49 protein-coding genes and 1 other RNA gene (2 of these 50 cut by a window edge) are annotated in these 57,671 nt (G+C 71.2%); 13 read left to right on the top strand and 37 right to left on the bottom strand.

Features of this window, described 5'->3' with window-relative positions:
* The 3 genes from ACFYW7_RS00455 to ACFYW7_RS00445 all read right to left on the bottom strand — a co-directional run.
* Positions 1-692, bottom strand: partial view of a beta-N-acetylhexosaminidase gene (locus ACFYW7_RS00455; protein ID WP_389496787.1) — the 5' end (the start) only. 985 nt of this gene lie to the left of the window's left edge; the window shows 692 of its 1,677 coding nt (coding positions 1-692); the start codon lies at positions 690-692; its stop codon lies off the left edge, out of view.
* A 1,014-nt stretch (positions 693-1,706) separates the two neighbouring features.
* Positions 1,707-2,006: a DUF3039 domain-containing protein gene (locus tag ACFYW7_RS00450; RefSeq protein WP_351861896.1), complete on the bottom strand. Its 300-nt coding sequence runs from the start codon at positions 2,004-2,006 to the stop codon at positions 1,707-1,709.
* An 86-nt stretch (positions 2,007-2,092) separates the two neighbouring features.
* Positions 2,093-2,665, bottom strand: a complete 573-nt coding sequence (locus tag ACFYW7_RS00445) for a YqgE/AlgH family protein (RefSeq protein ID WP_389496786.1) — start codon at positions 2,663-2,665, stop codon at positions 2,093-2,095.
* Between the two features lie 281 nt (positions 2,666-2,946).
* Here ACFYW7_RS00445 and murA point away from each other — a divergent pair, with 281 nt between their 5' ends.
* Complete coding sequence (murA, locus tag ACFYW7_RS00440) at positions 2,947-4,293, top strand: UDP-N-acetylglucosamine 1-carboxyvinyltransferase (RefSeq protein ID WP_389496785.1); 1,347 nt, start codon at positions 2,947-2,949, stop codon at positions 4,291-4,293.
* Between the two features lie 179 nt (positions 4,294-4,472).
* Here the strand turns inward: murA and ACFYW7_RS00435 are convergent, their stop codons facing one another.
* The 6 genes from ACFYW7_RS00435 to ACFYW7_RS00410 all read right to left on the bottom strand — a co-directional run bounded on the left by ACFYW7_RS00435 (position 4,473) and on the right by ACFYW7_RS00410 (position 11,677).
* Positions 4,473-4,754 carry an HU family DNA-binding protein gene (locus ACFYW7_RS00435; RefSeq protein WP_007382399.1) on the bottom strand — a complete coding sequence of 94 codons (282 nt, stop codon included), beginning with the start codon at positions 4,752-4,754 and terminating at the stop codon, positions 4,473-4,475.
* 403 nt (positions 4,755-5,157) lie between these two features.
* The gene (locus ACFYW7_RS00430) at positions 5,158-6,591 is read right to left on the bottom strand and encodes an NAD-dependent malic enzyme (protein WP_389496784.1); all 1,434 of its coding nucleotides are present in this window, start codon (positions 6,589-6,591) and stop codon (positions 5,158-5,160) included.
* A gap of 435 nt (positions 6,592-7,026) precedes the next feature.
* The gene (locus ACFYW7_RS00425; protein ID WP_389496782.1) at positions 7,027-9,429 is read right to left on the bottom strand and encodes a HelD family protein; all 2,403 of its coding nucleotides are present in this window, start codon (positions 9,427-9,429) and stop codon (positions 7,027-7,029) included.
* Positions 9,430-9,512: 83 nt separating this feature from the next.
* Positions 9,513-10,295 (bottom strand): anti-sigma factor family protein, encoded by a 783-nt coding sequence (locus ACFYW7_RS00420; RefSeq protein ID WP_389496781.1) that lies wholly within the window; start codon positions 10,293-10,295, stop codon positions 9,513-9,515.
* A 38-nt stretch (positions 10,296-10,333) separates the two neighbouring features.
* Positions 10,334-10,864, bottom strand: a complete 531-nt coding sequence (locus ACFYW7_RS00415) for a sigma-70 family RNA polymerase sigma factor (RefSeq protein ID WP_389496780.1) — start codon at positions 10,862-10,864, stop codon at positions 10,334-10,336.
* 225 nt (positions 10,865-11,089) lie between these two features.
* Positions 11,090-11,677, bottom strand: a complete 588-nt coding sequence (locus ACFYW7_RS00410) for a CGNR zinc finger domain-containing protein (protein WP_389496779.1) — start codon at positions 11,675-11,677, stop codon at positions 11,090-11,092.
* 196 nt (positions 11,678-11,873) lie between these two features.
* On the opposite strand from ACFYW7_RS00410, the gene ACFYW7_RS00405 reads away from it, so the two are divergent.
* Positions 11,874-12,428 (top strand): DUF1772 domain-containing protein, encoded by a 555-nt coding sequence (locus ACFYW7_RS00405; RefSeq protein ID WP_389496778.1) that lies wholly within the window; start codon positions 11,874-11,876, stop codon positions 12,426-12,428.
* Here the strand turns inward: ACFYW7_RS00405 and ACFYW7_RS00400 are convergent.
* The 19 genes from ACFYW7_RS00400 to ACFYW7_RS00310 form a co-directional block, all read right to left on the bottom strand.
* The gene (locus ACFYW7_RS00400; RefSeq protein WP_389496776.1) at positions 12,377-13,528 is read right to left on the bottom strand and encodes a uroporphyrinogen-III synthase; all 1,152 of its coding nucleotides are present in this window, start codon (positions 13,526-13,528) and stop codon (positions 12,377-12,379) included. The two genes, ACFYW7_RS00405 and ACFYW7_RS00400, sit on opposite strands and share 52 nt — an antisense overlap.
* A 122-nt stretch (positions 13,529-13,650) precedes the next feature.
* Positions 13,651-15,030 (bottom strand): nitrate/nitrite transporter, encoded by a 1,380-nt coding sequence (locus ACFYW7_RS00395; protein WP_389496774.1) that lies wholly within the window; start codon positions 15,028-15,030, stop codon positions 13,651-13,653.
* Positions 15,031-15,298: 268 nt separating this feature from the next.
* Complete coding sequence (locus tag ACFYW7_RS00390; RefSeq protein ID WP_389498475.1) at positions 15,299-15,964, bottom strand: GNAT family N-acetyltransferase; 666 nt, start codon at positions 15,962-15,964, stop codon at positions 15,299-15,301.
* A 138-nt stretch (positions 15,965-16,102) separates the two neighbouring features.
* Entirely contained in the window at positions 16,103-16,291 is a 189-nt protein-coding gene (locus ACFYW7_RS00385) for a hypothetical protein (protein WP_389496773.1), read from the bottom strand.
* Positions 16,288-17,049, bottom strand: a complete 762-nt coding sequence (locus tag ACFYW7_RS00380) for a hypothetical protein (protein WP_389496771.1) — start codon at positions 17,047-17,049, stop codon at positions 16,288-16,290. Before ACFYW7_RS00380 ends, ACFYW7_RS00385 begins: the two co-directional genes overlap by 4 nt.
* Before the next feature lie 73 nt (positions 17,050-17,122).
* Complete coding sequence (locus tag ACFYW7_RS00375) at positions 17,123-17,632, bottom strand: hypothetical protein (protein ID WP_389496769.1); 510 nt, start codon at positions 17,630-17,632, stop codon at positions 17,123-17,125.
* A 167-nt stretch (positions 17,633-17,799) separates the two neighbouring features.
* Positions 17,800-18,837 (bottom strand): hypothetical protein, encoded by a 1,038-nt coding sequence (locus ACFYW7_RS00370; protein ID WP_389496767.1) that lies wholly within the window; start codon positions 18,835-18,837, stop codon positions 17,800-17,802.
* Complete coding sequence (locus ACFYW7_RS00365) at positions 18,825-19,481, bottom strand: hypothetical protein (protein ID WP_389496765.1); 657 nt, start codon at positions 19,479-19,481, stop codon at positions 18,825-18,827. Before ACFYW7_RS00365 ends, ACFYW7_RS00370 begins: the two co-directional genes overlap by 13 nt.
* 314 nt (positions 19,482-19,795) lie before the next feature.
* Positions 19,796-20,464 carry a hypothetical protein gene (locus tag ACFYW7_RS00360; protein ID WP_389496763.1) on the bottom strand — a complete coding sequence of 223 codons (669 nt, stop codon included), beginning with the start codon at positions 20,462-20,464 and terminating at the stop codon, positions 19,796-19,798.
* Positions 20,465-20,587: 123 nt separating this feature from the next.
* A complete protein-coding gene (locus tag ACFYW7_RS00355; protein ID WP_389496762.1) occupies positions 20,588-21,283 on the bottom strand; it encodes a hypothetical protein in 696 nt (231 codons plus the stop codon).
* A 64-nt stretch (positions 21,284-21,347) separates the two neighbouring features.
* On the bottom strand, positions 21,348-21,902 hold the full coding sequence (locus ACFYW7_RS00350; RefSeq protein WP_389496760.1) for a hypothetical protein: 555 nt from the start codon (positions 21,900-21,902) through the stop codon (positions 21,348-21,350).
* Between the two features lie 156 nt (positions 21,903-22,058).
* Complete coding sequence (locus tag ACFYW7_RS00345; RefSeq protein ID WP_389496759.1) at positions 22,059-23,399, bottom strand: hypothetical protein; 1,341 nt, start codon at positions 23,397-23,399, stop codon at positions 22,059-22,061.
* Positions 23,396-23,719, bottom strand: a complete 324-nt coding sequence (locus ACFYW7_RS00340; RefSeq protein WP_389496757.1) for a hypothetical protein — start codon at positions 23,717-23,719, stop codon at positions 23,396-23,398. Before ACFYW7_RS00340 ends, ACFYW7_RS00345 begins: the two co-directional genes overlap by 4 nt.
* A 43-nt stretch (positions 23,720-23,762) precedes the next feature.
* Positions 23,763-24,857, bottom strand: coding sequence for a hypothetical protein (locus tag ACFYW7_RS00335; RefSeq protein ID WP_389498473.1), 1,095 nt, complete (start codon positions 24,855-24,857; stop codon positions 23,763-23,765).
* Positions 24,845-25,519 carry a hypothetical protein gene (locus ACFYW7_RS00330; protein WP_389496755.1) on the bottom strand — a complete coding sequence of 225 codons (675 nt, stop codon included), beginning with the start codon at positions 25,517-25,519 and terminating at the stop codon, positions 24,845-24,847. The genes ACFYW7_RS00335 and ACFYW7_RS00330 overlap by 13 nt, the downstream gene beginning before the upstream one ends.
* A 335-nt stretch (positions 25,520-25,854) precedes the next feature.
* Entirely contained in the window at positions 25,855-27,216 is a 1,362-nt protein-coding gene (locus ACFYW7_RS00325) for an acyltransferase family protein (protein WP_389496753.1), read from the bottom strand.
* Positions 27,213-29,447, bottom strand: coding sequence for a glycosyltransferase (locus ACFYW7_RS00320; protein WP_389498470.1), 2,235 nt, complete (start codon positions 29,445-29,447; stop codon positions 27,213-27,215). Before ACFYW7_RS00320 ends, ACFYW7_RS00325 begins: the two co-directional genes overlap by 4 nt.
* Entirely contained in the window at positions 29,444-30,574 is a 1,131-nt protein-coding gene (locus tag ACFYW7_RS00315) for a hypothetical protein (RefSeq protein WP_389496751.1), read from the bottom strand. The genes ACFYW7_RS00320 and ACFYW7_RS00315 overlap by 4 nt, the downstream gene beginning before the upstream one ends.
* A 324-nt stretch (positions 30,575-30,898) precedes the next feature.
* On the bottom strand, positions 30,899-31,879 hold the full coding sequence (locus tag ACFYW7_RS00310; RefSeq protein WP_389496748.1) for a LysR family transcriptional regulator: 981 nt from the start codon (positions 31,877-31,879) through the stop codon (positions 30,899-30,901).
* A gap of 83 nt (positions 31,880-31,962) precedes the next feature.
* Between ACFYW7_RS00310 and ACFYW7_RS00305 the strand changes: the two genes are divergently transcribed.
* From ACFYW7_RS00305 to ACFYW7_RS00280, 6 genes are all read left to right on the top strand, one after another.
* The gene (locus ACFYW7_RS00305; protein WP_389496746.1) at positions 31,963-33,285 is read left to right on the top strand and encodes an MFS transporter; all 1,323 of its coding nucleotides are present in this window, start codon (positions 31,963-31,965) and stop codon (positions 33,283-33,285) included.
* Positions 33,286-33,549: 264 nt separating this feature from the next.
* Complete coding sequence (locus ACFYW7_RS00300) at positions 33,550-34,848, top strand: extracellular solute-binding protein (protein WP_389496744.1); 1,299 nt, start codon at positions 33,550-33,552, stop codon at positions 34,846-34,848.
* Complete coding sequence (locus ACFYW7_RS00295; RefSeq protein WP_389496742.1) at positions 34,845-35,813, top strand: carbohydrate ABC transporter permease; 969 nt, start codon at positions 34,845-34,847, stop codon at positions 35,811-35,813. The genes ACFYW7_RS00300 and ACFYW7_RS00295 overlap by 4 nt, the downstream gene beginning before the upstream one ends.
* Positions 35,810-36,631, top strand: a complete 822-nt coding sequence (locus tag ACFYW7_RS00290; protein ID WP_389496740.1) for a carbohydrate ABC transporter permease — start codon at positions 35,810-35,812, stop codon at positions 36,629-36,631. The genes ACFYW7_RS00295 and ACFYW7_RS00290 overlap by 4 nt, the downstream gene beginning before the upstream one ends.
* Before the next feature lie 11 nt (positions 36,632-36,642).
* Positions 36,643-38,898 carry an alpha-xylosidase gene (yicI, locus tag ACFYW7_RS00285; RefSeq protein ID WP_389496738.1) on the top strand — a complete coding sequence of 752 codons (2,256 nt, stop codon included), beginning with the start codon at positions 36,643-36,645 and terminating at the stop codon, positions 38,896-38,898.
* Positions 38,898-39,911: a LacI family DNA-binding transcriptional regulator gene (locus ACFYW7_RS00280; RefSeq protein WP_389496737.1), complete on the top strand. Its 1,014-nt coding sequence runs from the start codon at positions 38,898-38,900 to the stop codon at positions 39,909-39,911. Before yicI ends, ACFYW7_RS00280 begins: the two co-directional genes overlap by 1 nt.
* 92 nt (positions 39,912-40,003) lie before the next feature.
* Here the strand turns inward: ACFYW7_RS00280 and ssrA are convergent.
* From ssrA to ftsE, 5 genes are all read right to left on the bottom strand, one after another.
* Positions 40,004-40,391, bottom strand: a transfer-messenger RNA (tmRNA) gene (ssrA, locus tag ACFYW7_RS00275).
* 156 nt (positions 40,392-40,547) lie between these two features.
* Complete coding sequence (gene smpB, locus ACFYW7_RS00270; protein WP_389496735.1) at positions 40,548-41,093, bottom strand: SsrA-binding protein SmpB; 546 nt, start codon at positions 41,091-41,093, stop codon at positions 40,548-40,550.
* Between the two features lie 69 nt (positions 41,094-41,162).
* Complete coding sequence (locus ACFYW7_RS00265; RefSeq protein WP_389496733.1) at positions 41,163-42,329, bottom strand: S41 family peptidase; 1,167 nt, start codon at positions 42,327-42,329, stop codon at positions 41,163-41,165.
* A gap of 67 nt (positions 42,330-42,396) precedes the next feature.
* On the bottom strand, positions 42,397-43,317 hold the full coding sequence (gene ftsX / locus ACFYW7_RS00260) for a permease-like cell division protein FtsX (protein ID WP_389496731.1): 921 nt from the start codon (positions 43,315-43,317) through the stop codon (positions 42,397-42,399).
* A 33-nt stretch (positions 43,318-43,350) separates the two neighbouring features.
* Complete coding sequence (gene ftsE / locus ACFYW7_RS00255) at positions 43,351-44,040, bottom strand: cell division ATP-binding protein FtsE (protein ID WP_389496729.1); 690 nt, start codon at positions 44,038-44,040, stop codon at positions 43,351-43,353.
* 301 nt (positions 44,041-44,341) lie between these two features.
* Here ftsE and ACFYW7_RS00250 point away from each other — a divergent pair, with 301 nt between their 5' ends.
* Positions 44,342-44,533, top strand: a complete 192-nt coding sequence (locus tag ACFYW7_RS00250) for a hypothetical protein (RefSeq protein WP_389498468.1) — start codon at positions 44,342-44,344, stop codon at positions 44,531-44,533.
* Positions 44,534-44,627: 94 nt separating this feature from the next.
* Here the strand turns inward: ACFYW7_RS00250 and ACFYW7_RS00245 are convergent, their stop codons facing one another.
* The 4 genes from ACFYW7_RS00245 to ACFYW7_RS00230 all read right to left on the bottom strand — a co-directional run bounded on the left by ACFYW7_RS00245 (position 44,628) and on the right by ACFYW7_RS00230 (position 50,168).
* Entirely contained in the window at positions 44,628-45,224 is a 597-nt protein-coding gene (locus ACFYW7_RS00245; RefSeq protein ID WP_389496727.1) for a hypothetical protein, read from the bottom strand.
* A gap of 336 nt (positions 45,225-45,560) precedes the next feature.
* Positions 45,561-46,667, bottom strand: coding sequence for a peptide chain release factor 2 (gene prfB / locus ACFYW7_RS00240; RefSeq protein WP_389496725.1), 1,107 nt, complete (start codon positions 46,665-46,667; stop codon positions 45,561-45,563).
* Positions 46,668-47,138: 471 nt separating this feature from the next.
* Positions 47,139-48,380 (bottom strand): serine/threonine-protein kinase, encoded by a 1,242-nt coding sequence (locus ACFYW7_RS00235; protein WP_389496723.1) that lies wholly within the window; start codon positions 48,378-48,380, stop codon positions 47,139-47,141.
* A gap of 105 nt (positions 48,381-48,485) precedes the next feature.
* Complete coding sequence (locus ACFYW7_RS00230) at positions 48,486-50,168, bottom strand: serine/threonine-protein kinase (protein WP_389496721.1); 1,683 nt, start codon at positions 50,166-50,168, stop codon at positions 48,486-48,488.
* Between the two features lie 491 nt (positions 50,169-50,659).
* Between ACFYW7_RS00230 and ACFYW7_RS00225 the strand changes: the two genes are divergently transcribed.
* The 4 genes from ACFYW7_RS00225 to ACFYW7_RS00210 all read left to right on the top strand — a co-directional run.
* Positions 50,660-54,577: an FHA domain-containing protein gene (locus ACFYW7_RS00225; RefSeq protein WP_389496719.1), complete on the top strand. Its 3,918-nt coding sequence runs from the start codon at positions 50,660-50,662 to the stop codon at positions 54,575-54,577.
* A gap of 420 nt (positions 54,578-54,997) precedes the next feature.
* Positions 54,998-56,449: an integrin-like protein gene (locus ACFYW7_RS00220; protein WP_389496717.1), complete on the top strand. Its 1,452-nt coding sequence runs from the start codon at positions 54,998-55,000 to the stop codon at positions 56,447-56,449.
* Positions 56,450-56,575: 126 nt separating this feature from the next.
* Positions 56,576-57,229, top strand: a complete 654-nt coding sequence (locus ACFYW7_RS00215; protein WP_389498466.1) for a DNA alkylation repair protein — start codon at positions 56,576-56,578, stop codon at positions 57,227-57,229.
* Between the two features lie 210 nt (positions 57,230-57,439).
* Positions 57,440-57,671, top strand: the beginning of a protein-coding gene (locus tag ACFYW7_RS00210; RefSeq protein WP_389496715.1) for an ABC transporter substrate-binding protein. Its footprint extends 1,169 nt past the window's final position; 232 of the gene's 1,401 nt are visible here — the first part of the coding sequence; its start codon is at positions 57,440-57,442; the stop codon falls past the right edge of the window.

Raw genomic sequence — 57,671 nt, 5'->3', positions numbered from 1 at the left:
TCCTGGGTGTAGAAGCCCCCGTGCGGCTTCTCCTCCCACAACGGCGAGGCCCGGTGGCCGAATTTGGTGCGCGCCCGCCAGGAACCGACCTCGGTCAGCCTCGGGTAGCGATTGATCTGAACACGCCATCCCTGGTCGTCGGTGAGATGGAAGTGGAAGACGTTGAGTTTGTGCGCGGCCAGCAGATCGAGATAGCGCAGGACGTCTTCCTTCGGCATGAAGTGCCGGGCGACGTCGAGCATCAGGCCGCGCCAGCGGAACCGGGGCGCGTCCTCGATGGCCTGGTGCCCGATTTCGTACGCCGCCCGCGGACGGATCGGAGCGCGGCGAAAGGCGTCGGGGCCGAGCAGTTGACGCAGCGTCTGGGCGCCCCAGAAGACCCCGGCCGCCTCCCCGCCGCGGATCTCGACACCGCTCCCGTCCACGACGAGCCGGTACGCCTCCGGTTCCAGGGAGTCGTCGAGGAGGAGCCGCACGGCACCCGGGGCGTCCTGCGGCCCAGGTCGCAGCGGCAGTCCGAGCGCGGCGCCGAGCGTCGCACGCAGCCAGCGTTCCGCGGAGTCCGTGCCGAGCGCGGCCCACAGGGTGGTGTTCGCGCCGAGCGCGAAGCGGCCGCGCCCGGCGCCTTCCGCACCGCCGGTGGCCTCGACGACGAGGGGCGCCGGAATCAGGTCCGTATCCGTCATGTCCATCAGTGCTTCCGTCCTTCACCGCTCCGCCGAGGCCGAGACGAGGGGTCGCTGTACGAGTTCTCAGAAGACCGGCACGGCAATGGCCGTCACCGTGGCGGCGGCATCGCACCACCCGGTACGACCCGTCCGGCTCGCGGAACGCGAGGGGAAATGGACCTGCCCGGGAATCCCGCGCGGTTCGTCCCGCCCGGCGGTGTACGCGGCCCCCCGCCGCGCGTCCGTGACGCCCCCGGCGAAAGGTCTTCGGCACCCGGATCCCCGAGGGCGGAAAGGAGGAGATGTGCCGCGGAATCGGGGAACTCCGCGCGTTCGGCCGACCGAAGTCCCCGAGTTCCGTACAGGGCGGAAGGACCGCGTCCGCGGAGCCCGGACGGGCACCGCCCGAACCCGCCGGGAAGGCGATCTGCCGGACGCTCCGGAATCGGAAGCGGAATCACGCCGACGCCGCGGCCACCGGAAACACGGTGATCACCGGAACGGCCGCCCGGGAACCCGCCACGAAGGGGACCGTCGAGGAATTGACGTCCTCCCCGGCCGAAAAGCCGGCGAATCCGAGCGGTGCGGGACCTGCGGGCAGAGAGCTTCACCGAGCGTCCTCCGGCGAGAGTTCGTTGCGGCGTGCGCAACGGCGGTTTTGCCCCGCACAACACTCCAGAGGCTAAGGAGTAGGGGAACCTGCCCACAAGAGGTCTCTACCACTCTGTGACCACAACGGGCACGCCGACCACGGGGCACTCCGGCCCCGGAACGCGCTCCGCGCGAGGCTCAGCCGTCGACGACCCCGCCGTCGGCGCCGGCGTCCCTGTCCGCTTCGCCGCCGGCCTGTCCGCCCGCTTCCCCACCTGCCGTCGCGGTGGTCCTCCAGTTGCTGTGCCCGCAGCAACAGCTCCACGCCCGCCCCTCGCGCACGAACCCGTCCGGCAACGCTCACAGCACGGCCGCGGCACCCCTCAGCAGGGGTGTCGCGGCCGTGCTCCGTTCACGGGGCGTACTGCGCGGGGGAAGGTCGCGGCGTTACTTCTTGTCGCCGCCCTTGCCCTGGTCGCCGCCACCGGCGCCCATGGACTCGAAGATCTCCTTGCACATGGGACACACGGGGTACTTCTTCGGGTCGCGGCCCGGCACCCACACCTTGCCGCACAGCGCGACGACGGGCGTGCCGTCCAGCGCGCTCGCCATGATCTTGTCCTTCTGGACGTAATGGGCGAAGCGCTCGTGGTCCCCGTCACCGTGCGACACCTGCGGCGTCGGCTCTACGAGGGTCCCCGTCCCCGTGCCTCGCTGGGGCTGGGTCTCAGGCTCAAGAGTGCTCATGGAGCCAAGGGTACTGGGGCTCGCGCCCATCGGATGAGGGAAGGGTCACGTGCCGGTGGGGCGACTCCCGGGGGCCGGTGCGCCGGTCAGTTGAGGGAGGGGTCGTCGGGGTACGTCGCCACCATCGCCAGGTCACTGCGCTGGCGGCGCAGGACCTCCCGCCACAGGCGCTCGGGCGACGGGGAGGAGACGTCTCCCGGTTCGGATTCGACGACGTACCAGGCGCCGTCGACCAGTTCGTTCTCCAGCTGTCCCGGGCCCCAGCCCGCGTACCCGGCGAAGATGCGCAGGGAGCCGAGGGCCGCGGCGAGGAGCTCGGGCGGGGCCTCCAGGTCCACCAGGCCGATCGCGCCGTGCACCCGCCGCCAGCCGAGTGGCGCGCGCTCGCCGGCCGCGCCGCCCGGGATGACCGCCACCCCCAGCGCCGAGTCCAGCGAGACCGGGCCGCCCTGGAAGACGACACCCGGCTCTCCGGCCAGACCGGCCCAGCCCTCCAGGATGTCCCTGACGTCCACCGGGGTGGGGCGATTGAGGACGACGCCGAGGGAGCCCTCCTCGTCGTGGTCGAGGAGCAGCACCACCGCGCGGTCGAAATTCGGGTCCGCCAGGGCGGGCGTGGCCACGAGCAGCCGCCCTGTGAGCGAGGACACCTCGGTCATGCCAGACATGATCCCGCACAATCCCTTCAAGTGGGGAGCCGATGCGCGTACCGGAGTGAACGCAGCTCAGGGCGCAACGGAGCGTTGCCCGCGCACACCGGGGACGGTGACCCCCTGTGCCCGATTCGGAACGGTTCGTGTTGTGTCCAATCTATGACGCAACTGAGTGCTCCCTGGGCTTACAGAGGGGGGGTGGGCGGCCATTACCCTTGCTGTTCGGCTCCCGTACGACCGGCCTGCCGACGACCCAACACCGCCCAACTCATCGGAACGCGAGATACATGACCGTCAACGGCCCTGACGATGTACTGCTTGTCCACGGCGGAACCCCGCTCGAGGGCGAGATCCGTGTCCGCGGTGCGAAGAACCTCGTACCGAAAGCCATGGTCGCCGCTCTGCTGGGCAGCGGGCCGAGCCGGCTGCGCAACGTCCCCGACATCCGCGACGTACGCGTCGTACGCGGACTGCTGCAGCTGCACGGTGTGACCGTCCGTCCGGGTGAGGAGCCGGGCGAGCTGATCCTCGATCCCTCGCACGTCGAGAGCGCGAACGTCGCCGACATCGACGCCCACGCGGGCTCGTCGCGCATCCCGATCCTGTTCTGCGGCCCGCTGCTGCACCGCCTCGGGCACGCTTTCATCCCCGGGCTCGGCGGCTGCGACATCGGCGGCCGGCCGATCGACTTCCACTTCGAGGTGCTGCGGCAGTTCGGCGCGAAGATCGAGAAGCGGGAGGACGGCCAGTACCTGGAGGCCCCGCAGCGACTGCGCGGCACCAAGATCCAGCTGCCGTACCCGTCCGTGGGCGCGACCGAGCAGGTGCTGCTGACCGCGGTGCTCGCGGAGGGTGTCACGGAGCTCTCGAACGCGGCCGTGGAGCCGGAGATCGAGGACCTGATCTGCGTCCTGCAGAAGATGGGTGCCATCATCGCGATGGACACCGACCGGACGATCCGCATCACCGGTGTGGACACGCTCGGCGGCTACACCCACGCGGCCCTCCCGGACCGCCTGGAGGCAGCCTCCTGGGCTTCCGCGGCGCTGGCCACCGAAGGCAACATCTACGTCCGCGGCGCCCAGCAGCGCTCGATGATGACGTTCCTGAACACCTACCGCAAGGTGGGCGGCGCCTTCGAGATCGACGACGAGGGCATCCGCTTCTGGCACCCCGGCGGCCAGCTCAAGTCCATCGCCCTGGAGACGGACGTCCACCCCGGCTTCCAGACGGACTGGCAGCAGCCGCTGGTCGTCGCGCTGACGCAGGCCACCGGCCTGTCGATCATCCACGAGACGGTGTACGAGTCCCGGCTCGGGTTCACCTCCGCGCTGAACCAGATGGGCGCGCACATCCAGCTCTACCGCGAGTGCCTCGGCGGCTCCAACTGCCGCTTCGGCCAGCGCAACTTCCTGCACTCCGCGGTCGTTTCGGGCCCGACGAAGCTGCAGGGCGCCGACCTGGTCATCCCCGACCTGCGCGGCGGCTTCTCGTACCTCATCGCGGCGCTGGCGGCCCAGGGCACGTCCCGCGTCCACGGCATCGAACTGATCAACCGCGGCTACGAGAACTTCATGGACAAGCTCGTGGAGCTGGGGGCGAAGGTCGAACTCCCGGGCAAGGCCCTCGGCTGACCCGACCGCACGACCCCGGCCGGGACGACACCCCCCGGCCGGGAGTCCGGGGGTCCTCCCCCGGGCGGCGCGGCGGTACGTACGTATGACGATGGGGCGGCCCCCCTGAAAGGGGCCGCCCCATCGGCGTTGCTGCGCCTCGTACGCGTCCCGTGTCCGCGGGAGCGTACCGGCAGGACCTACTTGCCCTTGGCGGCTTCCTTGAGCTTGCTGCCCGCGGAGACCTTCACGCTGTAGCCGGCCGGGATCTGGATCGGGTCGCCGGTCTGCGGGTTGCGCGCGGTGCGAGCGGCACGGTGAGTGCGCTCGAAGGTCAGGAAGCCGGGGATGGTGACCTTCTCGTCGCCCTTGGCGACGATCTCGCCGACGGTCTCGGCGAAAGCGGCCAGAACGGCGTCGGCGTCCTTGCGGGTCACCTCGGCACGGTCGGCCAGCGCGGCCACCAGCTCACTGCGGTTCATGTTGTTACTCCCGTGTTCTTCTTGCTGTTGAGGCGTGCCACGCGGCGGAGCCGCATATCGGGCACAGTGAAGCCGATGCTGCCAGGGTCCTCGATCGGCCCCCGGACCCGGGTCCCTTGGCCAGACCGTCGCGCCCGAAGACGCATCCTGCCCCCACCTGCGGCGGGAAAGCCAATCCGGCACCCTTGGGAGTCACACGAACACCCTTGGGGGTCACACGAAAAGGCCTGCGAAGGCGAGCCTGGCCGCCACCCTAGAGGCGGCAACTGGCCCCGCGTCCGCGACGCGCCGGGTTCCAGGCGGCCGTGGCGCCCGTCACAGGTGTGACGACGACCGCTTCCACGCGGTCGTACGCCCCCCGGCTCGACCCGTACCACCTCGACCCGTACCGCTTCTACATGTACTACACGGTCGCGTTGGCCGCTTCCGCCGCCCCCGCCGCCTTCGCCGCGTCGCGGACCGCTCCGGCGACCGCGCCCGCGACCTTGTCGTTGAAGACGCTGGGGATGATGTAGTTCGGGTTGAGTTCGCCCTCGGTCACCACGCTCGCGAGAGCGGCGGCGGCGGCGAGCATCATCTCCGTGTTGACGGTACGCGACTGGGCGTCGAGGAGGCCGCGGAAGACCCCCGGGAAGACCAGCACGTTGTTGATCTGGTTGGGGAAGTCGGAGCGGCCGGTGGCCACAACTGCCGCCGTCTGCCGGGCGATTGCCGGGTCGACCTCGGGGTCGGGGTTCGCGAGCGCGAACACGATGGCGTTCTCGGCCATCGCGGCCACGTCGGTCCCGTCGATCACGTTCGGGGCGGAGACACCGATGAAGACATCGGCGTCGCGCACCGCCTCCTTCAACGTGCCCGTGAGACCTTCGGGGTTGGTGTTGTCGGCGATCCAGCGCAGCGGCGAGTCCGTGGCGGCGTCGACGAGATCGGCGCGGTCCGCGTGCACGACGCCGTGGATGTCGGCGACGACGGCGTTCTTCACGCCCGCGGCGATCAGCAGTTTGAGGATGGCCGTACCGGCCGCGCCGGCGCCCGACATGACGATCCTGATGTCGCCGATCGCCTTGCCCGCCACGCGAAGCGCGTTGGTCAGGGCGGCGAGGACGACGATGGCCGTGCCGTGCTGGTCGTCGTGGAAGACGGGGATGTCGAGGGCCTCGCGCAGCCGGGCCTCGATCTCGAAGCAGCGCGGCGCGGAGATGTCCTCCAGGTTGATGCCCGCGAAGCCGGGGGCGATCGCCTTCACGATCTCGACGATCGCGTCGGTGTCCTGGGTGTCCAGGCACAGCGGCCAGGCGTCGATGCCGGCGAAGCGCTTGAAGAGGGCCGCCTTGCCCTCCATCACGGGCAGCGCGGCCATCGGGCCGATGTTGCCGAGGCCCAGCACGGCGGAGCCGTCCGTCACAACCGCAACGGAGTTGCGCTTGATGGTGAGGCGGCGGGCGTCCTCGGGGTTCTCGGCGATCGCCATGCACACCCGGGCCACACCCGGGGTGTAGATCATGGAGAGGTCGTCACGGTTGCGGATCGGGTGCTTGGACTGCATCTCGATCTTGCCGCCGAGGTGCATGAGGAACGTACGGTCGGACACCTTGCCGAGGGTCACGCCCTCGATGTGCCGCAGCTGCTCGACGATCTCGTCGGCGTGCGAGGTGGAGGTCGCCGCGATCGTGACGTCGATCCGGAGCTTCTCGTGGCCGGAGGCGGTCACGTCGAGGCCGGTCACCGAGCCTCCGTGGGACTCCACGGCCGTCGTGAGCTGGGAGACCGCGGTTCCGCTCGCGGGCACCTCCAGCCGGACCGTCATCGAGTAGGAGACGCTGGGCGCCGTTGCCATGGCCGACTTCCTCTGCTTTCACCGTGTCACTGCTTTGTGCCGTCCGATCGTCGCACCTACCCCCGAGTACGGGGTAGTCGCCCCCGATTGCGAACGTTTTGTTCATGGGGGCACACCTTTCGGAAACCGGATTCCACCGTAGGAGATGCATCCGGGCGACAGAAGAGGCCCACGTCACGGGGTGACGTGGGCCTCTTCAGGTCCTTCGGTGAAGGACGACGTTCAATGACACCGACCCGCCATGCTCGCCTCGCGGCAAGTGGTCGCTCGTAGCGACGAAGGTTGGGCCCGGGGGCTTGGATCGGGCCGGTGCCACGTCCAAGGTAACAAAGGATCCCCGTAAGGCAATTCCCGTCCCGGCAGTTCTTTCCGGCGGGACGGGTCGGCGGGCGCCCTCCCGGCGGGGGACCGGGAGGGCGGACCGGAGGGACCGGGTCAGTCCCGCAGGAGGTCGGGCACGCCGTCCGCGTCGGGGGCGTCACGGTCGCTGGAGACGACCGTCAGCTGCTGCGTGGCCCGGGTCAGGGCGACGTACAGGACCCGTAGTCCGGCGGGCGACTCGTCCGCGATCTCCGCGGGCGACACGACCACCGTGGCGTCGTACTCCAGCCCCTTGGCCTCCAGGCTCCCGAGGGCCACCACACGGTCCCCGAGCCCGGCGAGCCACCGGGCGGCCTCCTCGCGCCGGTTCATGGCCACGACGACGCCCACGGTGCCGTCGACGCGCTCCAGGAGGTGGGCGGCCTCGGCGCGCACGGTCTCCGCGAGGGAGTGCCGGACGACCGCGAACCGGGGTTCGACGCCCGTGGACCGTACGGCGGACGGCGACTGCGAACCGGGCATGGCCAGAGCGAGGACCTTGGCGGCCAGCTCGGCGATCTCGGCCGGGTTCCGGTAGTTCACGGTGAGGGTGAAGCGGCGCCGGGGCCGGGTGCCGAGCGCCTCGTCACGGGCCTCGGCCGCCTCGTCCGGGTCGGACCAGGAGGACTGGGCCGGGTCTCCCACGACCGTCCAGGTGGCGTGTCGGCCGCGCCTGCCGACCATCCGCCACTGCATGGGGGTGAGGTCCTGCGCCTCGTCGACGATGACGTGCGCGTACTCGGTCCGCTCCTGCGCCAGCCGCTCGGCGCGCTCCCACTGCGTCTCCTCGCGGGTCGGCATGAGCTCGTCGAGACCCGTGAGGTGGGCCAGCGGGTCCAGATCGCGCCGCTTCTTCGGCCGGGCGGGCGTCCCGACGATCGCCTCGAGCTCGTCGAGCATCGCCACGTCGTGCACGGAGAGCCCGTCCCGCTTGAGCGAGCGCGCCACCCGGCGGACCTCGCCGGGGTTGAGGATCCGGCGCGCCCAGCGGCCGAGCCGCCGCTCGTCGGCCATGGCGGTCAGCACCCCGCGCGGGGTCAGTTCCGGCCACCACGCCTCCATGAAGGCCAGGAAGCTGTCCTCCAGGGTGACGTCCTCGTCGAACGAAGACCGCAGCTCGGCGGCCAGCTCCGGGTCCGCGTGCCGGGTCCCGGCGCCCGACTTCGACCACAGAGCGTCGAGCAGCAGCCTGCGGGCGCGCGGGCGCAGCAGGTTGACGGGCGCGGTCCCGCTGAGGGCGTTGTTCTTGATGCGGTCCAGCTCGGCGGACTCCAGCTCCAGCCGGCGTCCGAAGGCGACGACCCGCAGCCGGGTGGGCGGGCCGGCGGGGGCCGTCTCCGGCTCGCCGAAGGCGAGCTGGCCGGAGGAGGAGCCGCCGGCGGCGCGGGCCGCGCCGGAAGGGGCCTCCAGCGCCCCGCGCGCCGCCTTCCGCAACACCTTCAGCATCCGGTACGAGCCCTTGGCGCGGGCCACCGCCGGGGAGTCGTACAGCGTGGCTCCCACGCCGTCGACGAGCGAGCCGATCGCGCGGATCGCGACCTGTCCCTCCTCGCCGAGCGAGGGCAGCACGCCCTCGGTGTAGGCGACGAGCAGCGGGGTCGGGGAGACGATGAGGATGCCGCCCGCGTACCGGCGGCGGTCCTGGTAGAGCAGGTAGGCGGCCCGGTGCAGGGCCACCGCCGTCTTGCCGGTGCCGGGGCCGCCCTCGACGTAGGTGACGGACGCGGCGGGCGCGCGGATCACCATGTCCTGCTCGGCCTGGATGGAGGCCACGATGTCGCGCATGGTGTGGCTGCGGGCCTGCCCGAGAGCGGCCATGAGCGCGCCGTCGCCGATGACGGGGAGCTCCTGGCCGTCGAGGGAGGCCTTCACCTCCGGGCGCATCAGGTCGTCCTCGACGCCGAGGACCCTGCGGCCCTTGGAGCGGATCACCCGGCGGCGTACGACCCGGCCGGGGTCGACCGGGGTGGACCGGTAGAACGGGGCCGCGGCGGGCGCCCGCCAGTCGATGACGAGCGGCGCGTAGTCGGCGTCCAGGACGCCGATGCGGCCGATGTGGAGCGTCTCGGCGATGTCGGCCGTGTTGTCCTCGCGGACGACGCCCTCGGCGGGTTCCACCGCCGTGTAGGCGCCGTCGGGACCCTTCGTGCCGTCCTTCCCGCGGAGCAGGTCGATACGGCCGAAGAGAAAGTCCTCGAACTCGTTGTTGAGTCGGTTGAGGTGGATTCCCGCACGGAACACCTGGGCGTCCCGCTCCGCGAGCGCCCCCGGTGTCCCGACGTGACCGCGCTGGGCGGCGTCGTGCATCAGGAACTCGGCCTCGTGGATCTTCTCCTCGAGGCGCCGGTAGACCCGGTCCAGATGTTCCTGTTCGACGCTGATCTCACGGTCCCGTACGGAGTCGTCCTTGACGGATTCGTCCGGTACGGAAACGTGGACCGAGCCGAGCGCAGTTTCCTGCTGAGCCTGAGCGGCCACCGGGCCCCCTTCTGACGTGCTGGGCAGCCGTCAACCGTACGCGAAGGGAGGCCCGCCGGGCTACGTGCGCGCCCGGTGTTCGCTCACGCGTCCACCTCGACCAGCCGTTTCCCGTCGAAGGTCATGACCTCGAAGTGGTCGATCTGGTTCGGGGTGAAGGCCGCGCCTCCGTGTACGTAGAGCGGCTCCTTCGCCTCTTCGGTCTTGGCGTTGGGAATGCCATAACCCCACTTCGGGACCGCCCAGGAGGTTACCGTCTCGCGGTCGCCGTTCTTGCCGACGGCGATCAGGGAGCACTTGAGCGGACCCGTCACGTTCTTGAGCTGGAGGACCGCGTGGGTGCCCCAGTCCTTCGGCTCGACGGCGACGACGGCGTTGACCTTGGTGGTCGGGTCCGTGGCCTCGGCCTTGTCGTTCATGACCTCGAAGGCGGCCTTGGCGGGACTGGTGGGGTGCGCCTGCGGGGGGTTCGCCCCGCCGTCACCGCCGCCGTTGACGGCCATGACGGTCAGCGGACCACCGATGATCAGCGCCGCTGCGGCCGCCACCAGGTACATTCCGCGCCGGCGCTTCTGGGCACGCCGTGCCGAGACCTCGTCGACCAGGCGCTCCGCGAGCCGTGGGCTCGGGCGGGCCGAGAGGGACTCCGCGATGGCCGGGCTGCCCTGCGCTGCGGGCAGGTCCGCGAGCGCGGCGAGCATCGGTTCCATGCCGGCGAGCTCGTCGAGCTGCTGGCCGCACCACTCGCAGGTGGCGAGGTGTTCCTCGAAGGCCGTCGCCTCGGCGTCGTCGAGGATGCCGAGGGCGTAGGCGCCGACGGTCTCGTGGATGTCCCCGGATCCCTGCTGTCCTCGTGGACCTTGCATGGCTCCCGGCCCACCTGTTCCGTAACCCCCGTACGTGTTCATGCCGTCACCCCCCGCTCCTCCAGCGCCAGCTTCATCGAACGCAGCGCGTAGAACACCCGTGAGCGCACAGTGCCGCTGGGAATGCCGAGCGTTTCGGCCGCCTCATTGACGGTACGCCCTTTGAAGTATGTTTCGACCAGTACTTCCCTGTGAGCAGGGGTCAGGTCGTCCAGCGCGTCCGACAGTGTCATCAGCCACAACGCCTTGTCGATCTCGTCCTCCGCGGGGATGACCTCCAGCGGCGACGGGTCGACCTCCTGCGGCCGGGCCTGCCGACTGCGGTGGCCGTCGATGACGATGCGTCGGGCGACCGTCACCAGCCAGGGGCGTACCGAACCGGTCGCTCGATTGAGCTGGCCGGCGTTCTTCCAGGCACGGATGAGTGTTTCCTGCACGACGTCCTCGGCGCGCTGCCGGTCTCCGGCGACCAGGCGCAGCACATAGGCCAGCAACGGCCCGGCATGCTCCCGGTACAACGCACGCATCAGCTCCTCGTCGGGTTCGGACGACGAGGACTGCTGAGACATGCGATGTCGGGCCCTTGGCCTGTGTTCATCAGCCACGGCTGAATCCTTGCGCACGCCTACCTCCGGTGTCCGGGGGTTCCCCCAGTCGGTCGCTCATCACCGGGTACGCATGTGGGTACGCGGGTGTTCAAAGTGTTCAGGGTTTTTTCTGTTGAAGATGTGCAGACATAGAGAAGAATGCATAACGATCACCTCGTGTCACTGGAAGATCACGCACAGGTGTGATCAGGCCTGTGCCAGAGCCGCCCGGCGCCGGTGCCGGGCCACTCTCTCCCGGTTGCCGCACACCTCGCTCGAACACCACCGCCGGCGACGGCCGCGCGAGGTGTCGAGGTAGACGATCGGGCAGTTGTCACTCTCGCACTGCCGAAGACTCGCCCTGGACGGGGGGTCGGTGAGCAGATCGAGGGCGTCCCGGGCCACCACGGAGAGCAGTTCGGCGCAGCGGGGCGGGGTGTGCAGCACGCTGTGCAGCGAACCGTCGGCGGCGCGGACGGCCCAGCGGGCGGGCGGGGCGGCGAGGGCGACGGCGTTGACGCGGGCGAGCGCGCCGTCGGCCGGTCGCGCGGCCAGCTCGCCGCGCACCAACTGGGCTATGTGTCCGCGCAGTTCCCGGAAGCCGAGCAGCCACGCCTCGTCCACGGCGGTCAGCGGCGTCGCCGCGGGGACCAGTCCCGAGGCGAGGACCCAGGAACGCAACCGGGCGGCCGAGTCGAGGCGTTCCTCGGGATGGGTGGTCGCCGTCAGGTCCAGGCAGATCCGCCCGGAGTCGAACCGCAGCTCGTACGAGGCTGTGGCCATTCCCGATGCCATGCGCCTGTCACCGCCTTGGGGTCACCCGCCGTCGTACCCCCTACAGTGCATGTCCCGGCGCCCCGCCGGAAGACTCCGTACCGCCCCGTACCCGGCGCGGAGCCCGGCCGGTCGCCCGGCGGGGGTGGACGCCCGCGTATGCGGCCGCGCGCCTCGGCCATGTCACCCGTCCCCGCACGCCGGTTGACTGGGGGACATGACGGACAACAGCACGGAGCGGCGCGACACGGCCGCGGGAGTACTGGGTGCGGCCACGGTCGCGACGGGCCTGCTCGCCGGGGTCTTCTACGCCTTCGCCTGCGCGGTGATGCCGGCGCTTGCCCGCAGCGACGACCGGGTCTTCATCGAGGTCATGGGGAACGTCAACGACGTGATCCAGAACCCGGTGTTCTTCCTGAGCTTCCTGGGAGCGCCGGCCCTGACGGCGGTCGCCGCCCGGCGGTACCGCGGCGCGCCGAACCGGTGGTGGGTGTTCGCCGCGCTCGCCGCCTGCGCGCTCGTGCTGCTGATCACCGTGGCCGTGAGCATCCCGCTCAACAACGGTCTCGCGGACGCGGGCGACCCGGCGCGGATCGCCGACCCGGCGGCCGTGCGCGACCGGTTCGAGGACACCTGGGCGGCCTGGAACGTCGTCCGCGCCCTGCTGTCGACGGTCGCGCTCGGCTGCCTCGCCCGCGCCCTGTTCCTGAGCCGGCGGCCTCAGTCGTCCGCGTACTTGGAGTCCGCGGCGGGGTCGAGCGCGAGCCGGTAGCCCCGCTTGACGACCGTCTGGATCAGCTTGGGCGCGCCGAGTGCCGTACGCAGCCGGGCCATCGCGGTCTCCACGGCGTGCTCGTCGCGGCCGGCGCCCGGCAGCGCGCGCAGCAGATCGGACCGTGCCACCACCCACCCGGGCCGCCGCGCGAGAGTCCGCAGGAGCGACATCCCGGCGGGCGGCACGGGCCGCAGCGACCCGTCCACCAGCACCGCGTGCCCGCGGATCTCCATCCGGTACCCGGCGACGGGCAACGCCCGTGCCCGGCCCGGCAGTTCCTGGCAGAGCAGCTGGACGAGGGGGCCGAGCCGGAAGCGTTCGGGCTGGACGGTGTCGATCTCGTGGGCCTGCAACGGCAGCGCGGTGACCGGGCCGACGCAGGCGGGCAGGACGTCGTGGCGCAGCGCGGCGAGGAGTTCCGGGAGCAGGCCCCGGTCCTCGGCCCGGGTCAGCAGGGAGGCGGCGGCGGGCGCGCTGGTGAACGTGATCGCGTCCACGCCGCGGGTGAGGGCGGCGTCGAGCAGCCGGTCGACCGGGCCGATGTCCTCCGGCGGCATCCACCGGTACACGGGCACGGGCACGACCTCTCCTCCGGCGGCCCGCAGCGACTCCACGAATCCGGGCAGCGGGTCACCGTGCAGCTGTACGGCGATCCGGCGGCCGTCGACGCCCTCGTCGAGCAGCCGGTCGAGCACCTCGGCCATCGACTCGGAGGACGGCGACCACTCCTCGGTGAGCCCCTGGGCCCTTATGGCGCCCTTGACCTTGGGTCCCCGGGCCAGCAGTTCGACTCCGCGCAGCCGTGCGAGCAGTTCGTCGCCGAGGCCCCAGCCGTCGGCGGCCTCGATCCAGCCGCGGAACCCGATGGCGGTGGTGGCCACCACCACGTCCGGCGCGTTGTCGACCAACTCCTTCGTGGCGGTGAGCAGTTCACCGTCGTCGGCGAGGGGCACGATCCGCAGGGCCGGCGCGTGCACGACGGTCGCCCCGCGCCGCTGGAGCAGCGCGCCCAGCTCGTCGGCCCGGCGCGCCGCGGTCACCCCGACGGTGAATCCTGCGAGTGGCCCGTGTTCCGGTCGCTTCTGTTCGTCGTACATGGCTCTCGTCTCGTGCTCGAAGAGTCGTCGTACGGGTCTGTGCTGTCGTACGTCCGCGGCCGGTCCGAGCCTGCCAACGGACCGTGACAGGCTCGGATCTAGGGGATGTCGGCCGTGTTACGTCACACCTCGGCGTAGCTGAGCTGGGGCTTCGTCTCCGTGGTGGTGGTTCGATCACCGGTGGTGGCCGGGCGGCGAAGGTATACGGCCCAGGTGACCACGAAAGCGACCGCGTAGAAGGCGAGGAAGGTGACGAAGGCGCCGGTGCCCGAGGCGGAGCTGAGGAACGACTGCCGGAAGGCGAGGTTGATGCCGACGCCGCCGAGTGCGCCCACCGCGCCGATCAGCCCCATGGAGGCCCCGGAGAGCCGGCGTCCGTACCGCGCGGCCTCCTCCCCTTCGAGCCCCTTGTCCAGGGCCTTCTTCTGGAAGATCCCGGGGATCATCTTGTACGTCGATCCGTTGCCGAGCCCGCTGAGCACGAAGAGCACCACGAAGACGCCGACGAACAGTGCCAGCGACTTCTCGCTGCTGGCGTACACGAGGATCCCGGTCGCCGCGGCCATGGCGACGAAGTTCCACAGGGTGATCCTGGCGCCGCCGTAGCGGTCGGCGAGCCAGCCGCCGACGGGCCGGATCAGCGAGCCGAGCAGCGGGCCGATGAAGGTGAGGTAGGCGGCCTGGAGCGGCGTGCGCCCGAACTCGACCTGGAGCACCTGGCCGAAGGCGAAGGCGTAGCCGATGAACGATCCGAAGGTGCCGACGTACAGGAACGCCATGATCCAGGTGTGGGCGTCCTTGGCCGCGTCGACGGCGGCGCCGGTGTCGTTCTTCACGGAGGCGATGTTGTCCATGAAGAGGGCGGCGAGGACGGCGGCCACCACGACGAGCGGGATGTAGATCCCGAGGAGCACCCGGGGTCCGCCGCTCGCCCCGATGATGGCGAGCGCCACGAGCTGGATGACCGGGACGCCGATGTTGCCGCCGCCCGCGTTGAGGCCGAGGGCCCAGCCCTTCTTCCGCAGGGGGAAGAAGGCGTTGATGTTGGTCATGCTGGAGGCGAAGTTGCCGCCGCCGATCCCGGCCAGCAGGCCCACCACGAGAAACGTCGTGAACGAGGTGCCCGGCTCCATCACCGCGAACGCGGCGACGGTCGGCACGAGCAGCAGACCCGCGGACACGATGGTCCAGTTACGGCCGCCGAACAGCGCGACCGCGAAGGTGTAGGGCACCCGCACCACGGCGCCGACCAGCGTCACCATCGAGGTGAGCAGGAACTTGTCGGCCGGGGTGAGCCCGTACTCCGGTCCCATGAACAGGACCATCACCGACCACATGGTCCAGACGGAGAACCCGATGTGCTCGGACAGCACGGAGAAGAGCAGGTTGCGCCGGGCGACCTTCTCCCCCTTCGCCGCCCAGAAGGCCTCGTCCTCGGGGTCCCACTCCTCGATCCAGCGACCGCCCCGCGCGGGGGCCGTACTCGTGGCTGGGGCAGTCATGTCGCGCCTCCATTGGTTCTCCGGGCTGCCTACTGGGCTGCTGATCCCGAAGGTAGGGAGGGCGCGTTTCCGGTCCGGTGGCTGTGAGTGACCGGAAGGGAACGTTGCTCTCACCCGCGCGGGGAGCGCGCGGTGAGGACGGCGGGGGGGGGCGGGATCGCGCCGCCCGTCACGGGAGGCACCGGGCGGGGGCGGACGACCGGCCCCGGTCCGCATCGGGTTCGGCGTAGTCCCGGGTCGTGCGGCTGCCTCAGGCCGGGGACCGCTCTCACTCCCCCGCGTCGGCCGTCGGCTCGTACCAGAGGCTTGCCATCGGAGACCGGGTGGTCCAGCCCAGCGACGCGTAGAGCGCCCGCCCCTCGGTCGTGCCGACCAGGACGCCGGTGCGGGCCCCGGCCTCGTGGGCCGCGTTCTGCAGGGTGCGCATCACCAGGCCGCCGAGTCCCCTGCGCCGGTGCTCGGGCGCGGTCTCGATCTGGTCCGCGACGGCGCTCGCCCCGCTCCGGGAGCCCCGGGCGATCTGTCCGCGGGCCGCGAAGCACCCGTCGGCGTCGCGGACCAGGACCCGGGTGACACCGCCCCGGGCCCAGGTGGTCACCGTGTATCCGGCCGGCACCGCGGGCCGTTCGGCCGCCAGCGGGCAGGTCATCAGGAAACCGGGCGGGCCGAACCGCCACCCGGGCCCGACCCACGGCCGGACCTCGTCGTCCTCGGCGAACAGCTTCAGCCAGGTCCAGGGCACGCCGGTGCCGTCGGCGACCTTGCGCACCGCCGTCTCGGTCGGGTCCGGCAGCACGTGCCGCCGGACGTGCCGGCTCTGTCCGACGTCGATCGTCCAGCCCCAGGGCTCCCCGGTCGGGTCCGCGGCACCGCGCGAGACGACCCAGCCGTCGATCCACGCCCGCACGAACTCACCGCTCCCGGCGTCCGGCATGACCTCCACCCCCGAACCGTAATGGACCAACTGGCCAGTAGAACCTTACAACTTGGACAGGGACGCCTCGGTGGGGGCACACGATCCCCGGGTGCGGACCCTCGCGAGAACGGGCCCGGGCCGGCCCGGGCCACGGCGCTACCGCTTCTTTGCCCGACAGCGCTTCATCAGCTCGGTGATCCTCGCGGAGTCGGCTTCGCCGTTCAGCTCGGCGAGGAGGTCGTCGGGACACAGCTCATAGAGGTCGCCCCACCATCGACGCGCCTTGTTGCTCCAGATCCGGTAGCCGCCGGGCACTCCCCGGGCGACGTACCGCCTCCTGCTCACGCGTCTCCCCCGGAACGTCCACCGTTCCCGGCCGGGTGGTGCGCCAGGACGGTCGATCCGGCGTCCCGCGCCTGTTCGAGCGCGGAGCGCAGAGCGGGGTCGGCGTCGTCGTCGAGGTTCGTGCCCAGGTGGTGCAGCTGGTCACGCCGTTCGGTGTCGCCCCGCTCGGTCAGGGCGGTGGCCCACGCGGTCTTCTGTTCGTCGGCGACGCCGGCCGTCTCGTTGAACAAGGCGTACAGGGCGTACCAGCGCACCGCCTCGCTGTCGTCCTCGGCCAGCGCCAGGAGGGCCTCGACGACCCGGTCCTGGGTGCGCTCGCCGTCGGCCAGACAGGGCAGCGCGGCGGCCACCGAGAAGCGGACGGGCTGCGCCGCGTGCGCCCGGTGTCCGAGCACCAGGTCGAGGGTCTCCTCGGCGCCGTGGTGGCCGAGGGCGGAGATCATCCATCCCAGTACCCAGGGGTCCGGCTCGTCGGCCATCCCGGCCACGACGACCTCGACCGTCTCCGCGGTGAACGGCCGGCGGCCCTCGGCGTCACCGCGGCCCAGCTCGCGCAGGACCCGCGCCCCCAGTTCCCGTTCCTCCGGCTTGTCTCCGGCCAGCAGTCGGGCCGCGCGCTCGAAGACGTGCCGGGTCGGCCGGTTGTGCAGGGCCATCAGGCAGGGAAGCGGAGTGTCCTCGTCCTCGGCGCCGATCTCCCGCAAGGCCCTCGCGAACAGCTCGTCGTCCGCGACCGGGTCGAGATCGTCGGTTCCCACGGTGCTTCCCCAGAATTCCGGTTGCTCGGTGCACGGCTCGGTGCCGCACGGTCCGGGCGCGCTCGACGGCGGCTCACGGCCGACATCTGCCGCTCGCCCTCTCCGAGATCATGTCCTGAGTCACCCACACCCCGTCCGGATTTTTCTTCAGTGACGTGTCGTAGAAGACGTAGCTGTTCTTGGTGACCGGCGTCCTGTCGACCTTTCCGGTCTCGACATAGCGGTTGTACGCCTTGCCCTGGTCCTCGCAGTACGTGAGCGTGGCGGCCCCGTCGCCGCGCAGGGTCACGGACTCGTCGTAGAAGCGATAGACGCCAGTGGTACGAGCCTTGTGGTCCACGAAACGCTGCACGTACTTCCGGGTCGCGGCGGCGAGTTCCCCCACCGAATAGAAGCGGTACGCGGGATCCAGCGGATCCTGGTTGGCGATGGCCTGGTCCGTGGCCTTGATGAACAACTCGCCGTCCGCGAGGACCGCGTCCTTGTCCTTGTCGCCCGTCCTGCGCCACTCGAAGTCGTACGTGAGATCGGACGGCAGCTCGATCCTCGGCCGCTCCACGGAGGTCGACGCGCTCGCGCTCACACCGGGCGAGTCCGAGGACCGGCTCCCCGCACCGGCAGCCCGGCCGTCACCCTTCGCCTCACCGTCACCTCCACCGCACCCGGTCGACAACAGCCCGACCGCCGCTCCCACGACGGCAACGGCAAACAGACGGGGGCGGCGGTTCACGACGGACTCCTGGATTTCGCTCAGCGGTTGACGGACTGGATCTCCTGCACGACGACGTCCTGCTCGGCCCCGAAGGTGCCGTCCGGAAGGTTCTGCGCCGCGGCCACACCGGTACCCGTCCAGTGGATCTTCCAAGTGACGGTCGCCCGCAACTTGTACGAACCGTCGCCCGAGGAACGCAGATACTTCACCCCGCACGGCGGGGTCCGCCCCGCCTTGCCCTTCGCGTACGCCTCCCCGATACGGTCACCCGCCAGCTCACAAACACCCGACGCCGGATACGTCGCCGCATCACCCGTCCCCGGCTCGATCCTGAGCGAGACCGGCTCCGCCGTCGTCGTCGCGTTCACACCCAGCAACGGGACCGACGCCGTCACCGACACCGGCTTGAAATCCGCCGCGTCCAGCCACGCCCACGTCGGCAGATTCACCTTCGTCGTCCCCGCCGGAGCCAGCTCCACCCTCGTCGACGCCACCCGTATCTCCGCGTAGGCCAACTGCGCCAACATCTCCGGAGTGATCGCCTCCGGAATGTCCGCCGGCGGCGCGTCACCCGTATCCACCCAGAAGATCGGCTTGTCGCACTTCAACGCGCCGGGATCGCCCTCTCGACCCTTGGTCACGTACGAGTCCCACCAATAGCCCTCGTCGGCCTTGGCCTTGTTGAAATCCTTGTACTCGCCGTCGACGTATTTGTTCCGCTGCTCCCGGTCCCACTCGACCCCGGTCGACTCGGCATTCCAGATGGGCTCCAGGTATTTCTGCAGCTGATCCGGCGTGTATTTCGGCGCGTAATAGCATGCGGGCGGAGTCCATGAACCCGACGACGACGTCACCGGGCCCGTCGAGTCGCCCGACCCGTTCTTCGAACGATCGAAGACGACGGCACCGGCGGTCGCTGAGACGTTCTGGTCGTCCTGCCCTCCGTCCACCCGCGTCTCCGTCCCGCTCCCCTTGCCACCAGGCACCACGTCCGCCACCGCCGTAGGGCAGTTCGCGAGTGCGAGGGCACCCGCGAGCAGGGCGACCTGGATCGTTTTCCGTGCTACGGCTGACACGCAGCGGCCCCCCTGGTGGCGATGATCTGGGACGTCTGCCAGACGCCCTCGGCGTTCTTGTCCAACCGTGAGTTGTAGAACACGTAACTGTTCTTGGTGACAGGCGTCTTGTCGACCGAGTGGGTCTTCTTGTCCTTGCTGAAGCCCTTGCTCTCGTCCGCACAGAACGTGAGGAACGCCGAGGTCTTGCCCTTGAGCGTCACCTTCCGGTCGTAGTAGCGCACTTCGCCGGTGATGCTGGAATCCGCGTCCTTGAACTGCTGGACCCAAGTCAGCGCGGATTCCAGCGCCTTTCCGGTGTTGTAGTACCCGAGGGCTTCGCCCTTGGGGTCCGTCCCGGTGATCGCCGCGTCGACAGCCCGCATCCGCTCGACGTTGTCGGCGAGCACGGCGTCTTTGACGGAGTCTCCGGTCTTCGAACCTTCGAAGGCCAGTGTGAGGTCGGACGGCAGCTCGGTCTTCGGCCGCTCCGAGGACGCCGACGCGCTCGCGCTCGGCGAAGCCGACGTCTTGCTCCCCGTGTCCGCCCCGGCGATCTTGTCGTTGTCCTTCGCCTTCCCGTCACCGCCGCCGCACGCGGACAGAAGCAGCGCGGCCGTCACTCCGACGGCGGCTGTGGCAAGCAGGCGGGGACGGCGGTTCACGGCAGACTCCTGGGCGATGTGGGGTGCGGGAGGGAAGCAACACGCTAGCGGGGGCTCATGTGGCGACACCAGAGCGAATTGCGCCGCAGGGCCGGACGGGCGAGGCGCAAGCCCGCATATCCACACCAACTCCCCCTCCACGCGCTTCGATCGAGTGACGTCGCGGAGTGGGATGCGTCACCGTGTTGGCCACCGCAAAGCCCCGCGTCGACCCGGCCGAGGGCCGACCGGCGTCGTACGAGTGGACGTCCGGGAACGGAAGTACGGTTGCAGGCTCGTCCAGAGAGGGGAGCTGCGCCCCGCGAACACCCTTTTCACGGCTGGCACTTGGCGGCCCCTCGGGTGGAGGAGACCTTCACCAACTCCCAGATCCCCCGCTCGTTCTTCTCCACCTGAACTCCGTAGGCGACGTAACTGTTCTTGGTGACCTTCGTGTTCACGGTCCTGCCGGTCTTGATGACCTTGCTGAACCCCTTGCTCTCGTCCGCGCAGTAACTGATCGAAGCAGCTTCCTTGGACCTGACCTTCACGTGCCGGTCGAAATAGCGCACCGCGCCGGTGACCGTCCAGCCGGCCGACTTGAAGGACTGGACCCACTGCTGAGCCGCCACCGCGCCTTCGCCCTCGGTGTAGGACTCGAGAGCGGGCAGTCGCGGGTTCTGCGCGACGATGGCCGCGTCGAGCGCCCGAATGAACTCGGCATTGTCCTTCAGGATCGCGTCCTGGACCGCGTCACCCGACTTCTCGGGCGTGAAGGTCAGCACCAGATCGGACGGCAGCTCGACCGTCGGCCGCCCCACGGACGCCGACGCGCTCCCGCCCGTGCCCGCGCCCGGTGACGCCGACACCCGGTCCCCCGCGTCCGCCCCGGCAGCCTTGCCGTCGCCCTTCGCCTTCCCGTCACCACCGCCGCACGCGGTCAGCAGGAGCGCGGCCGCCGTTCCGAAGGCGGCTGTGGCAAGCAGACGGGGACGGCGGTTCACAGCAGACTCCAGAGCGACGCGGGTCACGGAAGGGACGTAACACGCTATCGGGGCCCACGTGACGACACCACACCGACCACACCCTGCCCGTACCGGGTGAATACCCTTGGCCCGCACCGGCGTTCACAGCGGCGACAACCTGGACCCCAGATCCAGAGGGCTGTCGAAACTCACCAGGAACGCGATCCGACGGAGGATCGCGCGGTACTGCTCACGTCGTTCGACCGCCGTCGTGCTCAGCGTGAGAACGGCCAGACGTCTGCAGTCCGGGTGGGGCACATGGGCGTGGAACTGGACCAGCGGCATCCGGGGCAGTCCGCTCCCGGCGTCGGCGACCCGCACGGTCTCGCCGAACGTGGCCGGGCCACACGGCAGTTCGACGTATTCGATGGGCGCCTGCCCGTCCAGATGGCCCACCGCACGAGCGGCCGTCACGGCGCGCGGCGACACGGCGGTCGTCCGCCAGGAGACGGTGAGGAACGACAGCAACGGCGCGCCACCGGCGCCCTCGCCCCGCTCGTCCACGTCATCACGGTGCAGACCGATCGAGCAGTGAACCGTTCCGGCCTCACGCAGGGCACCGAGCAACTGCTGCACCTGAGCACACCGCGCGACGAACTCCTGGCGAACCGTCTCGTCGGGCGCCGCCCGGAGGATCGGCTCGAAGGCGGTACGCAGAGCGTCGGCGGCCGTGGAGTCCGCCGGGGGGAGCAACGCGTCGAGGGGCACAGCGGTGAAGCCCGGCGGTTCCGCGAACCAGATCTCGGCATCGGGATCCCCGGCCGAGTCGGCGACGGCGAAGCGGGAGGCCGTAGTCATCGAATCCTGTCGGGTGCGGTCGGTACGGATGCGGTCAGGACGGATGCGGTCGGGGCGGGTGCGGTCAGGACGGGTGCGGATACTGGCGCACCCCGTCGGGAACGTGCGCTCCGGAGCGGCGGGCCCGTTCGAGAGCGGCGGGGCTCGCCCTCCAATCGGTCGGCTCGATGCCCCGGCGGCCTGTCGCCGTGCGCTGGTAGAGGAGGTGCAGCCGCCGGGGACCCTTGCCGGTGCGCCCCGTGGCCGCGATGACGGCGACGAAACGGGGGTCGCCGGCGAACCAGAGCGGCTCGATCTGCGCCTTCACCTCCGGTTTCGTTCGGGAGGTACCGAAGCGGCGCATCCACCAGAAGGTGCGCATGCTGGAGAGGAAGAGCAGGGGGATCCGCTCCTCCGGCTCCTCCGGATTGGGCAACTCCAGCCACATCTCGTTCTCTTGGACCTGAGGATGCTTGTTCCGCCCCCGAGGGACGCCGCTGAGAAGTTGCCAGGGATATTGCGTGAGGGTGCGCCGGATGTAGATGGAGGGGCGGATGTAGGCGAGTTGGAGGACGGCTCGGAAGGTCGCGTAGACAAGCAGAAGCAGAAAGAGCCAGCCGATCCACCGTGGTGTGGCCACGATGAGAAATAGGCTTCCGATCCACACCGCGACCCACCCGATGAATCGACTGACAGCCATGATCATGTGGCGAACCCATTCCTGCCTGGTCGGCGGATGGTCCCAAGCCGCTCTGTAGCTGGTCGGATTCATGAAATGAACTCTCTCTTTCCGCGCTCAGAAGACATGTCGCGCGATGTTGATGAGTCCGCCGACGTCAAGACCCAGGCGTGCCCCGTCGATACTGGCCACGGATCCATCCTTGATTCCGTCGTCGTCGGTGTCCACAGCGGTCATGACCAGGCCAAACCCTGCTGTGCCTACCCCTACAGAGCTTGAGGTGACCTCGACCGTTTTGGTGATCTGAGCCGCTCGGGCCCCCCGGATCGTGAAGCCGAGCAGTGCGTTGTCCAGATCCGCGATGGATTTCGCATGCTCCATGGTGCCGACACCAAGTCGACCCGCACGCTGAAGAGTCGTGAGTACTTCTCCAGACTCGCCAGCCGCCCTGGCCGCGACTGAGACTCCTTTGCCTACCGCACCGACACCAGGGAGCACTCCCAGCGCATCGCCGCCGACCGTGACGAAATTGCTCCAGAAATCGGTGTCGAACTCGCCCTTGGTGAATCCGTCCCACAGTGATTCGCGCAGCGTCGGGTCGTCGAAGACCCGTAGCGCCAAAGCCGTCCCGCTCAAAGCGGCGGCGGCAAGCAACAGCACCGCCGCCACCGTCCCACCCGACACAACAAACAAAGCCACCAACCCGATCACCGCCCCCACCGTGCTCAAGATGTCCGGCAGATTGTCGGCCAGCCAGTCGAGGGCCGAGTCGAAGCAGCCCGGCTCGTGCGGTGCCAGCTTTTTCGTGGCGTCGCGGATCTTGTCCGCGCGGATCCGGGCCTGGTGCTCGTGTTCCTCCGCGAGTTTCCTGGCCTTGCCTCGAATCCTCCGAAGAGCCTCCTCTGCTTCCTCCACCGCGGCCTTCGCCTTGGTCAGGGCTCCCCGCGCCTCGGCGTGGCCGGCGCTCTTCCCGTCCAGGTCGGGGCTGTCCCCCGCATGGACGGCGTGGCCCTTCGCCCGGTCCACCTCGGCCTGCGCCGCCTTCGCGTCCTCCTCCAGTCGCTTCGCCCGGCGCTGGAACTCGGCGAGTTCGCCCTCCCAGCGGTCGAGTTGGACCGCGGCTCTACGGATGGAGCGTGCGGCGTGCTTCAGGTTCAGGGGAAGCGGGCCGCCGTCCAGCTGTTCCCGGAAGGCGACGGCCGCGTCGCCCTCCCAATAGCTGCCGTCCATCAGCTTGGTGACGAGGCCATGCGTCTCTTCGAGAACCTTCGCGCACCCCGTGAGCTTCTTGCGCAGGCCGCCGACGGTCTCCGTGCTGCCCGGCACCGGGTCGAACCCGAGATGCGGGTGGCCGGGGTTGGGGAGGCGCGGGACCGACTTGAGACCCTGCGGCTTCGGCCGGTCGGCGCGGGACTGCGGATCGAGCGCCGCTCCGGTGTCCCCGAGTGGGTCCGTCACCTCGTACCGCCCCCCTTGCCGCCGCCGTTCCGGGCCTTCCTCAGTGCCTGCTCCAGGGCCCGGTCCACCTCGCGGTAGCTGTCCCTGCTCTTCGCGATAATCTTGGCCAGGTCCTCGGTCTGCTCGCCGATCTGGTCGGCGCCGTACTTCCAGCTGTCCTGGAAGTCCTCACAGGCGCGGTCGAGATCGTCCGTGCCGAGACCGGTGACCGTGGCGTCCTCCAGCGCCTTGCGCAGCCCCTTCAAGGAGTCCGTGGACGCCCCGAGCATCTTCATGAAGTGCGACAACTCGTCGCCGTCAACGGCCAACCGCTCCGCCACGCCCCTGCCTCTTCCGGATCTCGGTGGGTCCGGAGGGCCGGACTCAGCGGTTGACTGACTGGATCTCCTGCACGACGACGTCCTGCTCGGCCCCGAAGGTGCCGTCGGGAAGGTTCTGCGCCGCGGCCACACCGGTACCCGTCCAGTGGATCTTCCAAGTGACGGTCGCCCGCAACTTGTACGAACCGTCACCCGAGGAACGCAGATACTTCACCCCGCACGGCGGGGTCCGCCCCGCCTTGCCCTTCGCGTACGCCTCCCCGATACGGTCACCCGCCAGCTCACAAACACCCGACGCCGGATACGTCGCCGCATCACCCGTGCCCGGCTCGATCCTGAGCGAGACCGGCTCCGCCGTCGTCGTCGCGTTCACACCCAGCAACGGGACCGACGCCGTCACCGACACCGGCTTGAAGTCCGCCGCGTCCAGCCACGCCCACGTCGGCAGATTCACCTTCGTCGTCCCCGCCGGAGCCAGCTCCACCCTCGTCGACGGCACCCGTATCTCCGCGTAGGCCAACTGCGCCAGCACCTCCGGGGTGACCGCCTGCGGAATGTCCGCCGGCGGCGCGTCACCCGTATCCACCCAGAAGAAGTCCTCGGTGCAGTCACCGGCGGCCGGGTCTCCCTCGCGGCCCTCGGTGACGTACGCGTCCCACCAGTAGCCCTCGCCGGTCTCGGCCTCGTTGAAGTCCGTGTACGGCTTCCCGTTCACGTACTTGTCGCGCTGTTCGGCGTCCCACTGGTATCCCGTCGAGCCGGCACCCCAGACCGACTCCTTGTAGCTCCGCAGCTGGGCCGGGGTGTACCTCGGCGCGTAGTAGCAAGCGGGTGGGGTCCACGTCCCCGACACCGAGGTCAACGGGCCGCCCGATGCACCCGGTCCGCCCGATCCACCTGATCCCCGTAGTCCGCCCGGTCGGTCCGGTCCGGTCGAGCCGTTCCTCGAACGGTCGAAGGACACGGCATCGACGCCGGCCGACAACGTGCCGTCGTCCGTGGCGTTCCCCCGGGGCCTCGGCGTGGTGTTCTCGTTGCCCTCGCCCGCCGAACCACCGGCATGGGCGGCGTGCGCGCCGAGCGCCGCCAGGCACAGGAACGCTCCGAAGGCCGCCGCCGAACTCCTCAGGGCCGGCACCGGGCGGCCCCGCGCTTCGAGATGACGTTGACGGTCTGCCACACGCCGGCCGGATTCCTCGCCAGCCGGGTGTTGTAGAGCACGTAGGTGTCCGCCGAGGCCGGCGTCTTCTCGACCTTGTCCGTCTTCCGGTTCCTGAGGAAGGACCTGCTCTCGTCGGAGCAGTACACGACAACGGCACCGCCGTCGGGACGGAAGGTGACCCTGCGGTCGAAGTACCGGGTGGTGCCCGTCCACGAACGCTCGTCGTCCAGGTATCCCTTGACGACCCTCCGCGCGCTGTCCAAGGCGCCTTCCGCGCTGTAGAAGCCCAGGGCCTCGGTGTTCACGCTTCCCCGGAAGATCGCGTCGTCGATGGACTCGATGCGCCGGGCGTTGTCCGCGAGCACCGCGTCCTTCCCGACGTCGCCGGTCGTCTCGTTCTCGAACACGTTCCGCGCGTCGGAGGGAAGCGTGACCGTGGGCCGCCCTCCGGACGCCGTCCCGCTCACGCCCACGCCCGCGCCCGCGCCCGGTGAAGTCGACGGCCGGGTCCCCGTGTCCACCCCGGCGATCTTGTCGTCGCCCTCCGCCTTCCCGTCACCGCCGCCGCACGCGGTCAGCAGGAGCGCGGCCGCCGCTCCGGCGGCGGCTGTGACGACCATGCGGGAACGGCGGTTCACTGCTGGCTCCTGAACGACGTGGGGTGCGGGAGGAGGACAGCGAAACGCTAGCGGGGAGCCGCGCGGCGGCAGGGAGGCGAATGACGCCGTGCGGGGAGGTTCGACCAGGTCAGAGGGGATCACAGGGGGACCGGGCGGCAGCCGGAACCCTTCGATCGGGTGACGTCGCGGGGTCGGCGGCCTCGCCGGGTTCACCGTCGCACAGCGCGTCGCGCCAGTTCTGGGCATGACTGAGGGCGGCCACTCGGGTGGCCGCCCTCGGTCGAACCGCGTTGCTCAACCCGCGCCAGGCAGGCTCCCGTCGTCCGGTCGCACCGCCGGAAGCGCCCGGTCGTTCAGCTCCGGCCCCGACGCCCGCGCGGCGGGCGTCCGTTGGACTTGCGGCCCTTGGAGCCGTCGGGCCAGAGGCGTGGACTGCGTTTCGCCGCGAAGTCCTCGATCCAGCCGAAGGCCAGGATGGCCAGGCCTATCAACGGCCACACGAGGACGAACATCCACAGCGTGTACGTCGCGTCCAGGGCCCCCGTCGCGCGCTCGCTCTCCATGAAGGGCAGGTTGTACAGCTGGTCGAGGATCGGGACCGTGGCCATGATGAGCATGTTGTGCCACAGGTAGATCGTGACCGCGCGGTTGTTGGACAGCGTCACCAGTTTGTCCCACTTGGCGAGGCGGCCCGGCAGCTCCTGCCAGGACGGGCTGTACTGGAGCAGGATCACCACGAACCCGAAGGACCACATCGCGTCGGCCAGCGGGATGTCGTTCAAGTCCCAGCCGTCGGGGCCAAGATGGCCCGACGCCCACCACAGGCCGAAGGCCATCATCAGGGTCGAGCACGAGATCGCGACGTAGCGCGGGACCTTCGCGAGCGTCCCCTCGTGGTGGGCCATGCCGAGGACCCAGCAGCCGCCGTAGACGGCGAAGTCGGTGACGGCGTTGCCCAGTTCACCGGGGATGGTGACGATCCCGGTGCCGACCACCGCCGTCAGGGCGAGCGGAGCCAGCAGCGTCGCCCACGGCACCCGGCGGAACGCCCACAGCAGGAGCGGGGACGCGACCACGAACCACAGGTACGCGCGCAGGTACCAGAGCACGCCCGCGCTCTGGACCGCCCAGGTGTCCTCCAGCAGACCCGACTTGGAGCCGATGCTCCAGGGGAACGGCGGGGCGCCGACCGGGAGGATGTAGTTGAGCAGGTCGACCAGGCCCCATGTGCCCCCGTGGTCGGGGTCGTTCACGGGGTTCCAGCCGCCCGCGAACATCATGGCCAGCGCCACCGCGCTGAAGGCCCACAGCGGCGGCAGCAGGCGCCGTACGCGTCCCCTGATCACGCCCCAGGCCGGACGGCTCAGCGACCGCGCCATCAGGGAGCCCGCCAGCGCGAACATCACGCCCATGGAGGGGAAGACGACCGTCAGCCATCCCCAGCCCATCAGGTGGTACACGACCACGCGGACCAGGGCCAGGGAACGCAGCAGGTCCAGGTAGCGGTCGCGTCCCGGGCGGCGCGGAGCCGGCTTCGGTTCCGCGCCGGAACCCGACGCCTGTCCCGGCTCCGGCTGCTTCACCGGCTCCGGCGACGTTCCGGGCTGCGTGGGCACCCAGGGACGCGACGGGGCTTCCGGATACGGACGCGGACCCGCCGCCCTCGGGGTGCCGAGCGGCGGAGTCGCCCCCACCGGGTACTCGTGCGTGGTCATCCGACCGGCCTCCGTTCGTTCCCGCTCTCCGGCGTCCGCTGCCGCGGTACCGATCCCGGTGCCTCCACCACGCCCGTGCGGCGCAGCTTCTGCCACCGCAGCCGGCCGCCGGTGAGGGCGGTGATCCAGGACTGGAGCAGGACGACGTACATCAACTGCCGGTAGAGGATCTGCTGGAGGGGCAGGGAGATCAGGTGGGTCATGCGTTCTTTGTCCAGGCGGAAGGCGTACGCCGCGCAGACCACCTGGATGGCGAGGACGCCGAACCAGGCGATGATCGTCTTCTGTGTCGGTCCGAAGACGACGCCGTACAGGAGGAAGACGTCGATCAGGGGTGCCAGCAGCGGGGCCAGGACCATGAAGAGGGCGACCAGCGGCAGGCCGACCCGGCCGAAGCGGCCCGACGGACCCCGTTCGACCACGGACCGGCGGTGCTTCCAGATCGCCTGCATGGTGCCGTACGACCAGCGGTAGCGCTGGGACCAGAGCTGCTGGACGGACTCCGGCGCCTCCGTCCAGGCCCGGGCCTTCTCCGTGTAGACGACGCGCCAGCCGTCACGGTGGAGGGCCATCGTGATGTCGGTGTCCTCGGCGAGCGTGTCGTCGCTCATGCCGCCGACGCGCTCCAGGGCGGAGCGGCGGAAGGCTCCCACCGCGCCCGGGATCGTCGGCATGCAGCCCAGGATGTCGTACATACGACGGTCCAGGTTGAAGCCCATCACGTACTCGATGTGCTGCCAGGCGCCGATGAGGGAGTCGCGGTTGCCGACCTTGGCGTTGCCCGCGACCGCGCCGACCTTCGGGTCGGAGAAGGGCTGGACGAGTTCGCGGACGGTCTCCGGTTCGAAGACGGTGTCGCCGTCCATCATCACGATGATGTCGTGACTGGCGTTCGCCAGGCCCCTGTTGAGGGCGGCGGGCTTGCCCGCGTTGAGCTGGCGCACGACGCGCACGTTCGGCAGGAGCAGGTCCTCGACGATCCGGGCGGTGCCGTCGCTCGATCCGTCGTCGATGACGATGATCTCGATCGGGTGCTCGCTCGCCATGAGGGAGTGCACCGTGTTCTCGATGCACTTGGCCTCGTTGTACGCCGGGACCAGCACCGTGACCGGCTCGGTGATCGGCGTCGGGCCCCAGCGGAAGCCCTTGCGGCGAACGCGGCGGGCGTGCGCGGCGGAGAGCAGCAGCATCAGGCCGAAGCGGGCGAAGACCAGCACGCCGATGATCGCGATGCCGACGACCAGGACGTCGGTGACCTTCTCCGAGGCCTGGACCAGGAAGACCCAGGCCTTGCCCTTCCAGAGGTCGACGCCGGTCACCGGGGTGAGCGCGCTCTTCGCGTCGAGCGCCTCGGTGAGGTTCTCGAATTCGTAGCCCTGCTCCTGGAGTTCGGGCACGAACCGGTCGATGGCCTGCACGGTCTGGTGACGGTCGCCGCCCGAGTCGTGCATCAGGACGATGGCGCCCTTGCCGCCCTTGGGCGTGGCCCGACGGATGATCTCGTCGACGCCCGGCTTCTGCCAGTCCTCACTGTCGGTGTTGTTGACGACGGTGATGTAGCCGCGGGAGCCGATGTACTGCGTCACCGGCCAGGACTTGTCGTCCATGGCGTCGGCGAAGGAGGAGTACGGGGGGCGGAAGAGGGACGTGCGGATGCCCGCCGCGCCCTCCAGCGCCAGCTGGTTCTGCGACAGCTCCCAGTCGATGCGCTTCTTCGACTGGTACGACAGGTCGGGGTGGTTGAAGGTGTGCAGGCCGACCTCGTGGCCCTCCCGCACCATCCGCTGGACGAGTTCCGGGTAGCGCGAGGCCATGGTGCCGGTGACGAAGAAGACCGCGTGGGCGTGGTGCGCCTTGAGGACGTCCAGGACCTTGGGGGTCCAGACGGGGTCCGGGCCGTCGTCGAAGGTGAGGACGAGGCGGTGGTCCGGGACGCTCAGGCTGGAGGTGCGGCCGCTGCGGGTGTCGATGACCGGGCCGCCGTCGAGGATCTTCTCCGGCACCTTGTCGGTGGCCGCCTCGGGACGGACGCGGTGATCCGCGAGGATCTCGCTGTGTACGTAGCCGCGCAGCATCAGCATGGCCATCATCGCGACCAGGATGGTGATGGGCAGCAGCAGGCGCATGGGCAGGCGGCGGCGCCGGGCGTTGCGGTCGGGCTTCGGGGTGGCGCGGGAGCCACGGCCCGGCGCGCTGGACGCAGGACCGTGACGACTGGTGCGGGACATCAGAGAAGGTTCTCCGGGGACGGGAGCGAGAGGGAAAGGGAGGAGGCGGTGCCGCTCGACTGCGCGGATTCCCCGCGGATCAGCGCGACGGGTGCGACCGCGACGGACTGGGCGACCGCTTCGGCGCCGGCCCCCGTGGAACCGGCGGTGTCCCCGCTCTCGGTGGGATCGGGGGTGGTGCCGGGAGTGCTCGGAGGGGTGGAGTCCGGCGTGGGCGGGTTGATCACCGTTTTGGTCGAGGTGGGGTCCGGGGCCGGCTTCTTGGTGGTGACACCGGGCTTCGGCTTCGTCGTCGTCGACGTGCTGGGCTCGGGGTCGCCGGACGCGCCGGGGGATGCGGCCTCGTTCGAGGCGCCGGGCGTGGGCGTCGACCCGGGCGAGGGCGTCGTGCCGTCGGCGGCCGGCGCCACCGCGCCGGGCGCGGTGGCGTCTCCGGTGCGGGACGGGTCCATGGACTGTCCGGGCAGCGGCGAGGTGTCGACCTGTCCGGCCGGCTGGTCCTTCTCCTGGCTCAGCCCGGGGAGCCAGGGCGCGTTGGAGTTGCCCGACACGAGCGTGCCGACGATCACGACGGCGTAGACCGCGCAGGCCACGGCGACGAACATGCCGAGCCGGCGGAAGCGGCGGCTGCGGCGGCCCGACTCGTCGACGAAGACGGGGCCGTCGGAGGCCTCCTGGGTCGTCGGGGCGCCCTTGGCCTGCTGGACCAGCAGGTCGTCGAGCCGGCCGCCCGTGCCGTCGATCTGGACCGTCACCTCGTGCGGGTCATGCGTGTGCGCGGGGTCGTCGGAGTGGTCGGGGTCGTCCCAGGAAGCGCGTCCGGGACGCCCGAATTCCGGCACGGGTCCGGAGAGGAGTTCGGTCTCGGGGCCGTCGGCGAAGAACGGCCGCGTCTCGGCGGTGCGGGCGGTGAGGGACGGTCCGGCCGTGCCCTGGCGCTCGGCGGCGAACCAGGCGCCGGGCGTAGCGCCCGACGGCGAGGCGCCCTCGAACGCGCGGCCCGGGGACACCTCGGTGTCCGCCATGCGACCGGCGAGCAGTTCGGTCTCCGACTCCGGGGTGCGCTCGGGACGTCCGCCGGCTGCTCGCTCGGCGCGTTCCCCACGGTCAGGACTGATGCCAACTCCCACTTTCGGCCACGAAGGCGTTGCACCGCCGGCCTTCTGCCGGGCGGTCGGCTCCTTGGCTTGTCGCCCAGGTGACGGATCCACACGCCGCCCGTCCGGCGGATCGACTTCTCGTCGACCTGGTTGGGCGTCTTTCCGCCAGTCATCAACGCGCACGTGCTTCCCCCCACGGGACAGTTCACGGGCGCGCGACGAGTCCGGGCAAATACTCACCATGTCGCCCGGACCGAGCCCCCACCCGGCCCGTGCGCCCCCAATATCACACCGCGCCCGGACGAAGAATGTAGCGCATGTGGGGGACTCGTGTGGTTACGTCTCATGTACAGCTCAACAATTCAGTACGTCGGTGGCCGGAATCCACCCTTCCCGGGGGTCAAGGAGCCACCTTTCTTCGCTCGCGAGTTCGATAGACGCTCGAACGAGCGCATCGATTCCCCGGTGTGCAAGCCCCTTTCGCCACACCAGCGACACCGGTGACAGCGGAACGGGGTCGACGAGGGGTCTCACCACCGTTCCGGGCGTGGCCGGAAACTCCACCACCGCGAGGACCGGAATCCGCGTCTTCGCCATGATTCGCCGGAACTCCTCGATTCCGAGAGCCACCGGTGCGGGTGACGCGAGGTTGATTCCCCGTCCCTCGAAGAGGTGACGTGCCAGGTCGGTCCACTCCAGCGTGCGGGGATTCCCCGCTCCGGCGTACACCGTCTCGCCCGCGAGCGCGGCCAGCGGCACCGCGTCCAGCGCGGCGAGGTGATGGTCCTCGGGCAGGACGACGGCCATCGGCTCGTAGCGCACGATCCGTTGCTCCAGCCGGGCGCGCACGGCCGGGTCGAGTCCCGCGAACCGGCCGAACGACACGTCCAGGCGGCCGGCCAGCAGCTCCGCCGCCGCGCCGGTGAGCCCGCTCTCGTAGCGGGCCATCAGTTCACTGCCGGGCGCCAGCTGCCGGGCCCGGTCGAGGACGCGGCTGGAGACGAGGCCGGGAGTGTTGACATCCACGAGCAGCGGCCGTTCCTCGCCGCCCCGCCCCACGAAGGCCTCCAGCAGGGCGTCGTGCGCCTCCAGCACCCGGCGCGCGTACGGCAGCAGCCGCTCGGCGTCCAGCGTCGGCGTCACCTGCCGGGTCGTCCGCGCGAAGAGCTCCACCCCGAGTTCCCGCTCCAGCCGGCGGATGTCGCGGCTCAGGGACTGCTGGGCGACGTACAGCCGGGCTGCCGCGCGGGTGAAGTGCAGCTCCTCGGCCACGGCGAGGAACGCCCGCAGGAGACGCGGGTCCAGATGACCGGGGAGAGGGCGGTGGCCAGGCATCCCGCGAATCTACAACCCAGGTGTGTCAATCGCGACGGAGTAGGTGTTGGACCGCTCCCGGGGTGCCGGGCGACGGTTCACCCATGTCGCCGCTCACCCCGTACCGCCGTCTGTTCGCCCTGCCCGGCACCCGCGCCTTCACCCTCGGCAACCTCGTCGCACGGCTGCCCATGGGCATGTTCAGCGTGAGCGCGGTCATCATGATCGCGAGTTCGCGGGGCTCGTACGCGCTCGCCGGCGCCGTCACGGCGACCGGTCTCGCGGCGACGGCGGTGGTCGCCCCCTGGACCGCACGGCTCGTCGACCGGCACGGGCAGGCCCGGGTGGCCGTGCCCGCCACGGCCTTCGCGCTGCTGGGCGGGCTCGGCCTGGTGGCCTGCGTGCGGCTCGACGCACCCGACTGGTCCCTCTTCGCCGCGTACGCCGCCACCGCCACGACGCCCAACACGGGCGGGATGTCCCGCGCCCGCTGGGCCCATCTCCTCAAGGGCGACGCGGCGGCACTGCACACCGCGAACTCCTTCGAGCAGGCCGTGGACGAACTGTGCTTCATGCTGGGCCCGGTGCTCGCGGCCCTGCTGTGCGGGACGGTCTCCCCGGAGGCGGGCACCCTGGCCGGCTCCGCCCTGCTGATGACCGGCGTCCTGCTCTTCGCCGCGCAGCGCGCGACGGAGCCGCCGCCGCAGCCGCGTACGGCGTCCGCCTCCCCCGTGTCCGCTCCCGGGATGCCCCCGCTGCTCCTCTCCTTCCTCGCCACCGGCGCGGTCTTCGGCGCGATGGAGGTGGTGACCATCGCGTTCGCGGACGGCCAGGGACACCGGTCCGCGGCGGGCGCGGTCCTCGCCCTCCAGGCGGCGGGGTCCTGCGTGGCGGGCCTGCTGTACGGCGCGAGGCGACGGAGCACGCCCTCCCCCGGCGCGGCCCCGCTCGGCGGCGAGGCGCTCTCCGCGCGGCGGTACGCCCGGTGCGTCGGCGCCATGGCTCTGCTGCTGACACTGCCGCTGCTCGCCGTCCGGCTCACCGGCTCGCTCCCGGTTCTCGCCGCCGCGCTGCTCGTGGCCGGCATGGCGACCGCCCCGGCGATGGTCACCGGTATGACGCTGGTCCAGCGGCGCACGCCCGAGGGGCGGTTGAACGAGGGCATGACCCTCGCGGTGACCGGCCTGCTGGGCGGGATCGCGGGCGGCTCGGCGGCCGGCGGGTGGATCGTGGAGCACCTCTCACCGGCCGCCGGCTACACCGTGCCGGTCGCCGCGGCGACGTTCGCGTTCGCCGTCGCCGCGCTGGGCGCGCGGACGGGCGCGGTGCGCGGGGAGCGGCGCCGCGAACCCGCCGTGCTGGACGTGCCGGGCGGGCCGGACGTGCCGGACGTACGGACGAACGGAGTGAGCCGGGGCGCCGCCTGAGGACGGTCCCGGGATCCCCGGGACCGGGAGTCGGAACCGCAGGAAACGCCGGAACCTCAGGAACCGGAACGTCTTCGGCCGCGGGTCGGGCGCCCGGCCGTCCGACCCGTCGAACCACTGCCCCAATTCCGCCGCATCCCATTGACGCACCCACGGCCCCCACATACCTTCCCCCGTCGAAGCGCTTCGACGTCACGCGTCGAAACGATTCGACGAGCACTGCGTGGCGGCCCGATACCCATCCGACTTCCCCGGAGGCAATGGATGTTGACGACACGAAGGCGAGTGGCGACGACGGTGGCGGTGGCCTTGGCGGGTGCCCTGCTGGCGACCTCGTGCGGCGATTCCGACGGCGGTTCCTCGGACGGCAAGACCCTGAGGCTGTGGCACTACGAAGGGCCGGACAGCGCGATGGGCGTGGCCTGGAAGGAGGCCGTCAAGGAGTTCGAAGCGCAACACCCGGGCGTGAAGGTGAAGTTCGAGGAGAAGGGCTTCGAGCAGATCCAGAAGACGGCGCCCATGGTCCTCAACTCGGACGACGCCCCCGACCTCATGGAGTACAACAAGGGCAACGCGACCGCCGGACTCCTGTCCAAGCAGGGGCTCCTCACCGATCTCACCGCCGAGGTGACCCGGCACGGCTGGGACAAGAAGATCAGCGGCGGGGTGCGGACCATCAGCCGGTACGACACCAACGGGGTCATGGGCTCCGGCAAGTGGTACGGCGTGCCCGACTACGCCGAGTACGCGATGGTGTTCTACAACAAGGACCTCTTCAAGAAGTACGGCATCGCCCGGCCGCCCACCACGCTCGACGAACTCACCGCCGCCATGGACAAGTTCGTGGCGAAGGGCGTCACCCCGCTCGCCAACGCGGGCGCCGAGTACCCGGCCCAGCAGTACCTCTACCAGCTGGCCCTGTCCAAGGCCGACCGGTCCTGGGTCGACGCGTACGAGCTCTACAAGGGCAAGGCCGACTTCCACGACGCGGCCTGGACGTACGCCGCGACCACCTTCGCCGACTGGGTGGAGAAGGGGTACATCGGCAAGCGGTCGAGCGGGCTCAAGGCCGAGGACGCGGGCGTCTCCTTCATCCAGGGCAAGAGCCCGATCCTGTTCTCCGGCAGCTGGTGGTACGGCCGCTTCAAGACGGAGAACACGTTCGACTGGGGCACGTTCCTGTGGCCCGGGAGCGGCCTCACCCTCGGGTCCGGCGGCAACCTCTGGGTCGTTCCCAAGGGCGCGAAGAACAAGGAACTCGCCTACGACTTCATCGACATCACCCTGTCGAAGAAGATCCAGAACCTGCTCGGCGACAAGGGCGGCGTCCCGGTGGCCGCGGACCCCGCCGCCGTCACCGACCCGCGGGCCAAGTCCCTGATCGCCGACTTCAACACGCTCTCGGAGAAGGACGGTCTCGCCTTCTATCCCGACTGGCCCGTCCCCGGCTTCTACGACGTCCTCGTCTCCGAGACGCAGAAGCTCATCACCGGGAGCGAGACACCCGACGCCTACCTGTCCGCGTTGCAGAAGGCGTACGACAAGGGCGTACCGAAGACATGACGGTCACCGTCGGGCGGGGCGGCCGGGCCCTTCGCGGGTACCACCGCGAAGCGGTCCGCCCCCGCCGCCCCCACACCTCGTACGCCCTCTTCCTGCTCCCCGGGGTCATCGGCTTCCTCGTGGTCGTCGTCGCCCCCTTCCTCATGAACACCGGGGTGAGTTTCACCGACTGGCAGGGGGTCGGCACCCCGCACTGGTCGGGCCTCGCCAACTACCGCGAGCTGATGGACGATTCCGAGTTCTGGGCGTCCTTCCGGCACAGCCTGTTCATGGTCGTCGCGATGGCGCTCGTACCGACCGCGATCGGACTCGTCCTCGCCGCGGCCCTGTTCGACTTCGTCGCCAAGCACTTCGGGACGCGGACCGCGGCCGTGCTCCGCGCCTGTTTCTACCTCCCCCAGGTCCTGCCGATCGCCGTGGCCGGCATCGTGTGGAGCTGGATCCTCGCGCCCGACAACGGGTCGCTGAACGAACTGCTGGGGGCCGTCGGTCTCGGTTCCTGGCAGCAGGACTGGCTGGGCGACCCCGACCTCGCGCTCTACAGCGTCATGGGCGTGATGGTGTGGGTGCAGATCGGCTTCCCGCTCGTCGTCTTCATGGCGGGGCTGCAACGCGTGGACCCGCAGCTGTACGAGGCGGCCGAGCTGGACGGCGCGGGCTGGTGGCGGCGCTTTTGGCACATCACGCTGCCGCAGATCCGCCCGGAGATCTCGGTCGTCCTGCTGTGGTGCACGATCGCCGCGCTGAAGGTGTTCGGGGCGGTGTACGTCCTGACGAAGGGCGGCCCGGGCGGCGCCACCGACGTGCCGTCCTACTTCTCCTTCACGACCTTCTTCGAGAAGACCCAGGTCGGCTACGGCGCCGCGATCTCCACCGTCCTGACCGTGATCGTCCTGGCCCTGGCGCTGATCGGGCTGCGGTTCCAGACCCGGGCCGAGGACGCCGAGGAAGGGACGCGCGCATGACAGCACTCCGCCGCTACCCGGTACTCGTGGCCCTGGTCATCGGCGCCCTGTTCATGGTGCTGCCGTTCGTCGTCGTCGCGCTCAACGCGGTCAAGTCGCCCGCCGAGTACTCCCACAACGGGCCGCTCGGCCTCCCGCACGGCCTCTACCTCGACGGCCTCGAGGACTTCTGGGACCGCGTCGACTACGGGCGAAAGCTCCTCAACTCGGTGCTGATCTCCGGCTCGGTGGCCGTCGGGGCCGTCGTCCTGTCGGTCCTCAACGCGTACGCCATCGGCATCGGCCGGATCAGGGGCCGCACCTGGGTGCTCGCCTTCTTCGTCCTCGCGAACACGCTGCCGCAGGAGGCGCTGGTCTACCCCGTCTACTACCTCAGCAAGCAGGCCGGCCTCTACGACACCAGGATCAGCGTGATCATCGTGTTCTCGGTGATCCAGACGGCCTTCGGCACCTACCTCCTCTCCTCCGTCCTCGGGCGGTTCCCGCGCGAGATCATCGAGGCCGCGCGGATCGACGGGGCGAACCGGTGGCAGGTGCTGTGGCGGATCGTGGTCCCGGTCAGCCGCCCCACGATCGGCGTGCTGCTCGTCTTCTTCTTCATCTGGACGTGGAACGAGTTCCTGCTGCCGCTGGTCATGCTGATCTCCAACGACAACCAGACGGTTTCGGTGGCCCTCGGCGTCCTTCAGGGCCAGCAGTTGATGGACGCCACGATGACGAACGCCGCCGCCCTGCTGGGCGTCCTGCCCGCCATCGTCTTCTTCCTCGCCTTCCAGCGGACCCTCACCCGCGGCATCGCCGTCGGCGCGGTCGAGTAAGGGGTACGGCAGTGAAGTTCACGGACGGCTACTGGCTGCTGCGCGAGGGCGTCACCGCGGCCCACCCGGTCGAGGTCCTCGACGTGACCTCGGGTCCCGGCGGCCTGGAGATCGACGCGCCGACCCAGCCCATCCGGCACCGCGGCGACCTGTTGAAGGGACCGGTCGTGACGATCAGATTCCACGCGCCGATGCCCGGCGTCATCGGCGTCACGGTCACCCACTTCCAGGGCGAGGAGCCACGGGGACCCCGGTTCGAGCTGGGCGGGGGCGGGTTCACCCCGCTCGCCGAGTACGACGACGCGTACGCGACCCTCACCGCCGGGGCCCTGTCCGTCCGGGTGGCCCGCACCGCCCCGTGGCACGTCGGCTTCCTCGCCGACGGCCGCGCCCTCACCGGCAGCGGCCCCAAGGGCATGGGCATCGTGCGGGACGCGACCGGCGCGCACTACCTGTGCGAGCAGCTGGACCTCGGCGTCGGCACACAGGTCTACGGCCTCGGCGAGCGGTTCGGGCCGCTCGTCAAGAACGGCCAGGTCGTGGACATGTGGAACGCGGACGGCGGAACGGCCACCGAACAGGCCTACAAGAACGTGCCGTTCTATCTGACGGACGCGGGGTACGGCGTCTTCGTCGACCACCCGGGGCGGGTCTCCTTCGAGGTCGGCTCGGAGGCGGTGTCCCGGGTCCAGTTCAGCGCCGAGACCCAGCAGTTGACGTACTACGTCATCCACGGACCGACCCCGAAGGACATCCTGCGCCGGTACACGGCGCTCACCGGGCGCCCCGCCCTGCCGCCCGCGTGGTCCTTCGGCCTGTGGCTGTCGACCTCCTTCACCACCTCCTACGACGAGGACACCGTCACCTCCTTCATCGACGGCATGCGGGACCGCGAACTCCCGCTGTCCGTCTTCCACTTCGACTGCTTCTGGATGCGCGAGTTCAACTGGTGCGACTTCCGCTGGGATCCGCGGGTGTTCCCCGATCCGGAGGGGATGCTGACCCGGCTGAAGGACAAGGGGCTGCGGATCTGCGTGTGGATCAACCCGTACATCGCGCAGCGCTCGCCGCTGTTCGCGGAGGGGCGGGAACTCGGGCATCTGCTGAAGCGGCCCGACGGGAGCGTCTGGCAGTGGGACCTGTGGCAGCCGGGCATGGCCCTGGTCGACTTCACCCGTGCGGAGGCCCGTCAGTGGTACGCCGCGAAGCTGGAGGCCCTGCTCGCGCAGGGCGTCGACTGCTTCAAGACCGACTTCGGCGAGCGGATCCCGGTGGACGTCGCGTACGCCGACGGCGCCGACCCGGAGCGGATGCACAACTACTACACCTACCTCTACAACCAGACCGTGTTCGAGGTGCTCCGCAAGCACCGGGGAGAGGGGGAGGCCGTCGTCTTCGCCCGCTCGGCGACCACCGGGAGCCATCGGTTCCCGGTGCACTGGGGCGGCGACTGCGAGGCTACGTACGCGTCGATGGCCGAGTCGCTGCGCGGCGGGCTCAGCCTCGGCCTGTCGGGCTTCGGGTTCTGGAGCCACGACATCGGCGGCTTCGAGGGGACACCGACGCCCGCGCTGTTCAAACGGTGGATCGCCTTCGGGCTGCTGTCCTCGCACAGCCGGCTGCACGGCTCGTCCTCGTACCGCGTGCCCTGGCACTTCGACGAGGAGGCCGTGGACGTCCTGCGGCGGTTCACCCGGCTCAAGCTCGGCCTCATGCCGTACCTGTACGAGGCCGCCCGCGCCGCCCACACGGAAGGGGTCCCGATGATGCGGGCGATGGTGCTGGAGTTCCCCGACGATCCGGGGTGCGCGCACCTGGAACGGCAGTACATGCTCGGCCCGGACCTGCTGGTGGCGCCCGTCTTCAGCGACGAGGGCGACGTCTCGTACTACGTGCCCGGGGGCACCTGGACCCCCTACCTCGGGGGTCCGCCCGTGACCGGGCCGCGCTGGGTGCGCGAGCGGCACGGTTTCACCAGCGTGCCACTGCTCGTGCGGCCGGGCGCGGTGATCCCGGTGGGCGCGGTGGACGACCGTCCCGACTACGACCACGCCGACGGGGTCACCCTGCGCGCGTACGGCCTGAAGCGGGGCGCCCAGGTGACCGTGCCGGTCGGCGGAGTCACCTTCACCGTCGTGCGCGAGGGCGACACCCTGCGCGCGTCCCGTTCCGATGCCTCGGCGCCCTGGGCGCTGGCCGCGGACGGGCGCGAGGTCCGGGCCCGGGCCGGGACGGGCTTCCTCTCCCTGGAACTGGGGACCGCGTGATGGTCAAGATCACCGATGTGGCACGGCACGCCGGGGTCTCCCCCAGCACCGTCTCCTACGCCCTCAGCGGCAAGCGGCCGATCTCGGAGCCGACCAGGCGGCGCGTCGAGGAGAGCATCCGCCGGCTGGGCTACCACCCGCACGCGGGGGCCCGGGCGCTGGCCAGCAGCCGGTCGAACGTCCTCGCGCTGGTCGTCCCGTTGCGGGCGGGCATCCACGTGCCGGTCGTGATGCAGTTCGCGGTGTCGGTGGTGACGGCGGCCCGTCGGCACGACCACGACGTCCTGCTGCTCACGCAGGAGGAGGGCGCGGACGGGCTGCGCCGGGTCGCGGACACCGCGCTGGTGGACGCGCTGATCGTGATGGACGTCCAGCTCCACGATCCGCTGCTGCCGTTGCTGCGCGCGCTGGACCGGCCGTCGGTGCTCATCGGGTTCCCGGCCGCCGCCGAGGGGCTCACCTGTATCGACCTGGACTTCAGGGCCGCCGGTGAGCTGTGCGTGGAGCGGCTCGCGGGCCTCGGGCACCGGGTCGTCGCGCTGGTCGGCTCACCGCCGGAGGTGTACGTGCGGGGCACGGCGTTCGCGCAACGGGTGGTGCAGGGGTTCACGGCCGCGGCCGACCGGGGCGGTCTCGCCTCGTCCGTCCACCCCTGCGAGGCCACGCCCGCCGCCGCCCGCCGGGTCGCCGAGCGACTCCTGCGCGAGCAGCCCGCGCTGACCGGAGTCGTCGTCCACAACGAGCCCGTCCTGGAGCCGCTGATCGACGCGTTCGAGCAGCTCGGCCTGCGGGTTCCGGGCGACCTGTCCGTCACCGCGATCTGCCCGGACGAGCTGGCCGAGAGCCTGCGCGTCCCGGTCACCTCGATCGCCATCCCGTCGGCCGAAGTGGGCGCGCGGGCCGTCGAGTTGCTGATGGGCAAGCTGAGCGGCACACCCGTCGCGGAGGCCACCCTGCTCGCCCCCCGGATGACGGAGCGGTCCAGCACCGCACCTCGCGCGCCGGTCTCCTGAGCGGTCCCCGAACACGACGAAGGCCCCGCTGCCTGGGCAGCGGGGCCTTCGTGGAGCTATTCCATTGGAACGTGCTCATTCAAACATGGGATGAGTGGAGATGGCGGGAATCGAACCCGCGTCCAACGGTGCAGAATCAGGGCTTCTCCGTGCGCAGTTCGCTGCGATTTTCTCAGCCCCGGCGATCACGCGAACAAGTCGCCGACGGGCTCAGTCACTGTTTGATTTCCCATCGAACCCCGTGACCGGGCTCGATGGTTTAGTTCCCTAGATTATGCCAGGATCCGGGCCGGGAACACTCCCGGGCTGACACCCTTTAGGGTCCCTCACTCACTGCTTATTAGGCAGCGAGGGCGAAGGACTGGGAATCGCTCTTGTTAGTGGCGATTATTTTTTGCGACATATGGTTTACGAGATCATTGCCGCTTCCTCGACACGCTTCCCCTGCTTCGACAGCCGCTGTCGAAACCGATCATCCCCATGTTGATTTTTCAAAACAGCTCGGCTCCTCCGGGGAGGAACCCCACACCTGCTGTGAGGTGCGTTGCCATCGTACGTGACCGACGCACGACGGTGCCAGCCTATTAGGGCGGGCCCGCGCCGCTCACCGGTCCGGCGGCCGGTCCGGCCGGCCCGCTACTCGCCGCGCTGCTTCCGCTTGGCCGAAGCGATCGCCCGGTCCGACTCGCGCCGGTCCTGCTTCTCGCGCAGGGTCTGCCGCTTGTCGTACTCCTTCTTGCCCCGGGCGAGCGCGATCTCCGCCTTGGCCCGGCCGTCCTTGAAGTAGAGGGCGAGCGGCACGATCGTGTGACCCGTCTCCTGGGTCTTGGCCGCCAGCTTGTCGATCTCCTCGCGGTGCAGGAGCAGCTTGCGCTTGCGGCGCACGGTGTGGTTCGTCCAGGTGCCCTGGAAGTACTCCGGGATGTGGGCGTTGTGCAGCCACGCCTCGTTCCCGTCGATCTGGACGAAGCCGTCCGCGAGGGAGGCACGCCCCTGGCGCAGCGACTTGACCTCGGTGCCGGTCAGGACGATCCCGGCCTCGTAGGTGTCGATGATCGCGTAGTCGTGCCGCGCCTTCTTGTTCTGCGCGACGATCTTGCGCTTGCCGTCCTTGGCCTTGACCGCGCCCTGCCCGCCCTGCTTGGGCTGGGACTCCTTCGGTACGTACATTCCCTTGCTCATAGTGCTGGCCATTTTCGCACTACAGGGGGCCTCGGGGGAAAGTCGATTACCGCGCCCGCGCCACGGGGCTCACGAGGGGTCGCCGAGCCCGCTCAGTACGGTCTCGGCCCGCTCCAGCGAGTCCTTGTCCGCCTCCAGGTCGGGGGTGATGCCCCGGCCGTCGACGGAGTGCCCACCTGGGGTGCGGTAGTGCCCGACGGTCAGCTCGGCGACGGAGCCGTCCGGCAGCCGGCTCGGCATCTGGACCGAGCCCTTGCCGAAGGTCCTGGAGCCCACGACGACCGCGCGCCCGCGGTCCTGGAGGGCTCCGGTGAGCAGTTCGGCCGCGCTCATCGTGCCGCCGTCGACGAGCACGACCAGGGGTCTGGTGGTGTCGCCGCCGGAGTCCGCGTGCAGGGCGCGCTGCGCGCCGTTCACGTCGTACGTGGCGACGAGGCCGCCGTCGAGGAACGCGGAGGCGGCGGTGACGGCCTCGGCGACCAGGCCGCCCGAGTTGCCGCGCAGGTCGAGGACGATCCCGGCCCGGCCCGGCGCCCGCCCGACGGCGCTGCCCACGGACCCGCCGACGCCCTTGGTGAAGGCGGCGACCTTGATCAGGGTGACGTCACCGGGAAGCCCGCTGACGGCCACGGAGTCCGTGGAGAGCCGGGCGCGCCGCAGGGTCCGGCTCCACGTCCGGGTGCCGCGTTCCAGGCCGAGGGCGACCTTCGTGCCCGCGTCGGCGTCGTCCGCGTCACCGCGCAGTAAGGAGACGACCTCGGTGACCGGCCGGCCGTCGACCTTCGCGCCGTCGACGGTGCGCAGCCGGTCGCCCTCGCGGATGCCGGCCGCGGCGGCGGGCGAGCCCGCCCGGACGCGGGTGACCTCGATGCGTCCGTCGCTCTCGCGGCGGGCCCACAGGCCCACACCGGTGTACTGGCCGTCCAGGGCTTCCTGGAACTCCTCGTAGTCGCCCTGGGAGTAGACGGCGCCCCAGCGGTCGCCGCTGCGGCTGACGGCCCGCTCGGCGGCCTCCACGGGGGACTTGCCGTCGGCCATGGCCCGGGCGGCGGCCTCGGTGACGTCGTCGTGTCGGCTCTGCGCCCTCGAACGGGAGGCGTCCGCCGCGCTCTTCCGGTCGGAGTCGGAGAAGGATCCGGTGGCCGCGCCGGCCACGAGGACACTCGCGAACACCAATGTCAGGGCCGCCCCGCGGCGGATGCGGCGGGGCTCGCAGAACAGGTCACGGCCTGACATGCCGGTGAGTCTAGGACAACGCGAAGGGCCGCACCGCCGGTTGGCGATGCGGCCCTCTTGGCATGCGTCACACCTTCAGGTACTTGCGCAGCGCGAAGAACGCCGCCAGCGCGGGCATCAGCAGGCTCGTCGCGAGGATGAGCGGGAGCTTGGTCAACACGGCGTCCCAGCCGATGAAGTTGATCAGGTTCAGCTTCTTGGACAGGGTCATGCCGTGGTCGATGGTGAAGTAGCGGCCGACCACCAGGAAGAAGCAGGCCACACCTCCGCCGATCAGTCCGGCGACCGCGGCCTCGGCGATGAACGGCGCCTGGATGTAGAAGCCGGAGGCGCCGACGAGGCGCATGATCCCGGTCTCCCTCCGACGGCTGAACGCGGACACGCGCACCGTGTTGACGATCAGCAGCAGGGCGACGATCAGCATGAGCAGCATCAGGGCGAGCGCGGCCCGGTTCATCAGGTTCAGCAGCTCGAAGAGGTTGTCCAGGATGCCCTTCTGGTCCTGCACCGACTGCACGCCGGCACGGCCGTCGAAGGCGGTCGCGATGACCTGGTACTTCTCCGGGTCCACCAGCTTGATCCGGTAGGACTCCTGCATCTGGTCCGGCGTGAGGGAGCTGGCCAGCGGGGAGTCGCCGAACTGCTCCTTGTAGTGCTTGTACGCCTGGTCCGCGGACTCGTAGGAGACCTTCTCCACGACCGTGGACATCTTGTCCAGGTCGCCGAGGATCTGCTTCTTCTGGTCGCTGGTCACCGCGCCCTTGGCGCAGTTGGGGTCGGACTCGGCATCACTCTTGTTGCAGAGGAAGATCGAGACGTTGACCTTGTCGTACCAGTAGCCCTTCATGCTGTTCACCTGGTCGCTCATCAGGAGCGAGCCACCGAACAGGGCGAGCGAGAGGGCGACCGAGACGACGACCGCGAAAGTCATGGTCAGGTTGCGGCGGAGACCGACACCGATCTCCGACAGAACGAACTGCGCGCGCATGGCGTCTTCCTCAGACCTTTCCGTGGACGATGATCAGTGCTGGTAGCCGTAGACGCCGCGCGCCTGGTCACGCACGAGACGGCCCTGCTCCAGCTCGATGACGCGCTTGCGCATCTGGTCCACGATGTTCTGGTCGTGCGTCGCCATCAGGACCGTGGTGCCCGTCCGGTTGATCCGGTCGAGCAGTTTCATGATGCCCACGGAGGTCTGTGGGTCGAGGTTTCCGGTCGGCTCGTCGGCGATGAGGAGCTTGGGCCGGTTCACGAAGGCTCTCGCGATGGCCACACGCTGCTGCTCACCACCGGAGAGCTCGCCGGGCATCCGGTCCTCCTTGCCGCCCAGGCCGACGAGGTCGAGCACCTGGGGCACGGACTTGCGGATCTCACCGCGGGACTTGCCGATGACCTCCTGGGCGAAGGCCACGTTCTCGGCGACCGTCTTGTTGGGCAGGAGGCGGAAGTCCTGGAACACGGTCCCCAGCTGGCGGCGCATCTGCGGCACCTTCCAGTTGGAGAGGCGCGCGAGGTCCTTGCCCAGAACGTGCACCTGGCCGTGGCTGACCCGCTCCTCGCGGAGGATCAGCCGCATGAACGTGGACTTTCCGGAACCGGAGGAGCCCACGAGGAACACGAATTCTCCGCGCTCGATCTCCAGGGAGACATCCCTGAGAGCGGGGCGGGTCTGCTTGGGGTAGACCTTGGAGACGTTGTCGAATCGGATCACGGATGCACCACGGGTCGCCGGGGGTAGGTGTGCGTGACCATACGCGAACCGGGTGTGCGAGCGCAGTCGGCGTACGGGGTTGCGCGAGGCTTGCACGATTTGTCAGGGATCTGAGGCGCGTTTCACACCGGATCCGGGCGGCTGGCGGACCTCCGGGCGGGGCAGGATAAAGCGAGCCGCGCCTAAATCCGCGGAACCTGGCACAGTGGTAGGGGAACGGTTGCGTTCCCCGCAGCGTTAAGAGAGCGACGCGTACGCGAGAACGGTGCGTGCGTGGAGACGGCGCAAGGAGGGCCAGCGCATGACGTACGACCGATTGGTATGCGCTAACTGCGCGGCGCCAGTCAGCGAGGGCCGCTGCCGCGTCTGCCGCGCGAACCGGGAGCGACTCCAGCAGGAGAGCCCCTTCGCCGGGCTCAATCCGATGGCACTGATCGCCCTGCTCGCGATACTGATCGCGGCACTGGCTCTGGTGGCCCACCAGACGGTGTGAGCCACGCGGGCGACGCTTCGGCGTCCAGGCCCGCCCCTGACACGAGAAGGGCCCGGAGCAAGCTGCTCCGGACCCTTCGTCACGTGCTGTCGGGTCAGGCCGCGGCACCGCCGCGGCCGCCCGCGAGGCGCGGCAGCAGACGGAAGCCGACACCTCCGGCGATCATCGTGGCCGCACCGATGATCAGGAACGTGGTCTGACCCGCGCCCGTCTCGGCGAGCTCACCGTCGTCGCCGCCCTGGGCCGCGGTGTCCGAGCCCGTGTCGGTGAGGGCCGAGGAGCCCTCCTCCTGGGCGGAGGTTCCGCCGTCGGGGTCGGCGTTGTTGCCGCCGCCGCCCGCGCCGCCGGTGCCCTCGTCCGCGGGCGTCGAGGCGCCGGAGCTGGGCTCCTCCGTCGGGTCGGTCGGCTCCTCGGTGGGCTCGGTCGGCTCCTCGGTCGGCTCGGTGGGCTCCTCCGTGGGCTCGGTCGGCTCCTCGGTGGGCTCCGTGGGCTCCTCGGTGGGAATGGTCGGCTCGTCGGTGGGCTCGGTCGGGATGCCCGTGTCGGTCGGCGTCGGGGTGGGGCCGTCGGCGGCGACGCCGCCGGTGAGGTCGATCGCCGAGGCGGCACCGGCCGCGGTCAGCGAAGCACCGGCGGCGATCACCACGCCGGCTGCTATCCGCGCCACGCGGATCCGCGTCTTCTTCGTCATCTGTCTGCTACCCCCAGTAGCTGATCGTCAATGGAGCAGCGCCCGGGGCCACGGCGTCACAGGCGGCCTCGCTCGGCCTCCCGGTTCACATGCGCCCCGTACGTACGCATGCCACCCGTCACCCTTCCCAGTTTTCAAAGCATCGTCAAGGTCGTTGCGTACGCGATGTCCGGAACACCATTGTTTGCCTGCCGTGCGGACATGTGACTGTGACGTAAACCCCATGGAGCCCGTACGACAAAGGCAACTGCCGCCCGGTGGGCGGCAGTTGCCTTGTCGACAAAGAGGTTTCAGCGGAGGTGAAGCGCGCCTGTCTCCGGCGCGCTTCTCCTGCCGCTACTTCTCCTGCTGCTTGCGCCAGCGAATTCCGGCTTCCAGGAACCCGTCGATCTCGCCGCCGAACACGGCCTCGGGGTTGCCGACTTCGAACTCGGTGCGCAGGTCCTTGACCATCTGGTACGGGTGCAGGACGTACGAACGCATCTGGTTTCCCCAGGAGTTGCCGCCGTCGCCCTTCAGGGCGTCCATCGCGGCCTGCTCCTCCTGCCGGCGCCGCTCGAGGAGCTTGGCCTGCAGGACGTTCATGGCCGAGGCCTTGTTCTGGATCTGCGAGCGCTCGTTCTGGCACGAGACGACGATGCCGGTGGCGAGGTGGGTCAGACGCACCGCGGAGTCGGTGGTGTTGACGCCCTGACCGCCGGGACCGGAGGACCGGTACACGTCGATGCGGAGCTCCGACTCGTCGATCTCGATGTGGTCGGTCTGCTCGACGACGGGCAGGATCTCGACACCGGCGAAGGAGGTCTGGCGGCGCCCCTGGTTGTCGAAGGGCGAGATGCGCACGAGCCGGTGCGTGCCCTGCTCGACGGAGAGCGTCCCGTACGCGTACGGGACGTGGACGGCGAAGGTGGTGGACTTGATGCCCGCCTCCTCCGCGTACGAGGTCTCGTAGAGCTCCGTCTTGTAGCCGTGGCGCTCGGCCCAGCGCAGGTACATGCGCTGGAGCTTCTCGGCGAAGTCGGAGGCGTCGACGCCGCCGGCCTCGGCGCGGATGGTGACGACGGCCTCACGGGAGTCGTACTCGCCGGACAGGAGGGTACGGACCTCCATCTCGTCCAGCGCCTTCTTGACGGCGACGAGCTCGATGTCGGCCTCGGCACGGGTGTCGGGGTCGTCCTCCTCCTCGGCCATCTCGAAGAGCACGCTCAGATCGTCGATACGCCCGCGCAGCGCCTCGGCCTTCCTGACCTCCGCCTGGAGGTGGCTCAGCTTGCTGGTGATCTTCTGCGCCTCGTCCGGGTCGTCCCACAGGGACGGCGCGGCCGCCTGCTCCTCGAGCACGGCGACATCTGCCCTCAGCTTGTCGAGGTCCAGGACGGCCTCGATCGACTCCATGGTCGAGGAGAGGGACTTGAGCTCTTCGGAAACATCGACGACTGCCACGCCTCCAGCGTAACGGTTACGGCAACCGCGGCGGCCCTCGTCCCCCGGGGCCCGGCACCGCGGCGGGCCCCGGGCCGGTTCCCGCCCTCCCCGCCGCCGCCCGGACCGAGCCGGAGCTGCGCCCGCCCAGGGACCCCGCCCCGGCCGGAAGGGTCCCGGCCACAGCGGCCCGACGGGCTGATCCGGTCCCTCCCCCGGCGACCGGAGGAGGGGCCGGGGGGGGAATCGCGGCCCCGGGACGGAACGGGGCGGGCGGCCCGACGGGCTGGATGCGGCCCTCCGGCGACCGGCGACCGGAGGCCGGGGCCGGTGCTGTGGCCGGGAGGCCCTGCGGACCCGGGACGGGCTGGGGCCGGGCCGGGCGGGCGGGGAAGGCCGCCCGGTTCGCCGGGATGCGGTCCTGCCGGGACCCGGTCAGAGGGATGCGGTCGGCGGGACGCGGTCGGCGCGGTGCGGTCCGGGGGACGCGGGTCAGGGGGAGGCCGGGGCCGAGTTCTTCGTGTCCTGGGGGGTGCCGTCGCCGTCGTCGCCGGACGTGGCGAGCCAGGTGCCGACGCCCACCGCGGCGACCAGGGCGACCGCCGCCGCCCCCAGCGTGATCCGGCGGCGGCGGGCGGCCGCGCGGTGCCGGGCGGAGCCCGGACGGGGGGCGCCCGCCGCGCGGGGCGCCCGGGCCGTGCCGCGGGCCCCGCCGGCCAGCTCGTCGGGCGCGGGCACCCGCATCGAGGTGTGCGTGTCCCGGTTCGAGTCGGGCGCGGCCCCCGGCACCAGGGGTACGGCCCCTCGCCGCACCCGGGCCGCCGCGGGGGCGGGCGCCTGGGCCTCCTCGAACTCCTCGTCCTCGTCGTCGGCCTCCGCGTCCGGCGAGTCGACGTCCAGCGGCGGCATCCCGGCCAGCAGCGGCAGCAGCTCCCGCAGCCGTGCCCCCAGCTCGGACGCCCGCAGACGGGACGCGGGCGCCTTGGCCAGGCACTGCAGCATCAGCTGCCACAGCTCGTCCGGGATGCCGGGGAGCGGGACCACGGTCTCGGTGACATGGCGGCGCAGGACCGCGCCGGGGTGGCCGCCGCCGAAGGGCGTGAATCCGGCGAGCAGCTCGTAGAGCACGGTCGCCAGCGCGTAGATGTCGACGGCGGCGCGCGGCGGCAGGCCCTCGATGATCTCGGGAGCCAGGTAGTCCGGCGTCCCGATGATCTTCGTGGCCCGGGTCCGGCGCGGGGAGTCGATGAGCTTGGCCACACCGAAGTCGGTGAGGAGGGCGGGGTGCGAGCCGCCGGGGCCGAGCGGGCCCTGCATGTCGAGCAGGACGTTCTCGGGCTTCACGTCGCGGTGGACGACCCCGGCGGCGTGCGCGGCCGCGAGTCCGTCCGCGATGTCGGCGACGATCGCCACGGCCGACTCGGGGGAGAGCCGCCGCTCCCGGTCGAGCCGGGTGCGCAGGTCGGTGCCGCGTACGAGGTCCATGACGAGGGCGAGGTCGTTCCCGTCCACCACCATGTCGCGCACCGCCACCACGTGGGGATGGTCGAGACCGAGCAGCGCGGTGCGCTCCTGCACGAAGCGCCCCACGAGTTCCTGGTCGGACGCGAGGTCCTCGCGCAGCAGCTTGATGGCGACGGGCCCCTCGGGTCCCTCGCCCAGCCACACCGTGCCGGCGCTCCCCCGCCCCAGGATCTGGTTCGCGGTGTACCGGCTGCCGATCTTGCGTGCCAAGACTGCTCCTACAGACGCGTGTTGCCGCTTAAAGTACGCGCCCGAGGAGCCAACCTTCACCGCCGAGACCGAAATCACCCGTCAGGTGTCGACAAATCCCCAGAGTCACTTGGTCGAGGGGTCCTTGCCGCCGAGCTCCTCGATCCAGTCGCTGACCTGGTTGTACTGGAACTTGATCTCGCCCCAGAAGGACCTGGTGGTGCCGATCCAGTCCTGGAGAGGGCTGAATTCCCAGATCATCCAGCCGGCGACGACCAGGATGACGATCGTGAACAGGCACCCCTTGAGGCAGCCGAGCCCCGGGATCTTCATGGGGTTGGCGCCGCGCTGGCGGGGCTCGCGCTGCTGGCGCGGCGCGGGCTGCTGGGGCCGCTGCGGCTCGGGCGCGTACCGCTGCGGCTGGGGCTGCGGCTGGGGCGCGGGGGCGTAGCGCTGGGGGCGCTGCTGCTGCTGTTGCTGCGGCGCGTACTGCTGGCCCTGCTGCTGGCCCTGCTGCGGGTATCCGTAGCCGGGCGGCGGCTGCTGACCGCGCTGCGGGCGCTGCTGCGGCTCCTGCGGCCGGGCGACCTGCCGCTGGGGGCGGCGGCGCAGCGGGTCCTCGTTCGGGTCGAGGTACTGGACCTGCGTCTGTTCGTTGCGGTCGCGGGCCGCGCGCATCTGGTTCTGCCAGGGGTGCGGGTCCTCGCCCTGGCCGGGCTGTCCGCCCGGTCCGCCCGACTGGTGGTGCGGCACCGGCGGCAGGACGGCGGTCGGGTCGGCGGCGCCCGAGGTGTGCGGCAGCACGCTGGTCGCGCCGTACGGGTCGTAGGAACCCGCGCCCTGCGGCAGCACCTGTGTGGCGTCGGCCGCGCCCGGCAGGCCCGGGACGGGCGCCGGGGCCGGGTCGGGGGCGAGCAGGGCGCCCACGCCCTCGGCGGCGGCGATCTGCGCGGCGTTCGCGTGCACCCCGACGCCCGCGGCGACGGCGCGCAGCCCGCGGGCGAGGTTCTCGGCGCTGGGCCGGTCGTCCGGGTTCTTGCGCAGGCAGCGCTCGATCACGGTCCACAGCGGGTCCGGGACGGTCGAGGGACGGCGCGGTTCGGCGCTCAGGTGCTGGTGCAGCACCTCCAGGGCGGATCCGCCGGAGAACGGCGGGCGCCCGGTGACCAGCTCGTACAGCAGGATGCCGGCGCCGTAGATGTCGACGGCGGACGTCTGCGGGCGCCCCTCGGCGGACTCCGGCGCGACGTACGCGGGCGTGCCGACGAACTCGTGGGTGCGGGTCAGCCCCGGGGAGTCGGCCAGCCGGGCGATGCCGAAGTCGGTGAGCATCGGGTGCATCCCGCCGGCGTCCTGCTTGAGCAGCACGTTGGCGGGCTTCAGGTCGCGGTGCACGACGCCGTCGGCGTGACTGGCGGCGAGCGCGTCGGCGACCTGGGCGGTCAAAAGGGAGGCGGCGACGGGCGAGAACGGTCCGTTCTCGCGCAGATAACGGTGCAGGTCGGGACCGTCGATCAGGTCCATGACCAGCGCGAGGAGATCGCCCTCGACGACGAGGTCGCGGACGCGCACGATGTTCGGGTGGGTCAGGCGCAGCAGCACCGACCGCTCCCGGAGGAACCGCATCACGATGTCGGCGTCGCTCGCGAGCTCTTCCTTCAGGACCTTGATCGCCACGGTCTCGCCGGGCTGCCCGGCGACGGCCGCCTCGGCGCCCGCGGTCTCCCGCTGGCGGGCTCGCCAGACCGTGCCTGTGGCGCCGCGCCCCAGCGGCTCCTCAAGGAGGTACTTGCTCCCTACCGGCCGCACGTCATGCGCTCCCTGTTGCTTGCTTGCCTGGTCCGTCCACCGTGATCACCGTGGTACAGGTGTTTCCGACCCACTGTAGTGCCGCCGAACGCGGCACCGGGCTGTCGTCCTCGTGTGCTTCCCCATAGGTCCCGTGCGGGCCTGTGGTCCGCATAAGCGCTTACGTACGCGTTCCCGCCCGTGTTCGACGGAAAGGCGCTTTCCCGTGTTCGGCCAAAGACGCTCACTCCGGTCGCTTGGTTGCCCCGGGCAGGGCGTGACCGATCTCAAGCGAACACCGGGCGGGCACTGGTCAGGCACTTTTACGGGCAGAGCCGACCAATCAAGATCACTTGCGGGTGGGGGGCGGGCGTGTTGTCGGTGGCAGGTGCGAGGATGCCTCCAGTACTGGCCGACGTGCCCGTGTGCGGTGGGGGAGATCTGCGGTGGGGGACCGCGGCGCAGCCTCGTCCCCGGCTCGGACACCTGCGCGGAAGGGACCCCTGACGGCGATGCAGATCCGGCTGACCGTCGTAGACCCGCTGGGCCCGCCCTCGGAGCCGCGGGGGCGAGCCACGGCCTGCGATGTGCTGGTCACCGCGCCCGCCGGGACGGCGCTGGCCGCGGTCGCTTCGGGACTGGCCTCTGCGGTCGGGGGAAGCGGGGGTGCCTCCCAGGGCGAGCGGGGCCGTGAGCCAGGGGGCCAGATCGTGCTCTACGCCGGCGCGGAGCGGCTCGACGCCCAGCGCTGCACGCTCGGCGAGCCGCCGCTGACCGACGGAGCCGTGCTCTGCCTGGGCGCGCCCGCCGAGCCCGGTCCGGACCTGGACGACGTCTCCGCCCAGCTGCACGTGGTCGCGGGACCCGACGCCGGGGGCGTCCATCTGCTGCACGGCGGCCAGATCCGCGTCGGCCGCTCCGCGGACGCCGACGTGCCCCTGGACGACCCCGACGTGTCCCGGCTGCACTGCGCGGTCACCGTCACCTCCGAGGGCCGCGTCTCGGTCGCCGACATCGGCTCCACGAACGGCACGACGCTCGACGGTTCCCGCGTCGACGGCCGCCCGGTCCGGCTCACCGAGGGCGCGCTGCTGCGCGTCGGCGAGTCCGCGCTGCGGCTCGCGCCCCCGGGAGGCCCGGCAGCCGTCCGGACGGCTCCGGACGGCGAGGGCCATATAAGGGTGCGCGCCGGAGCGGCCGGGGACGGCTCCTTCGGGGAGGACGGGCCCGGTGACCGTACGGTCACCGGCGTCGCGGCCACGCCGGGCGCCTGCCGGACAGCCGGCGGCTCCCCTTCGCACGCGAACGCCTCGCCCGCCTCGCCGGGCGGATCCGGCGCCGACCCGGGCGGCGCGACGGCCCCCGCCGCACCGGGGACGTACCCGTCCGACGCGCCCCACCCGCGCGCGGCGGTTCCCCACGCACGCGGGGAGAGCGCCTCCCTCGCGCAGCGGGGCGCCCCGCCGCCCGTGGGCGAGACGCATCACGCGTACGGCACCGCGGAGTGGGGGGCCTCCGGTGGTGGCGTCCCCGGGGCGCTGGACCACGGACGGGCGGCGCCTTTGGCCGTGCCCGAGCAGGGCCGGGCGCCCCGGATGGAGAGCACGCCGCGCGACGCGGCGCCGGACGCCGGTTCCCTCCCCCGCGCGTCCGCACGCGGGGCCGGCCGCACGGGCGGACCCGCCGCGGCCGGTGGAGCCCCCGGCGGACCGGACCGGACGGAGGCCGCCGCGGGGACCTTCGCGGGCGGAGCGGTCGACCCGTCCGGAACTCTCGGGCCCGGTGTCCCGAGCGCCCGCAAGGGCACTCCGACGCGCGGCACGGACCTTCCGCCGGAGGTGCGCAGGCGTGGCGGTATCGGCGCGTGGGCCCGGCGGCTGACCGGTGGCCGCGGCGGACCGGCGGGAACCGCGCACGAGGCGTACGCCGACGGAGCCGTCGCGACGGCGGGGCCCCTGGCCGCCGTGCGCCGGTCGCCCGAGAGCTGGCCCGACCCGGCGACCCTGCTGCTCACCGCGCTCGGTCCGGGTCCCCGGCTGTGGGAGCGGGGCCCCGGACACCCCGAGGCGCTGACGGTGCGTCTGGGCACCGCCGACCGGGCGGCCCCCGACGGCTCGGGCCTGCTCCCCGCCGTACCGGTGACCGCCGGACTGCGGGAGGTCGGCTCGCTGGGCCTGGCCGGACCGCGGACGCGGCTGGCGGGACTGGCCCGCGCGGTCGTCGCGCAGCTCGCCGCGCTGCACTCCCCCGACACCCTGGAAATCGTCCTCATCAGCACGGACCGCACCCGCACGGTGGAGGAGCGCGGCGCCGAGTGGTCCTGGCTCGGCTGGCTTCCCCATCTGCGGCCCGCCCACGGCCAGGACTGCCGGCTCCTCCTCGCGTACGACCGCGAACAGGCCGCCGCGCGCACCGACGAACTGCTGCGCCGGCTGGAGGACCACCTGGCGGAGGCGAAGAACGCGCCGGGCCGCCGGGGACCCCTCGCCGGGGGCACCGGCACGGCGATTCCGGCCGCCCGGCCCGGGACCCACGACGACAGCGAGCGCGGTGCGGCGCGGCGGCCCTCCTGGGCCCGGCCCGAGAACGCCGAGACCACCGCCCCCGACGAGGACCAGGAGGGCTACGAGAGCACCGGGAGCTACGAGGGGCCGTACACCGTGGTCGTCGTGGACGGGGACCCCGGAGGCGCCGACGTCCGGGAGGCCGTGGTGCGTCTCGCCCACGAGGGCTCGCGGGCCGGAATCCATCTGGTGTGCCTCGCCGAGACCGCGGCGGCGTCGCCCGCGTCGCCGGTGACGGACACCTACGAGGCGGCGTGCCAGGCCTCGCCGGCGTTCCGCGCGTGCGGAGCGGTGGCGTTGCTCAGCGGTGACGTGGCCACGGCGCTGCGGTTGCTGCGGGTGGCACCGGGCGGCACCGGCGCGGACGCCCCGGGAGGCGCGTCGCGCACCGGATCCCCCGCCGACGGCACCGGCCGCGCCGGAGCGGGGGCCGGGCCCTCGTACTCCGGACCCCGGCACGACGGATCCACCCACACCGGCATTCCTCACCCCGGGCGGGAGAGGGCGGCCGGTTCCCTCTCCGGCCCGCGCGCGGGCCGCGCCGCCGACGCGCCCGGGCAGCCGCCGCGCGGACCCGTCGGACACGGCACCGTCGCCGCCGTGGACGCCGTGTCGCTCGCCTGGGCCGAGCGCTTCGCCCGGGCCCTCGCGCCGCTGCGGACGGAAGGCCCGCACGGCGACCGGCACGCGCGCGTGTCCGCGCCCCTGCCTCACATGGCGCGCCTGCTCGACGAGTTGGGTCTGGCGCGGGCCACCCCGGCCTCCCTGATGGCCCGTTGGGCGGACGCGGCGGACGACAGCGAGGCGTTCGGCGGACGGGCCCGGGCCGTCCTCGGCGCCGGCCCGCGCGGCCCGGTCTCCGTCGACCTGCCCGTCGAGGGCCCGCATCTGCTGATCGAGGGCCCGCCGGGCAGCGGCCGTACGGAACTCCTGCGTTCGGTGGCCGCGTCCCTCGCCGCCGCCGAACGGCCCGACCGGCTCGGGATAGTCCTGCTGGACGGACGCGACGGCACGGGAGCGCACGGTGCGGGGGCCGGCGGGGAAGGGCTCCAGGTCTGCACGGACCTGCCGCACGTCACCACGCACCTCACGGCCAACGACCCCGTGCGGATGCGGGAGTTCGCCCAGTCCCTGAGCGCCGAGCTGAAGCGGCGGTCCGAACTGCTGGGCCGGCTCGGCTTCGCGGAGTGGCACGCCGGGCGGACCGTGCCCGGCCGGATCGTGGCGCAGCGCTCGGCCGGACCGGCGTCGGGCGGGACCTCGTCCCCGGGCGCCTCGGACCTCGACACACCGCCCAGTTCGACGCTGCGGCTGCGGCCGGCCGCCGCGCGCCAGCGGACCGATCCGGGACCGCCGCTGGCCCGCCTGGTCGTCGTCGTCGACGACCTCGACGCCCTGGTGTCACCACCGCTCGGATCCCCCGGGCGTCCCGCGGCCGGTTCGGTCGTCCGGGCGCTGGAGGCCGTAGTCCGGGAGGGGGACCGGCTCGGAGTGCACCTCGTGGCGTCGTCCGCCGCCGACGTCCGTACGGCGGGGTCGGAACTCGCGCGTTCCGCCGCGTTGCGCGTCACCCTCGACGCGCCGTCGCCCGGACCGGAGGAACCGGCACCCGGGCGGGGCCGGCTGCTCCGCCCCGACGGCCGGGAGACGCCCTTCCAGGGCGGGCGGGTCACGGGACGCATTCCCCGTACGGCCACGCTCCGCCCCACGGTCGTCGTCCTGGAGTGGCACCGCATGGGCGACCCGCCGGCCCGCCGCCCGGTCCGCGAGCTGGGCAACGGACCGACGGACCTGGCCCTGCTCGCCAGCACCCTGGAGCGCGCCGCGCGTTCGGTCTCCGCGACCGAGGTGCCGTCGCTGCTCTGACGAGCCGGCACGTGACGCGGCGCCGCCCGCTTCCCGGCGGCGGCCTCTCCCCCGCGCACCGGAAGCCGGCCGGTGCGGGCCACCGGCCGGGGCCGAGCCGACCGTGGGGGAGCCGGGCCGGAGACGAACCGGGCCAAGGGCCGAGCCGGGCCGACGGCGAGCCCGACCGGGGCCGACCCCGCCCGGAGGCAAACCCGACTCCAGACGGGCCCGACGGAGGCACCACGGAGCGGGGACATCCCGGGCCGAAGGCGCGCCGGATCGAAGGCGGGCCGCCCCGGGGCGAGGAATCGTGGCACCGGCCGGCCGCCCCGGGAGTGGTGGCGGTTCCCGGCGCGGAGCGTGCCGCTTCCGTACAACCCTGGGCGCCTTCCGGATGTCCCACAGGTGAACCGCCACCTCGGACACCTTGGAGCCTCCGTGCGCACACGGATACGGACGTACGCCACAGCAGTCACCGTCGTCGCCGCGGCCACCGCCGGGCTGACCCTCCCGGCCTCGGCCACCGCTCCCGCACGGTCCACCAGCGACTTCAACGGCGACGGGTACGCGGACCTCGCCGTAGGGGTCCCGGACGGCACGGTCGACGGCAAGGCGAAGGCCGGTTACGTCAACGTCGTCTGGGGCGGTCCGAAGGGAATCGGCGCCCACGGCAGCATCCGTATCAGCCAGGCCACCTCCGAGGTCCCCGGCAGCCCCGAACCGGGCGACCGCTTCGGCGCCTCCGTGGCACTGGTGGACACCAGCGGCGACGGTCTCGCGGAACTCCTGGTCGGCACCCCCGGCGAGGACATCACCGGCCGCGGCGCGGACGTCGGTTCGGTCACCGCGGTGGGCGGCGGCAGCAAGGATCCGGGCTCGGGCTCCGTGGTGCTCAACGGCCCGGCGGCGGGGGCGGCGTACGGCCTGGCGGTCACCTCGGCCGACCTGACCGGCGACGGCAGCAGGGACATCGTGATCGGCGGCAGGGACAAGGTCGTCCTGCTCACCGCCGACGGCATCCTCACCACCGTCCTCGACGCCCCGATGGGCGGCCGCGCCCCCGTCCTCACCAGCGGCGACTTCACCGAGGACGGCACGGCGGACCTGGCCGTCGGGTACTGGACGAACACCCCGTTCACCCAGTCGCACGTACGCCTGTGGGCCTGGGACCGGACCGAGCGGGCCATGGTCAACACCTGGAACACGGACAACGCCGGAGTCTCCGCCCTCGCCGCGGGCGACTTCGACGGCGACGGCCACGACGACCTCGCCCTCGGCGAGTGCCGGGAGATCGCCGACGAGAACATCGACGACCCGTGCGGCCCCGAGGAGAACGCCGAGGGCGGCGGCATCCACATCCACTACGGCACCGCGGCCCCCGGCAGCTTCGGGTTCCGCAAGCAGACCCTCAACCAGGACACGGCCGGCGTGGCGGGCGTAGCGGAGACCGGCGACCGCTTCGGCGCCGTCCTCGCCGTCGCCGACGTCGACCAGGACGGCCGCGACGACCTGATCGCCGGCGCCCCCGGCGAGGCGATCGGCACGCGTTCGGGCGCGGGCGCCGCGACCCTCCTGTTCGGCGGCCCGACCGGCCTCCTCGACGCGCGGGGAGCGGGCCGCTCCGTCGGGCTCCAGCAGGACACCCCGCACGTGCCCGGCGTCGCGGAGGCCTCCGACGCCTTCGGTGCCGCCCTCGCCACCGGCGACTACGACCACGACGGCAGGGCGGACCTGGCGGTCGGCTCCCCCGGCGAGAACGCCGGCTCGGGCGGGGTGTGGCTGCTGCCCCGGGGGGCCGCCGACGGCGCTTCCGCCTTCACCCCCGCCGAGTTGCGCCTGCCCTCCCCCTCCAGCGCGCTCGCGTACGGCAGGTACCTCTCCGGCCGGTGACGCCCCACCCCCTTCCGAACCGGCCCTCGGCGGGAGTCCGGGCCCCCGCCGTAGGCTGGTCGCTCAGGTGACGGACAGGAGGCTGGGGTGACAGGGACGCCGCCGACCGGGGCGATCGCCGAGGTGATGGCCGAACTGGCCGCGCTCCAGGACCCGAAGGCACGGGAGATCAACGAGCGGCACGGCGACGATCACGGGGTGAACCTCGGCAAGCTGCGCGCCATCGCGAAACGGCTGAAGACCCAGCAGGAACTCGCCCGCGGACTCTGGGAGACGGACGACTCCGCGGCGAGACTGCTGGCGATCCTGATCTGCCGCCCGAAGGCGTTCGGGCGGGACGAGCTGGACCGCATGCTGCGTCAGGCGCGCACCCCCAAGGTGCACGACTGGCTCGTCAACTACGTGGTGAAGAAGAACCCGCACGCCGAGGAGCTGCGGACGGCCTGGTCCGCCGATCCGAATCCCGTGGTCGCCGGTGCGGGCTGGGCGCTGACCGCCGAGCGCGTCGCGAAGAAGCCCGAGGGCCTCGACCTCAGCGGGCTGCTCGACGTCATCGAGGCACGGATGAAGGCCACCCCGGACCGCCTCCAGTGGGCGATGAACAACTGCCTGGCCCAGATCGGGATCGAGCACGCCCGGTACCGCGCCCGGGCGATCGCCATCGGTGAGCGCCTGGAGGTGCTCAAGGACTACCCGACCCCGCCGGGCTGCACTTCTCCGTTCGCGCCGGTCTGGATCACCGAGATGGTGCGCCGGCAGGACGATCGGACGGTGTCGTGACCAGCGGTGACGTGACCGGTGGCGCCTCCTGGTCCCGGACGCGGGGCCTCTTGGACGCCCTTCGGAACCGGTGACCCCACGTCACGACCCGGTCACGATCGCTCACTTGACAGCACCGGTGGTCTTGCCGCCCCCGAACGAGCGGGCGTAGACCGGAGCGCGCGGGGAAGCCGCCTTGACGTTCGACGACGAACGAAGAACGGGGCATTGATGCGCAGCAGTCTTCGTACACGCAGGTCGCCCGGTCACTCCACGCACCGCTCGCGCAGAGCCGCGCGGGCCGCCGCGGCCGCCGTCGCCGCGGGCGCCCTCGCGCTCACCGCGTGCGGCGGCGGTGACAAGGAGGACAACAACGGCAGCACGGGAACGGAGAGCCGCGGCACCGGCTCCGTCACCCTTCCCAAACTCGACGGCGCCACCCTGGAAGTCGCCGCCGTGTGGA

Source organism: Streptomyces sp. NPDC002580, assembly GCF_042889485.1.
In the GTDB taxonomy this organism is placed as follows: domain Bacteria; phylum Actinomycetota; class Actinomycetes; order Streptomycetales; family Streptomycetaceae; genus Streptomyces.
Note: the sequence above shows the minus strand (reverse complement) of the source record. Positions and strands in the feature narration are given on the sequence as shown.

Excerpts from the sequence above, each read along its gene's own strand:
- ACFYW7_RS00450 (WP_351861896.1), bottom strand. The coding sequence starts at position 2,006 with ATGAGCACTCTTGAGCCTGAGACCCAGCCCCAGCGAGGCACGGGGACG.
- ACFYW7_RS00445 (WP_389496786.1), bottom strand. The coding sequence starts at position 2,665 with ATGACCGAGGTGTCCTCGCTCACAGGGCGGCTGCTCGTGGCCACGCCC.
- murA (WP_389496785.1), top strand. The coding sequence starts at position 2,947 with ATGACCGTCAACGGCCCTGACGATGTACTGCTTGTCCACGGCGGAACC.
- ACFYW7_RS00435 (WP_007382399.1), bottom strand. The coding sequence starts at position 4,754 with ATGAACCGCAGTGAGCTGGTGGCCGCGCTGGCCGACCGTGCCGAGGTG.
- ACFYW7_RS00430 (WP_389496784.1), bottom strand. The coding sequence starts at position 6,591 with ATGGCAACGGCGCCCAGCGTCTCCTACTCGATGACGGTCCGGCTGGAG.
- ACFYW7_RS00420 (WP_389496781.1), bottom strand. The coding sequence starts at position 10,295 with ATGCAAGGTCCACGAGGACAGCAGGGATCCGGGGACATCCACGAGACC.
- ACFYW7_RS00415 (WP_389496780.1), bottom strand. The coding sequence starts at position 10,864 with ATGTCTCAGCAGTCCTCGTCGTCCGAACCCGACGAGGAGCTGATGCGT.
- ACFYW7_RS00410 (WP_389496779.1), bottom strand. The coding sequence starts at position 11,677 with ATGGCATCGGGAATGGCCACAGCCTCGTACGAGCTGCGGTTCGACTCC.
- ACFYW7_RS00405 (WP_389496778.1), top strand. The coding sequence starts at position 11,874 with ATGACGGACAACAGCACGGAGCGGCGCGACACGGCCGCGGGAGTACTG.
- ACFYW7_RS00400 (WP_389496776.1), bottom strand. The coding sequence starts at position 13,528 with ATGTACGACGAACAGAAGCGACCGGAACACGGGCCACTCGCAGGATTC.
- ACFYW7_RS00395 (WP_389496774.1), bottom strand. The coding sequence starts at position 15,030 with ATGACTGCCCCAGCCACGAGTACGGCCCCCGCGCGGGGCGGTCGCTGG.
- ACFYW7_RS00390 (WP_389498475.1), bottom strand. The coding sequence starts at position 15,964 with ATGCCGGACGCCGGGAGCGGTGAGTTCGTGCGGGCGTGGATCGACGGC.
- ACFYW7_RS00355 (WP_389496762.1), bottom strand. The coding sequence starts at position 21,283 with ATGACTACGGCCTCCCGCTTCGCCGTCGCCGACTCGGCCGGGGATCCC.
- ACFYW7_RS00325 (WP_389496753.1), bottom strand. The coding sequence starts at position 27,216 with ATGACCACGCACGAGTACCCGGTGGGGGCGACTCCGCCGCTCGGCACC.
- ACFYW7_RS00310 (WP_389496748.1), bottom strand. The coding sequence starts at position 31,879 with ATGCCTGGCCACCGCCCTCTCCCCGGTCATCTGGACCCGCGTCTCCTG.
- ACFYW7_RS00305 (WP_389496746.1), top strand. The coding sequence starts at position 31,963 with ATGTCGCCGCTCACCCCGTACCGCCGTCTGTTCGCCCTGCCCGGCACC.
- ACFYW7_RS00300 (WP_389496744.1), top strand. The coding sequence starts at position 33,550 with ATGTTGACGACACGAAGGCGAGTGGCGACGACGGTGGCGGTGGCCTTG.
- ACFYW7_RS00295 (WP_389496742.1), top strand. The coding sequence starts at position 34,845 with ATGACGGTCACCGTCGGGCGGGGCGGCCGGGCCCTTCGCGGGTACCAC.
- ACFYW7_RS00290 (WP_389496740.1), top strand. The coding sequence starts at position 35,810 with ATGACAGCACTCCGCCGCTACCCGGTACTCGTGGCCCTGGTCATCGGC.
- ACFYW7_RS00280 (WP_389496737.1), top strand. The coding sequence starts at position 38,898 with ATGGTCAAGATCACCGATGTGGCACGGCACGCCGGGGTCTCCCCCAGC.
- smpB (WP_389496735.1), bottom strand. The coding sequence starts at position 41,093 with ATGAGCAAGGGAATGTACGTACCGAAGGAGTCCCAGCCCAAGCAGGGC.
- ACFYW7_RS00265 (WP_389496733.1), bottom strand. The coding sequence starts at position 42,329 with ATGTCAGGCCGTGACCTGTTCTGCGAGCCCCGCCGCATCCGCCGCGGG.
- ftsX (WP_389496731.1), bottom strand. The coding sequence starts at position 43,317 with ATGCGCGCGCAGTTCGTTCTGTCGGAGATCGGTGTCGGTCTCCGCCGC.
- ACFYW7_RS00250 (WP_389498468.1), top strand. The coding sequence starts at position 44,342 with ATGACGTACGACCGATTGGTATGCGCTAACTGCGCGGCGCCAGTCAGC.
- ACFYW7_RS00245 (WP_389496727.1), bottom strand. The coding sequence starts at position 45,224 with ATGACGAAGAAGACGCGGATCCGCGTGGCGCGGATAGCAGCCGGCGTG.
- ACFYW7_RS00225 (WP_389496719.1), top strand. The coding sequence starts at position 50,660 with ATGCAGATCCGGCTGACCGTCGTAGACCCGCTGGGCCCGCCCTCGGAG.
- ACFYW7_RS00215 (WP_389498466.1), top strand. The coding sequence starts at position 56,576 with ATGGCCGAACTGGCCGCGCTCCAGGACCCGAAGGCACGGGAGATCAAC.